The sequence below is a fragment of the Microcoleus sp. C2D2 genome (assembly GCF_036702495.1).
Lineage (GTDB): Bacteria > Cyanobacteriota > Cyanobacteriia > Cyanobacteriales > Microcoleaceae > Microcoleus.
Genome location: NZ_JAUBTO010000004.1, coordinates 57,672 through 115,342, shown reverse-complemented (window position 1 = coordinate 115,342; position 57,671 = coordinate 57,672). Strand labels below are relative to the sequence as shown.

Annotated in this window: 51 protein-coding genes and 2 pseudogenes (1 of these 53 only partly in view); 32 read left to right on the top strand and 21 right to left on the bottom strand. The window is 46.0% G+C overall.

What is annotated here, in order from left to right; all coding sequences use genetic code 11:
• Positions 1-299 precede the first annotated feature (299 nt).
• Positions 300-2,114 carry a translation elongation factor 4 gene (gene lepA, locus QUB61_RS02795; RefSeq protein ID WP_333128831.1) on the bottom strand — a complete coding sequence of 605 codons (1,815 nt, stop codon included), beginning with the start codon at positions 2,112-2,114 and terminating at the stop codon, positions 300-302.
• Between the two features lie 328 nt (positions 2,115-2,442).
• Between lepA and QUB61_RS02790 the strand changes: the two genes are divergently transcribed.
• On the top strand, positions 2,443-2,670 hold the full coding sequence (locus QUB61_RS02790) for a type II toxin-antitoxin system CcdA family antitoxin (protein WP_333128829.1): 228 nt from the start codon (positions 2,443-2,445) through the stop codon (positions 2,668-2,670).
• A gap of 577 nt (positions 2,671-3,247) precedes the next feature.
• Positions 3,248-5,146 carry an ATP-binding protein gene (locus QUB61_RS02785; RefSeq protein ID WP_333128827.1) on the top strand — a complete coding sequence of 633 codons (1,899 nt, stop codon included), beginning with the start codon at positions 3,248-3,250 and terminating at the stop codon, positions 5,144-5,146.
• A gap of 482 nt (positions 5,147-5,628) precedes the next feature.
• Here the strand turns inward: QUB61_RS02785 and QUB61_RS02780 are convergent, their stop codons facing one another.
• A complete protein-coding gene (locus QUB61_RS02780) occupies positions 5,629-7,167 on the bottom strand; it encodes a PAS domain S-box protein (RefSeq protein WP_333128825.1) in 1,539 nt (512 codons plus the stop codon).
• 320 nt (positions 7,168-7,487) lie between these two features.
• On the opposite strand from QUB61_RS02780, the gene QUB61_RS02775 reads away from it, so the two are divergent.
• The 9 genes from QUB61_RS02775 to QUB61_RS02735 all read left to right on the top strand — a co-directional run bounded on the left by QUB61_RS02775 (position 7,488) and on the right by QUB61_RS02735 (position 17,215).
• Positions 7,488-8,138 (top strand): DUF3386 domain-containing protein, encoded by a 651-nt coding sequence (locus tag QUB61_RS02775; protein WP_333128822.1) that lies wholly within the window; start codon positions 7,488-7,490, stop codon positions 8,136-8,138.
• Positions 8,139-8,420: 282 nt separating this feature from the next.
• Positions 8,421-8,660: a NifU family protein gene (locus QUB61_RS02770; RefSeq protein WP_333128820.1), complete on the top strand. Its 240-nt coding sequence runs from the start codon at positions 8,421-8,423 to the stop codon at positions 8,658-8,660.
• 207 nt (positions 8,661-8,867) lie between these two features.
• A complete protein-coding gene (locus QUB61_RS02765; protein WP_333128817.1) occupies positions 8,868-11,114 on the top strand; it encodes a glycoside hydrolase in 2,247 nt (748 codons plus the stop codon).
• 441 nt (positions 11,115-11,555) lie between these two features.
• Complete coding sequence (locus QUB61_RS02760) at positions 11,556-14,123, top strand: PAS domain S-box protein (protein ID WP_333128815.1); 2,568 nt, start codon at positions 11,556-11,558, stop codon at positions 14,121-14,123.
• Positions 14,124-14,285: 162 nt separating this feature from the next.
• Positions 14,286-15,410 carry a transposase gene (locus QUB61_RS02755; protein ID WP_333128814.1) on the top strand — a complete coding sequence of 375 codons (1,125 nt, stop codon included), beginning with the start codon at positions 14,286-14,288 and terminating at the stop codon, positions 15,408-15,410.
• A 39-nt stretch (positions 15,411-15,449) separates the two neighbouring features.
• Complete coding sequence (locus QUB61_RS02750) at positions 15,450-15,593, top strand: hypothetical protein (RefSeq protein ID WP_333128812.1); 144 nt, start codon at positions 15,450-15,452, stop codon at positions 15,591-15,593.
• Between the two features lie 227 nt (positions 15,594-15,820).
• Entirely contained in the window at positions 15,821-16,213 is a 393-nt protein-coding gene (locus tag QUB61_RS02745) for a response regulator (RefSeq protein ID WP_332960206.1), read from the top strand.
• A gap of 464 nt (positions 16,214-16,677) precedes the next feature.
• Positions 16,678-16,896: a hypothetical protein gene (locus QUB61_RS02740; RefSeq protein WP_333128809.1), complete on the top strand. Its 219-nt coding sequence runs from the start codon at positions 16,678-16,680 to the stop codon at positions 16,894-16,896.
• 106 nt (positions 16,897-17,002) lie between these two features.
• A complete protein-coding gene (locus QUB61_RS02735) occupies positions 17,003-17,215 on the top strand; it encodes a hypothetical protein (RefSeq protein ID WP_333128806.1) in 213 nt (70 codons plus the stop codon).
• Positions 17,216-17,409: 194 nt separating this feature from the next.
• Here QUB61_RS02735 and QUB61_RS02730 read toward each other — a convergent pair whose 3' ends face one another.
• The gene (locus tag QUB61_RS02730) at positions 17,410-17,553 is read right to left on the bottom strand and encodes a chlorophyll a/b-binding protein (protein WP_332960203.1); all 144 of its coding nucleotides are present in this window, start codon (positions 17,551-17,553) and stop codon (positions 17,410-17,412) included.
• A 966-nt stretch (positions 17,554-18,519) separates the two neighbouring features.
• Here QUB61_RS02730 and QUB61_RS02725 point away from each other — a divergent pair.
• From QUB61_RS02725 to QUB61_RS02715, 3 genes are all read left to right on the top strand, one after another.
• Positions 18,520-19,071 carry an NYN domain-containing protein gene (locus QUB61_RS02725; protein WP_333128805.1) on the top strand — a complete coding sequence of 184 codons (552 nt, stop codon included), beginning with the start codon at positions 18,520-18,522 and terminating at the stop codon, positions 19,069-19,071.
• A 146-nt stretch (positions 19,072-19,217) separates the two neighbouring features.
• On the top strand, positions 19,218-19,931 hold the full coding sequence (gene rnc / locus QUB61_RS02720; RefSeq protein ID WP_333128803.1) for a ribonuclease III: 714 nt from the start codon (positions 19,218-19,220) through the stop codon (positions 19,929-19,931).
• Positions 19,932-20,171: 240 nt separating this feature from the next.
• Positions 20,172-20,600 carry a DUF1824 family protein gene (locus tag QUB61_RS02715; RefSeq protein WP_333128801.1) on the top strand — a complete coding sequence of 143 codons (429 nt, stop codon included), beginning with the start codon at positions 20,172-20,174 and terminating at the stop codon, positions 20,598-20,600.
• Between the two features lie 193 nt (positions 20,601-20,793).
• Here the strand turns inward: QUB61_RS02715 and glgA are convergent, their stop codons facing one another.
• Positions 20,794-22,221 (bottom strand): glycogen synthase GlgA, encoded by a 1,428-nt coding sequence (gene glgA / locus QUB61_RS02710; protein ID WP_333128799.1) that lies wholly within the window; start codon positions 22,219-22,221, stop codon positions 20,794-20,796.
• 45 nt (positions 22,222-22,266) lie between these two features.
• Here glgA and QUB61_RS02705 point away from each other — a divergent pair, with 45 nt between their 5' ends.
• Entirely contained in the window at positions 22,267-22,452 is a 186-nt protein-coding gene (locus tag QUB61_RS02705) for a hypothetical protein (RefSeq protein WP_333128797.1), read from the top strand.
• Between the two features lie 298 nt (positions 22,453-22,750).
• On the opposite strand, the gene QUB61_RS02700 is transcribed toward QUB61_RS02705, so the two are convergent.
• Positions 22,751-23,575 carry a S1C family serine protease gene (locus QUB61_RS02700; protein WP_333128794.1) on the bottom strand — a complete coding sequence of 275 codons (825 nt, stop codon included), beginning with the start codon at positions 23,573-23,575 and terminating at the stop codon, positions 22,751-22,753.
• 439 nt (positions 23,576-24,014) lie between these two features.
• Positions 24,015-24,986 (bottom strand): hydroxymethylbilane synthase, encoded by a 972-nt coding sequence (hemC, locus tag QUB61_RS02695; protein ID WP_333128792.1) that lies wholly within the window; start codon positions 24,984-24,986, stop codon positions 24,015-24,017.
• Positions 24,987-25,633: 647 nt separating this feature from the next.
• Between hemC and QUB61_RS02690 the strand changes: the two genes are divergently transcribed.
• On the top strand, positions 25,634-26,089 hold the full coding sequence (locus tag QUB61_RS02690; protein ID WP_333128789.1) for a type II toxin-antitoxin system antitoxin SocA domain-containing protein: 456 nt from the start codon (positions 25,634-25,636) through the stop codon (positions 26,087-26,089).
• A 60-nt stretch (positions 26,090-26,149) separates the two neighbouring features.
• Here the strand turns inward: QUB61_RS02690 and QUB61_RS02685 are convergent, their stop codons facing one another.
• The 4 genes from QUB61_RS02685 to QUB61_RS02670 form a co-directional block, all read right to left on the bottom strand.
• The gene (locus tag QUB61_RS02685) at positions 26,150-26,587 is read right to left on the bottom strand and encodes a type II toxin-antitoxin system VapC family toxin (RefSeq protein ID WP_333128787.1); all 438 of its coding nucleotides are present in this window, start codon (positions 26,585-26,587) and stop codon (positions 26,150-26,152) included.
• Complete coding sequence (locus QUB61_RS02680) at positions 26,584-26,820, bottom strand: type II toxin-antitoxin system prevent-host-death family antitoxin (RefSeq protein ID WP_333128784.1); 237 nt, start codon at positions 26,818-26,820, stop codon at positions 26,584-26,586. The genes QUB61_RS02685 and QUB61_RS02680 overlap by 4 nt, the downstream gene beginning before the upstream one ends.
• Before the next feature lie 141 nt (positions 26,821-26,961).
• Positions 26,962-27,966 carry a hypothetical protein gene (locus tag QUB61_RS02675; RefSeq protein WP_333128782.1) on the bottom strand — a complete coding sequence of 335 codons (1,005 nt, stop codon included), beginning with the start codon at positions 27,964-27,966 and terminating at the stop codon, positions 26,962-26,964.
• Positions 27,967-28,111: 145 nt separating this feature from the next.
• Complete coding sequence (locus QUB61_RS02670) at positions 28,112-28,672, bottom strand: hypothetical protein (RefSeq protein WP_333128780.1); 561 nt, start codon at positions 28,670-28,672, stop codon at positions 28,112-28,114.
• Between the two features lie 190 nt (positions 28,673-28,862).
• Here QUB61_RS02670 and QUB61_RS02665 point away from each other — a divergent pair, with 190 nt between their 5' ends.
• Together QUB61_RS02665 and QUB61_RS02660 are read left to right on the top strand one after the other, a co-directional pair.
• Positions 28,863-29,948 (top strand): T4 RnlA family RNA ligase, encoded by a 1,086-nt coding sequence (locus tag QUB61_RS02665; RefSeq protein WP_333128777.1) that lies wholly within the window; start codon positions 28,863-28,865, stop codon positions 29,946-29,948.
• 191 nt (positions 29,949-30,139) lie between these two features.
• A complete protein-coding gene (locus QUB61_RS02660) occupies positions 30,140-30,988 on the top strand; it encodes a phosphatase domain-containing protein (protein ID WP_333128775.1) in 849 nt (282 codons plus the stop codon).
• A gap of 691 nt (positions 30,989-31,679) precedes the next feature.
• Here QUB61_RS02660 and QUB61_RS02655 read toward each other — a convergent pair.
• Both QUB61_RS02655 and QUB61_RS02650 read right to left on the bottom strand, forming a co-directional pair.
• Complete coding sequence (locus tag QUB61_RS02655; protein ID WP_333128773.1) at positions 31,680-33,215, bottom strand: mercuric reductase; 1,536 nt, start codon at positions 33,213-33,215, stop codon at positions 31,680-31,682.
• Positions 33,216-33,231: 16 nt separating this feature from the next.
• On the bottom strand, positions 33,232-33,963 hold the full coding sequence (locus tag QUB61_RS02650; protein WP_333128771.1) for a TVP38/TMEM64 family protein: 732 nt from the start codon (positions 33,961-33,963) through the stop codon (positions 33,232-33,234).
• Between the two features lie 100 nt (positions 33,964-34,063).
• On the opposite strand from QUB61_RS02650, the gene QUB61_RS02645 reads away from it, so the two are divergent.
• From QUB61_RS02645 to QUB61_RS02635, 3 genes are all read left to right on the top strand, one after another.
• Positions 34,064-35,092: an isochorismatase gene (locus tag QUB61_RS02645; RefSeq protein ID WP_333128769.1), complete on the top strand. Its 1,029-nt coding sequence runs from the start codon at positions 34,064-34,066 to the stop codon at positions 35,090-35,092.
• Between the two features lie 170 nt (positions 35,093-35,262).
• Positions 35,263-35,751, top strand: coding sequence for a hypothetical protein (locus QUB61_RS02640; protein ID WP_333128767.1), 489 nt, complete (start codon positions 35,263-35,265; stop codon positions 35,749-35,751).
• Between the two features lie 45 nt (positions 35,752-35,796).
• Entirely contained in the window at positions 35,797-35,943 is a 147-nt protein-coding gene (locus QUB61_RS02635) for a lycopene cyclase family protein (RefSeq protein ID WP_333128765.1), read from the top strand.
• Positions 35,944-35,946: 3 nt separating this feature from the next.
• On the opposite strand, the gene QUB61_RS02630 is transcribed toward QUB61_RS02635, so the two are convergent.
• A complete protein-coding gene (locus QUB61_RS02630; RefSeq protein ID WP_333128763.1) occupies positions 35,947-37,152 on the bottom strand; it encodes a transposase in 1,206 nt (401 codons plus the stop codon).
• Positions 37,153-37,335: 183 nt separating this feature from the next.
• Here QUB61_RS02630 and QUB61_RS02625 point away from each other — a divergent pair, with 183 nt between their 5' ends.
• The 3 genes from QUB61_RS02625 (at position 37,336) to QUB61_RS02615 (ending at position 39,344) form a co-directional block, all read left to right on the top strand.
• The gene (locus QUB61_RS02625; protein ID WP_333128760.1) at positions 37,336-37,866 is read left to right on the top strand and encodes a GMC oxidoreductase; all 531 of its coding nucleotides are present in this window, start codon (positions 37,336-37,338) and stop codon (positions 37,864-37,866) included.
• Positions 37,867-37,949: 83 nt separating this feature from the next.
• Complete coding sequence (locus tag QUB61_RS02620) at positions 37,950-38,675, top strand: glutathione S-transferase family protein (protein WP_333128758.1); 726 nt, start codon at positions 37,950-37,952, stop codon at positions 38,673-38,675.
• 186 nt (positions 38,676-38,861) lie between these two features.
• A complete protein-coding gene (locus QUB61_RS02615) occupies positions 38,862-39,344 on the top strand; it encodes a hypothetical protein (RefSeq protein WP_333128756.1) in 483 nt (160 codons plus the stop codon).
• A gap of 160 nt (positions 39,345-39,504) precedes the next feature.
• Here the strand turns inward: QUB61_RS02615 and QUB61_RS02610 are convergent, their stop codons facing one another.
• The gene (locus QUB61_RS02610; protein WP_333189799.1) at positions 39,505-39,753 is read right to left on the bottom strand and encodes a hypothetical protein; all 249 of its coding nucleotides are present in this window, start codon (positions 39,751-39,753) and stop codon (positions 39,505-39,507) included.
• 139 nt (positions 39,754-39,892) lie between these two features.
• Positions 39,893-40,915 carry a cysteine peptidase family C39 domain-containing protein gene (locus tag QUB61_RS02605; protein WP_333123028.1) on the bottom strand — a complete coding sequence of 341 codons (1,023 nt, stop codon included), beginning with the start codon at positions 40,913-40,915 and terminating at the stop codon, positions 39,893-39,895.
• A 1,018-nt stretch (positions 40,916-41,933) separates the two neighbouring features.
• On the opposite strand from QUB61_RS02605, the gene QUB61_RS02600 reads away from it, so the two are divergent.
• From QUB61_RS02600 to QUB61_RS02590, 3 genes are all read left to right on the top strand, one after another.
• A complete protein-coding gene (locus tag QUB61_RS02600) occupies positions 41,934-42,476 on the top strand; it encodes a methyl-accepting chemotaxis protein (RefSeq protein WP_333123030.1) in 543 nt (180 codons plus the stop codon).
• 229 nt (positions 42,477-42,705) lie between these two features.
• A complete protein-coding gene (locus QUB61_RS02595; protein WP_333123033.1) occupies positions 42,706-43,008 on the top strand; it encodes a hypothetical protein in 303 nt (100 codons plus the stop codon).
• Positions 42,989-43,138: a hypothetical protein gene (locus QUB61_RS02590; protein WP_333123036.1), complete on the top strand. Its 150-nt coding sequence runs from the start codon at positions 42,989-42,991 to the stop codon at positions 43,136-43,138. The genes QUB61_RS02595 and QUB61_RS02590 overlap by 20 nt, the downstream gene beginning before the upstream one ends.
• Before the next feature lie 103 nt (positions 43,139-43,241).
• Here the strand turns inward: QUB61_RS02590 and QUB61_RS02585 are convergent, their stop codons facing one another.
• Complete coding sequence (locus tag QUB61_RS02585; protein ID WP_333123039.1) at positions 43,242-44,735, bottom strand: leucine-rich repeat domain-containing protein; 1,494 nt, start codon at positions 44,733-44,735, stop codon at positions 43,242-43,244.
• A gap of 460 nt (positions 44,736-45,195) precedes the next feature.
• Here QUB61_RS02585 and QUB61_RS02580 point away from each other — a divergent pair, with 460 nt between their 5' ends.
• The 5 genes from QUB61_RS02580 (at position 45,196) to QUB61_RS02560 (ending at position 52,089) form a co-directional block, all read left to right on the top strand.
• On the top strand, positions 45,196-45,981 hold the full coding sequence (locus tag QUB61_RS02580; protein WP_333123042.1) for a class I SAM-dependent methyltransferase: 786 nt from the start codon (positions 45,196-45,198) through the stop codon (positions 45,979-45,981).
• A gap of 563 nt (positions 45,982-46,544) precedes the next feature.
• The gene (locus QUB61_RS02575; RefSeq protein WP_333123045.1) at positions 46,545-47,930 is read left to right on the top strand and encodes a CmpA/NrtA family ABC transporter substrate-binding protein; all 1,386 of its coding nucleotides are present in this window, start codon (positions 46,545-46,547) and stop codon (positions 47,928-47,930) included.
• 64 nt (positions 47,931-47,994) lie between these two features.
• Positions 47,995-48,840, top strand: a complete 846-nt coding sequence (gene ntrB / locus QUB61_RS02570; RefSeq protein WP_333123049.1) for a nitrate ABC transporter permease — start codon at positions 47,995-47,997, stop codon at positions 48,838-48,840.
• Positions 48,841-49,058: 218 nt separating this feature from the next.
• Entirely contained in the window at positions 49,059-51,059 is a 2,001-nt protein-coding gene (locus QUB61_RS02565) for a nitrate ABC transporter ATP-binding protein (RefSeq protein WP_333123053.1), read from the top strand.
• Between the two features lie 184 nt (positions 51,060-51,243).
• Complete coding sequence (locus QUB61_RS02560) at positions 51,244-52,089, top strand: nitrate ABC transporter ATP-binding protein (protein ID WP_333123055.1); 846 nt, start codon at positions 51,244-51,246, stop codon at positions 52,087-52,089.
• 721 nt (positions 52,090-52,810) lie between these two features.
• Here QUB61_RS02560 and QUB61_RS02555 read toward each other — a convergent pair.
• The 5 genes and pseudogenes from QUB61_RS02555 to QUB61_RS02540 all read right to left on the bottom strand — a co-directional run.
• Positions 52,811-54,547, bottom strand: coding sequence for a leucine-rich repeat domain-containing protein (locus QUB61_RS02555; protein WP_333123057.1), 1,737 nt, complete (start codon positions 54,545-54,547; stop codon positions 52,811-52,813).
• 38 nt (positions 54,548-54,585) lie between these two features.
• A pseudogene (locus tag QUB61_RS39730) lies at positions 54,586-55,140 on the bottom strand (DUF6745 domain-containing protein); the annotation flags it as partial.
• 558 nt (positions 55,141-55,698) lie between these two features.
• Positions 55,699-56,757: pseudogene (locus QUB61_RS39725) on the bottom strand (leucine-rich repeat domain-containing protein); the annotation flags it as partial.
• An 83-nt stretch (positions 56,758-56,840) separates the two neighbouring features.
• Complete coding sequence (locus tag QUB61_RS02545) at positions 56,841-57,293, bottom strand: DUF6745 domain-containing protein (RefSeq protein ID WP_333123064.1); 453 nt, start codon at positions 57,291-57,293, stop codon at positions 56,841-56,843.
• Positions 57,175-57,671 carry the 3' portion of a hypothetical protein gene (locus tag QUB61_RS02540; RefSeq protein ID WP_333123066.1) on the bottom strand. Its footprint extends 328 nt past the window's final position, so only the last 497 of its 825 coding nucleotides appear in the window; the start codon falls outside the window, past its right edge; it ends in the stop codon at positions 57,175-57,177. The genes QUB61_RS02545 and QUB61_RS02540 overlap by 119 nt, the downstream gene beginning before the upstream one ends.

Genomic DNA, 57,671 nt, shown 5'->3' with positions numbered 1-57,671 from the left:
GCACTCCGACAAAGAAACCGGGTTTTTTACCGAATTTACGGTGTGTAACGAAGTATTTCGTAAAAAAACCCGGTTTCTGGCCTTCCACAGGGACGGGCTCTTCGGCCCATCCCACAAGAAAACTGACTCTTTGTGGAACAGGCATCTTGCCTGTTCTAGATGACTGCAAAAAACTACAAGAAAACACACTCTTTGTGGAACAGGCATCTTGCCTGTTCTAGATGACTGCAAACAACTACAAAAAACAGACTCTTTGTGGAACAGGCATCTTGCCTGTTCCTGACAAAAGGCCACAGAGATTACGAATCCCGATCGAGCTTCAGCACAGCCATAAAAGCCTCCTGCGGCACATCCACAGTACCCACAGACTTCATCCGCTTCTTACCCTTCGCCTGCTTTTGCAGCAACTTTTTCTTCCGCGAAATATCACCGCCGTAACACTTCGCCAACACATCCTTCCGCAAAGCCGGAATGTGTTCCGAAGCAATCACCTTAGCGCCAATTGTCGCTTGAATCGGCACCTTAAACTGGTGGCGGGGAATCAACTCCTTGAGTTTTTCAGTCAACCCGCGGCCCACATTATAAGCCTTATCGCGGTGTACGATCATCGCCAAAGCATCAACCGGATCGCCATTAATTAAAATATCCATTTTCACCAACGGATTTTCGCGATAACCAATTATGTGATACTCCATGCTCGCATAACCGCGCGATCGCGATTTCATCTGGTCAAAAAAGTCAGTCACCACCTCCGCCAAAGGCAACTCGTAAACCAGCGTAGTTCGGCCTTGACTCAGATACTTCATATCCATAAAAATGCCCCGCCGACTTTGAGACAGTTCCATCAGCGCGCCCACATAAGTTTCCGGCGACAGCATTTCTACCCGCACATAAGGTTCCTCAATTTTCTCGCGATACTGAGGATCTGGCAAGTGGCTGGGATTGTCAATTGTTAACACTTCCCCTTTAATTGTTGTGATTTGATAAACCACAGAAGGAGCCGTAACAATCAAATCCAAATTGTATTCTCTCTCCAGTCTTTCTTGCACAATTTCCATGTGCAGCAAACCCAAGAAACCGCAGCGGAAACCAAATCCCATCGCACTCGAAGTTTCCGGTTCGTAAGAAAGCGCCGCATCGTTGAGTTCGAGTTTTTCTAAAGCTTCCCGCAAATCGGGAAATTGATCGGCATCGATCGGGAACAAGCCGCAAAAAACCATCGGTTTTGCTTCTGTATAACCCGGCCAAGGCTCCGGTGCAGGCTTTTTGACCAAAGTAATCGTATCGCCGACGCGAGCATCAGCTACTGCTTTAATTGCCGCGCCCAGATAACCAACTTCCCCCGCGTGCAGTTCGTCTACAGGAACTTGAGTCGGTGAAAGGATGCCCAATTCATCGATGACATATTCCTTACCCGAAACCATCAACAAAACTCGATCGCCCTTTTTGACACTTCCGTCCATCACCCGGAAATACACAATTACCCCGCGATAAGGGTCGTAATAACTATCAAAAATTAGCGCCCGCAGCGGTTTGTCCACAGTATCCTGCGGCGGCGGCACCAATTCGACGATCGACTCCAAAATCTCATCAATACCAATTCCTTCCTTAGCCGAAGCCTCAATCGCCCCGCTACAGTCCAGACCGATAATTTCTTCAATTTCCCCTTTTACCCGTTCCGGTTCTGCCCCCGGCAGGTCAATTTTATTTAAAACAGGAATAATTTCCAAATTGTGTCCCAAGGCAAGGTAGACATTTGCCAAGGTTTGTGCTTCCACGCCTTGAGATGCGTCTACCACCAGCAGCGCCCCTTCGCAAGCAGCGAGCGATCGCGACACCTCGTAAGAAAAGTCCACGTGTCCGGGAGTGTCGATCAGGTTGAGCACGTACTCCTGACCGTCCTTGGCAGTGTAATTCATCCGAGCCGCTTGCAGCTTGATCGTAATGCCGCGTTCGCGTTCGAGCTCCATATTGTCTAAAAACTGCTCCTTCATCTCCCGTGCTTGCACAGTCCCAGTCGCCTGCAACAGGCGATCGGCCAAGGTGGATTTTCCGTGGTCGATGTGAGCAATAATCGAAAAATTGCGAATGCGAGATACAGGGACGTTAGTCATGTTTTTTGTCAAAGAGCTAATCGGCAAAGGATACTTTTTGTTGTATGATTACACAAGCAAGAGTAGAGTGCTTACTTCAACCTCTTACTGGGGATTGAGATGAAACCACAACTGAGGCAAACCTCAAGAGTATCAGTTATTAGCCTTTCAAGTGTCCGACCGAGCCAGGACACCCAAAAGGAAAAAACTTTTCTCTCTCTCATTGTACAGAAAGCGGTTAAGCGGTTGAGGAAAGGTTGCGTGCAAATCAGGGACTTCAAATATCTAGTCCAGTCGGTTGTCATGAAAAGAATTGAAACTTAAGAATTAAAACTAGGATTTTTTAACTATGAGCGAATCACCTATACCCTCCCACAGTTCGTCAGAAAAAGTGGAACTATCTATCCATATAGATTCGGAACTGCTAGACCAAATTAAGCACTTGACAAATGACCCCAGCAAAGTCATTGAAACAGCAATCAAGCAGTGGCTCAGAGGCGAGCGCCGCGAAGACGAGCTGGCTCTAAGTTTGCGCCGCAACCCCCCAGTCCCGCCCCGCGGCGAGTGGAACGACTGAGGTTCGCGCGTAGGAGACGGCGCGCGCAAATCTTCTGGCTGTAAAGTTTCTGGCTGTGAAATTTCGATCGCCCGCGCGATCGAGTGCAGGTGAAGCGGCGAAAGCTACAGGTTGTGGGCGAGATCGCGCGGGCTCGCCTCACAACCTCGGAACACTTCAAGGTGACGGAAAAAATGCGCTCGCGGGTCCCAGACTTGAGTTGTTGGCAGCCTCTGATTTTGGCGTAATTTTCAAACTCGATCGTTAATCTGTGCAGATTCCTAAGTCCTAAATCTTAATTGTTATTTTTAAATTACCCAAAACGGCTGACAACAAATAGTTTTGAGTTTTGAGTTGAGTTCAGAATTAAATAATTAATATTTTTTTAGTTCATTAATAACTCAAAAATCGGTAGAAGCAGAAAATACTTGCCAATTGTGAGTGGTGAGCAGTTAAATTTTAATTAAAAATTCCACAAGTTTTTAGTTGATTAATAACTCACAACTTAACGGTCGAAGCCCAAAACAATTGGGAGTCTTGAGTTTTTAATTAAAAACTCAAAACTCCAAAATCAGAACTACTTTCATCCTCTACTCTGATGGACTCTAACACAGATTTCCGGCGTTCGAGCCTCGCCTCTACAGTTTTTTTTCAAGAGTTAGGGGCAGAGTTAGTATTTACCCAAGACGCCTCTGGTCGATATCTATCTTTTTACTGGCAAAAAGCCGAGCAGTACAACCTTACAGCAGAACAAATTGTCGATCGCCCTCTCAGCGAAACCCTGCAACCCATCGCCCCTGCGCCTTATCTCGATATCCTGCAGCGGGCGCTCGAAACCCTCGTACCGCAACGGTTCAGCTATCCATTTTGCCACGCCGGGCAATATTTTCTCTTCGATTTGACACTCACTCCGGCGATCGACTCAAACGGCAAAGCTGCAAAAGTCTTAGTTATGGGAAGGCTGCTGTCTGACAAACCCACAGACAGACCGCCAGATTCCCCAGAATTCATGCTCTATCCAGCTTTGCCATCTCCCTCGGACGCCCACCAACAAATGCTGGTTTCGGCGAGCCGCATCCCCGGTCGATCGCTTTCTCCCTACTCGGAAATCGACCGCAAAGCCATCTCGCAAATCGCTCAAAACCTCCACAAAACCCTCGACGTAGAGACAATTTGGCAGCTAACAGCTAACAGTTTGGGTCAAGTCTTGAACGCGAGTCGCTGCATCATCTGTTCCTACAAAAAAGACAGCAAAAATCTCGAACCCTCCTCCTTCCTTGCCTCGGAAAATCATCAAAATTATGCAGCCGCAGCAGCCGAATTACAACAGTCGATTGCCAGCGACAGATCGCCCCCGCTTTCCCCAGATCAAATCAAAAATCTCCAATCGAAAACTTTAAAAGTAGTAGCTGAATACCGCCAAGAACCTTACTCTTCTATGCTGGGATTAGAACTGCGCGCAGCCGAACAGCCGGGGTGGATTCAAACATTAGCCACCCTAAAACCAGTAGCAGTCGATTACCCCTCCCCCATCGCCGATCCCTTCCACCGCCATTCCGTCATCGTAGCAGCTACCTCCTATGAAGACCAGCCCAATGCACTGATCTGTTTGCACCGCTGTGGCAGTTCCTCGAAATGGAGCCCTCTCGAACTCGAATTCGCCCGCGAGTTAGTCGCTCAAGTCGGGAGTGCGATCGCCCACGCTACACTTTACCAAGAATTAGAACAGGCCCGCGCCGAAGCCGTAGCTCTTTCCCAACTTAAAAGTCAATTGCTTGCCAATACTTCTCACGAACTCCGCACCCCCCTCAACGGCATCCTCGGCTTCCTGAAACTGGTTGTGGACGGCATGGCAGATGACCCCGAAGAAGCGCACCAATTTATCGAAGAAGCTTACCGCTCTGCAGTACATTTGTTGAATGTGATTAACGATTTTTTGGATGTCGCTAAAATCGAAGCTGGCAAAATGCAGTTAGACCTCGCTCCCGTCAAACTCGGCGAACTGTTGCAACAAGTTGAGGAGTTCACACGGGTTCAAGTCCAGCAAAAGCGATTGCAATTTCAAATCCAAAAACCCGCTGTGGAGGACGATATTATTTTGTATGGCAACTACCAACGCTTGCTTCAGGTAATCTTGAACCTCACGGGCAATGCCATTAAATTTACCGGGGAAGGGGGAATTCGCATCAGTGCCGAAATTATTAAGAAAAAGGTGACTGTTCACAACCAGCAGTTCCCCGGAATGGTAAAAATGCGAGTCGCTGATACTGGCATTGGGGTTTCTCTCGACAAGCAAGATAAATTATTTGAGTCGTTTTTTCAGGTGGACGGCGATCGTACCAGGCAATACGGCGGCACCGGTTTGGGATTGGCTATTTCTCAAAAACTGGTAGAAGCAATGGGGGGTACAGTAAATTTTTACAGTATGGGGGAAGGACTGGGATCTACTGTTACTTTTACTGTGCCGCTTTATCAAGAACCACTATTTAAAAATTAATCATCGGTAATCAATCATCGGGACGTTGAAGGAATCAGCAAGAAGCAAGAGGGAATCAGGAAAAAAACAGCTTCTTCGGTTCTCAACTTTCGTGAGGTACTCGCCAGCTTTCTTACCAATTACCAATTACCCATTACCAATTAGTAAACTGTACCTTACTCACTTAAAAATTGCTATATTTGTGTATTTATTAGTTCTCTTTCGTGAATAAAGTTGACACTCCCACCCGGCCGGGTAGGGGATTATTAAGAAATTTTGCCCTTAATATCCCAGACAGACAATTGAATATTCTGTGGGTTATTGCCCACAGACCCCAGAGCCTTTTGGGGGCAGCGTATTATCTGACAAACCTTCGTAGTCGGAGCTTTTGAGTATCCGATTGGCTACATAGCATCGATCGGCTTCTCCCTGCTGCTGAATTTGATTGTGTAGTTTGTTAACCTTTTCACACTTTTAATGCTTTTAACTTGTGCTTGATGAGATTAGCGATCGCCATGTTTTTTATGGGTGTGTGGAGGGCTGACATAGCGCGCCCAAAAAGGTTCTTCCATTTTTTTCATCGCTGCTAGTTTTTGGTGTTCTTCCTCTAGGCGCTTGCGTTCTGAAATATCAGAAAATATGTTGATACTGCCGAAAGTCTGGCCGCCCGCATCTCGCACGCGTGCGGCCCAAAGCCAAACATCGATCGAGCTACCGTCTTTTTTCAACAAAGATACTTCCAAACCGTTTTGCGGTTTGCCATTAGATGCAGACTTCTGCAGCGCGTAAAAATCTTGCTTTTGGCCTGAAGGAATATTCGGTAAAGGTTTCCCTAAAACCTCAGCCGCAGTCCAGCCAAAAAATTTTTCGGCGGCGCGGTTCCAAACAACGGTATTGCCCTCATTGCTGGTACAGTTAATCGCCAGCGGCGCCGATGCTATCTGCGCTTGCAAAACTTGGTTAACGAGTTGCAGTTTCAATTCTACTTGCTTGCGATCGGTAATTTCCTGACAAGCGCCCCACAAACGGACAACCCGTTCAGCAGTTTTGTCCCACACCACTTGCCAGTAGTCCCGCACCCAACGCACCTCGCCTTTTTGATTAATAATGCGATACTCGTTGGCTCCCGTGTGGCTGAAACTACAGCATTCTAATTGTTTAATTAATATTTCCCGGTCGTCGGGATGAACGAGCTGGGAGTTCCACCAACCAAACGATTCTAATTCTTCAGGAACGATCCCGGTGCACCGCTCAAAAGCTTCTGTCGCCCACTCGCAGGCGAACTTGCCGTCTGGCAGTGCCTTAAAAGAATAGGCAAAATCCGAAGTAATTTGCGACATAACTCTGTAGTGCAGTTCCGACTCCCGGACTGCGATTTCTGCTTGCTTGCGTTCCCCTATTTCCCGCGAATTAATTAGAACTCCCTGCACGCTAGAATCGTAAAGCAAACTGTTACCTATCGACTCCATGTAGAGCCAACAACCGTCAGCGTGGCGTTTCCGATATTCGATCGTTCCAGCAATCCCGGGAGCTTCTAACAACTTGCCAAAATACGCCTGCCAAGCCAGCAAATCGTCTGGATGGATTAACTCGCCGTGAAACTTCCCAATTCTTTCTTCTGGGTTGTAACCCAAAACGCGCTGTAGGGCTTCGCTGTGGTATCGAACTCGCCCGTCGGAGCCGATAATGCTAATTATATCCGGAGAATTGCGCAGCACAGCTTGCAGTTTGGCTTCGCTTTTAGTTAATGCTTGATTGTCCCTGCGGTGCTGGCTGATTTCTTTTTCCAACTGCTCCTGTAGCTGTCTGATTTGCGATGCTTGCTGCGCGACTGTGCGTTCTAAGAGGCGATTTATTTTTTGGATTTCACCCAGCTTTGCCGCGTTATTTCTCGCACTTTCAAACACGGAACCAGCTACCATTTCCTGCAAAGAATTTGATAATTTTTCCAGAGTAGCTGTTAAAACTGCCTGTTGCGGTGGTGGCAATTCCCTAGCTTGTTCCTGCAATGTTTGTAAGTGTTTGTAGACAGTTTCTAGCATTTTCGTAAGGGCGGAATCTAATAGTTGCCTGGGGGTGCAACCCTTAATAAGCGGACACAAGTTTTTGCAAGATAACCCATAACTAAGACTGGTGTCTGCCGATCGACCGATCGCGATTTCAATAACCAGGCATTCTGTGACTTTATTTTCAGATCATAGCAACCGATACAGAAAGTAAATTTTTCTGGCGATCGAATTGCCAGCCCAGCAGCACCCCGTATAAGTGCTCGCTTCGAGTGCGGGTAACTCCCCTATCCAGTGCATGTGGGGCTTCTCGCGGTTAAGCTAAACTAGATGGGTGTCAAGAGAAAGAGGGATTTATGACAGAGCAAGCCAACGCTCGCGATTTGTTTCGCGCTGCTTACGAACACCGCTACACCTGGGATGCCAATTTTCCCGGTTACAGTGCCGATATTGAACTGAAACAGGGCGACGAAGTATATACGGGTCATGTTTGGATCAAACCCGACATGAGCGTGGAAGTCAGCGGCATTGAAGATGAGGAAGTGCAGCAGAGCGTTTACACCCAAATGCGGGACATTGTTACCCACCGCAAGCGCTCGACATTTGAAAAATCTCACGGCAAAAATAGCTTCACCCTGGGCGAGAAGGACAGCACCGACGCTGTGGATATTTTAGTGGAAGGCGACTCAATGGGGTCTAACTATAAAATCCGAGGTCTGTCAATTTCTCAAGTCAGCCGGGTGATGGGCCGCATGGCTTTCGTAATTGACACCCACAAAAGCTTAGAGACACCCGAGGGTTCTTTGGCCACTCACTACGACGCCGTTTTCCGCAACCCCCAAACCGACGAAATCATCAGAGAACTCGAATTTGAAGATACCTTTGACAAGATAGGCGACTATTATGTCATGACCAAGCAAGTAGTTCGATCGAAAGAAAAAGGTCAATTGACAACAACCGAGTTCAACTACTCCAACGTCAAACTGCTAGAACCAGCAGTAGTGTAGCGCTAACCAAAAAACCGGATTTCTTAAATAAAACGGGTTTTTTTTGGATAACGTATCAGAATCAACTTGATTTGGCAGCAAGTAACGCTACGATCGAACCAGAGACCGAATTCAGATCTAGCATCAGCGTGACAGAAACCGGGTTTCCTGCAGCCAGCTCACCTGAGTGCGCAAGTCTTTTGTCAAGAAACCCGGTTTCTTAAATCTCGGGCGGTTGAGAATGCTGTCCTTGAGTCAAATCGAACTTTCATCAACTGCAATAAATTATCACAGAGGCGAAATATGACGACACTACCACTAACCAAAGAGAACGTCGAAGCAGTTCTCAATGAAATGCGCCCCTACCTGATATCCGACGGCGGCAACGTCGAACTCGTAGAAATCGACGGCGCAGTCGTAAAGCTGAAGCTGCAAGGAGCTTGCGGCTCTTGCCCGAGTTCCGCAATGACCCTGAGAATGGGCATTGAACGCCGCCTGCGCGAGGCCATCCCAGAAATGAGCGAAGTCGAACAGGTAATGTAATTAGTCAGTAATCAGCAGTCATTAGTTAGTAGTCAGCAGTCCTGAGAAAGTTGACATACTAATTAATGACCGATTATCAATTATCTTGATTCGCGCTGCCGGACTCACGGAGACGCTGATAGCTGTTTTTCCTTTCTTCATTCTTCATTCTTCATCGGAATTACCAATTAGCAATTACCAATTAGCAATTACCAATTACCAAACTCAATGCCTCACCCTCTTTATGTAGCCTTCATTTGGCACCAACACCAACCGCTGTACAAATCCCGAGTATCAGCTACCGCAGCAGCAGCCGAGTACCGACTGCCTTGGGTGCGCTTGCACGGAGTCAAAGACTACTTAGATTTAGTTCTCCTTCTGGCAAAATATCCCAAACTGCATCAAACCGTAAACCTGGTTCCGTCCTTGATTTTGCAGATAGAAGACTGCATCGCAGACCGAGCAATAGACCCTTACTTGGCGGTGACATTAAAGCCAGCAGAAACTTTAAACAGCCAAGAACAAGAGTTTATTTTAGAACACTTCTTTGACGCCAATTACCACACCCTGATTCAGCCGCATCCCCGCTACGCTCAACTCTACAATCAGCGGCAGGAAAAAGGCATTCAGTGGTGTTTGGCAAACTGGAAGTTGCAGGATTTTAGCGACTTGCTGGCGTGGCACAATTTAGCTTGGATTGACCCGCTGTTTTGGGATGACCCGGAGATTGCAGGGTGGCTCAAACAAGAACAAAATTTTAGTTTGGCAGACAGAAAAAATATCTACTCAAAACAAAAAGAAATCCTGGCTCGCATCATTCCCCAGCACCGTAAAATGCAAGATGAGGGACAGTTGGAGGTCTCCACAACCCCCTACACGCACCCGATTTTACCGCTGCTTGCCGACACTAACGGCGGCCGCACAGCCATTCCCAACATGACGCTGCCACAACACCGGTTTCAGTGGGAAGAAGATATTCCCCGACACCTGAGAAAAGCCTGGGAAATGTATGAAGACCGGTTTGATTGCCAACCGCGCGGTTTGTGGCCGTCGGAACAAGCAGTCAGCCCGGAAATTTTGCCCTACATTGCCAAACAAGGCTTTAAATGGATAGTCTCGGACGAAGCAGTATTGGGGTGGACAATTAAACACTTTTTCAACCGCGACGCGGCGGGGAATGTCTGCGAACCAGAATTGTTATATCGCCCTTACCGTTTAGAAACTCCTGCCGGCGATTTAGCAATAGTATTTAGAGACCACAGATTGTCCGACTTGATCGGGTTTACTTACGGTTCGATGGAACCGGAAAAAGCAGCATCAGATTTAGTGGGACACTTAGAAGCGATCGGCAAAACTCTCAAACACCGACAGTCCGACGGCCAAACAGCTTTAGAAAATCCCTGGTTAGTTACCATCGCCCTAGACGGCGAAAATTGCTGGGAATTTTATCCCCAAGACGGCAAACCGTTCTTAGAATCCCTCTATCAAACTCTCAGCGATAATCCAGATATCAAATTAGTCACAGTCTCAGAATTTCTCGACCAATTCCCAGCAACCGAAACAATTCCCGCAGCCCAACTGCACACCGGTTCCTGGGTGGACGGTTCCCTCACAACTTGGATCGGCGACCCCGCGAAAAATCGCGCTTGGGACATATTAGGGCCCGCCAGACAAATGCTGGCAAACCATCCAGAGGCCACAGAAGAAAGCAACCCAGAAGCTTGGGAAGCGCTTTATGCGGCCGAAGGTTCCGACTGGTTCTGGTGGTTTGGCGAAGGCCACACGTCGAACCAAGATGCCATGTTCGACCAGCTATTTCGCGAACACGTAGCGGGGATTTATGAAGCTCTCGGCGAGCCCGTACCCCCGGAAGTGCGGCGGCAAGTAGAGGCGCACGAGGTTCAAGGCGACCACCAGCCGCTGAGCTTTATTCACCCGGTGATTGACGGTATCGGCAACGAACAGGATTGGGACAAAGCCGGTCGGATTGAAGTTGGGGGAGCAAGGGGTACGATGCACCGGAGTTCGGCAATTCAGCGGCTTTGGTACGGGGTTGACCACTTGAATTTTTACATTCGCGCCGACTTTAAGGCGGGGGTACGGCCGGGAATTGATTGCCCTCCAGAGTTAAATTTGTTCTGGTTTTATCCCGATCGCACGATGCAAAACAGTCTGATTCCGCTGTCGGGTTTGCCCGACGAAGCACCGCTAAACTACCGATTCCACCATCAGTTAGAGATTAATTTGCTGACGAAATCGATTGCGTTTCACGAAGCAGGAGAGGGCGATGAGTGGCAGCCCCGCCTCAGCCGGGCCCAAGTGGGATTGGATAAATGTTTGGAGATAGCAGTGCCCTGGGCGGATTTGCAGATTATGCCCGACTGGCAGGTGAGGCTGATTGCAGTTTTATCGGAAGGGGAGCGTTACTCTACCTGTATGCCGGAAGATGCTTTGATTGAGATGGGAATGCCGTAAAAAGTTATTAGTCATTAGTCATTAGTCATTAGTCATTAGTCATCAGTCAACAGTCAACAGTCAACAGTCAACAGTCAACAGTCATTAGTCATTAGTCAACAGTCATTAGTCATTAGTCAACAGTCAACAGTCATTAGTCATTAGTCATTAGTCAACAGTCAACAGTCAACAGTTAACAGTCATTAGTCATTAGTCATTAGTCATTAGTTGAAGGAACAAACAATTAAATAATTATCAATTTTTATTGAATTGGGGCTTCTCCTCTGGCTGTCTAATGCCTTCATCATTTCGATCGCATCCGCTCGATCGATAGCTATAAAATTTGTTTGTAGTGAGGGCTTGGGCCCTCATAAAAAAGAGAACTTTAGTCCTGACTACAAACCTGATAATGCTTAAGTTACCTGACATCATATCATTAGTCATTGGGAAATTAAAAAACTAATGAGCCGCATTTTACTCTTGGTCGATCGCCACCAACAACCTAATTTGCCGATCGCACACCTCAACACCGAGCATGAGGTGATCGTAGTCGATCGCGCTTTAGATACCAGCTCGGAATTTCCCATTCCCCAAATCGCTTTTGACTTGTGCATTCTCGACGAGGCCTATTTCGATCGCCGAAGGCCGCTGCTAGAAGCATTAAAAGCTGCCGCCGAGCCGATATTTTTACCGTTTTTGCTTCTGAGTAAATCCCCAACGCCTGCTCTTTCTGAGCAGCCATTTTCGCAGCAGGCAAAACAACTCGAAGGCAGAATAGACGATTTGATAGTAAGTCCTGCCGAACCAGTCCAACTGCACTTGCGGGTAGAGAATTTGTTGGCCCGCAGGCGACAGTCGCTAGAACTCCACAGACTTCAGGAAGTAATTAAAGAAAGGACTTTTACAGAAAGTTTGTTAATCGACTCGCTGCAAACGGCAAAGGAAAACCTGCAACGGGAAATCGCCAAGCGGGCCCAGGTAGAAGCTGCACGGCGAGAAAACTCCTATCTCGACTTGCTGATGAATGCCATGCCAGATATTGTCTGCTTCAAAGATGGCGAGGGCAGGTGGCAGGAGGCAAATCAAGCGATATTGGAAGTGTTCGAGCTAGAAAAAATAGACTACCGCGGCCTTAAAGATTTTCAGCTAGGAGAACTCAGCAGTTTTTACCGCGAGGCCCTACAGGCGTGCGAGGTCAGCGATCGAGAAGCGTGGGCAAAAGGTAAGCTTTCTAGGGGGGAAGAAATGATTCCCCGATCGGACGGTACTGTGAAAATCTACGACGTGATTAAAGTACCCGTATTTCACCCCGACGGCAGACGCAAAAGTATCGTGATTTTGGGCCGCGACATCACGGAATACAAGCAAACTAGAGACGAACTCGTGCGCTTGGCGTCGATTGTCGAGTCTTCCGACGACGGCATCGTCGGCAAAACCCTCACCGGGACAATTCAGAGCTGGAACGCAGGAGCAGAGAAGATTTACGGCTACAGTGCGGCGGAAATCAAGGGGAAGTCGATCGAGATTTTAGCAATACCCGAACGCCCGAAGGAAATGCCCCAAATTCTGGAACATATTACGGCGGGAGCCAGCATCGACCATTACGAAACCGTGCACTTGCGGAAAGACGGCCAACAGATAGATGTGTCCCTGACGATTTCTCCGATTAAAGACGCCACAGGAGCGGTAACCGGCGTTTCAACAATCTCTCGCGACATCAGCGACAGCAAGCGAGTCGAAAAAGCCTTTGAACAACTCCGCCACCAAACAGAAATGATTTTGTTCTCCGCAGGAGAAGGAATTTGCGGGTTGAACAAAGAGGCAAAAGTAACTTTTGTCAATCCTGCGGCGGTGAGAATGGCTGGGTGCGAATCGAAGGAATTGATCGATCGACCAGTTTATGAAAGCTTACACCGTTCACAGGGAGAATGCTCAAAGGCGATCGAGCAAATGTCACCTGCAACACACATCAATTCAGGCTCTGAACTTGTCCCGCACTGCGCCGCACCGCAGGCGGGCAAACGGCTGCCGTCTCGGGTCAGTTCTCAAATTTTAGCCACCTTGGAAGACGGAGAGGCGCGGCGCGTCACCGATGAGGTTTTTTGGCGGCGAGACGGCAGCAGTTTTCCGGTTGAGTACGTTGTCGCTCCCATGCGAGAAGAAGGCGAAATTATTGGAGCTGTGGTGACTTTTAAGGATATCACCGAGCGGCTTGCAGTCGAGCGCATGAAAGATGAATTCATCTCTGTTGTCAGCCACGAACTGCGGACGCCCATGACCTCGATTCACGGCGCCCTCGGCCTCCTCAACAGCGGCCTGCTTGACGCTTACCCCGTGAAAGCCAAGCGGATGCTGGAGATTGCTGTCACTAATACTGACCGCTTGGTGCGGTTGGTCAACGACATCCTGGATTTAGAGCGGATGGAGTCGAGTTACAGCACTGCCGTCAAACAAACTTGCAATGTGGCTGACCTGATGTTGCAGGCGGCTGACGAGATGCAGGGAATGGCTCAGCAGGCGGGAGTTACTCTGTCGGTGAAACCTGTGGGGGCGCAATTGCAAGCTGTTCCCGATCGGCTTATTCAAGCCTTGACAAATTTGCTCAGCAATGCTATTAAATTTTCTCCCTCCGGGGCTACGGTTTGGCTGAGCGGGGAGTTGAGCCACAATCGGGATTTGGCACAAAAAGCTGGGTTGAAGTCGGTGTCGTCTCCGTCTTTGTTGTCTCCTGAGCCTGCCGCCGCCCATCGGCACTTGCCAGGGACGAGCTCGCCGTACATCGTGATTGCTGTGAAAGACAAAGGGCGGGGTATTCCGGCAGACAAGCTGGAGATGGTCTTTGAACGCTTTCAACAGGTTGATGCTTCTGATTCTCGCCAGAAGGGAGGTACTGGTTTGGGGCTGGCTATTTGTCGCAGTATCGTGCAGCAGCACGGGGGCCGGATGTGGGTGGAGAGCGTTTTGGGGGAGGGCAGCACTTTTTTCTTAAGTCTGCCAGTTCTAAGGGAGGGGCTGGCAACTGAAAGTTAATTTCGACTCTGGTTTACCCAAAGTTACCGAAAAATTGGGTTTAAAGCCCCGTCCTTCTAGGACGGCTTTTGATTCAGATTCTAGAGGATCAAGGAGCAGCGAATCAAGAGTCTTAATATTTCTTGATACCAAGGAGCCATTCAATCACTGTATACTAAAAGTATGAAAACCTTGAAATTTAAGCTGTATCAACACAAAAGGAATAGATTTCTTAAGCGGTCAATTAATGCCGCAGGAGTCATCTACAACCATTGTATTGCGCTCCACAAACGGTACTATCGAATGTGGGGCAAACACTTAAATTGCGCTCAACTTCAAGCTCATATTGCTAAGCTGCGAAAACGCAAAGAATTTTGGCAATTAGTTGGCTCTCAAGCAGTACAAGATATTTGTCAACGAATTGAAAAAGCGTACCAGTTATTTTTCAAGCACCATAAAAAAAGAGTTAGACCGCCGCACTTCAAGAAGGTTCGCAAGTACAAATCATTCACCCTTAAGCAAGCTGGTTATAAATTTTTGGGAGGCAATCGGATCAAGATTGGGCAGAAAGTTTATCAATATTGGAATTCCCGAGAAATTGAGGGGACGGTCAAAACACTAACCATTAAACGCACGCCACTGGGTGAATTGTTCATGGTCGTTGTTGTTGACAGTGTTATCGAACCTGAAATCAAAGTCGAGACGAGTCACATCGCTGGGTTTGATTTCGGTTTGAAAACATTCCTCACAGTTTCGGATGGTTCTAAGATTGAGTCGCCTCAATTCCTCAAGCAATCGCTCACTGCTATCAAAAAAGCCAGCCGTCAACATTCTCTTAAGGTGAAAGGTTCGGCTAACCGCGAAAGAGCTAGGAAAAATTTAGTCCGCAGACATGAAGACGTTGTAAATCGTCGTTCTGACTGGTTCTGGAAATTGGCTCACGCTCTAACCGATAGATTTGATGTGCTTTGTTTTGAGACGTTAAATCTTAAAGGAATGCAACGCCTTTGGGGACGCAAAATCTCTGATTTAGCTTTTGGGGAGTTTCTGAAAATTCTGGAATGGGTTGCTCAGAAAAAAGATAAGCAGGTGATCTTTATTGATCGATGGTATCCATCCAGTAAGACTTGTTCAAATTGTGGTCATGTCCTAACAGAATTGGATTTGTCGATCGCACAATGGCGTTGTCCATCTTGTCAGTCTGTAAATGGACGAGATGAAAACGCAGCTAAAAATATTTGTGCGGTTGGGGCATCGACCGCTAAGCTAGGCGATGTGAGACAGGCTTTGCCTGCAATTGCTGTGTGATCTTAGAATCCCCGCGCGTTTACGCCGGGGAGTATGTCAATGATTTTGTGCAGATTGTTCGATCGAGTCATCGACAAACAATCTCAGCCTTTTGGGCCGATCGGGGACTGCGAGCAAAAATCGCGATTTGAGGTGGAAAAGCGGCTTTTTTTGGGGGCGAGATTTTACAGCAACCGCGCCTGACGGTTAGGATGTTCTTAATTGTTGAAACCCTGGCGGTCGATTGCAACGCAGGTCTTGTTTTTTATTTCTTTTTACCCGCTCACGAAGCCTCCGGGAGGCCAAGGGCCTTCAACATCTGCTATACAGTTTTGAAAATTTACTGTAAAGTCCGATCTGGTAAGATAATTTTCTTTAGAAAATATTCGCATTTCGCTTCTAATCTGTGATCAGTTCTCATTTCTAAAAAAATGTTAATTTTGACTGCCAAGCGCATCTTGGTTATTGACGATGCGGAAGATATTCGGGAAGTGGCTCAAGTCAGTCTTGAGATGGTGGGGGGCTGGGAAGTCCTGACCGCGAGTTCTGGCCGCGAGGGTGTTGCTAAGGCTCTTGCCGAACAGCCTGATGCTATTCTATTGGACGTGATGATGCCCGACCAAGACGGGCCTACTACTTTTCTACAGTTACAAGCTAATAATGCTACCCAGCACATTCCGGTAATTTTATTGACGGCTAAGGCTCTTGCTGGCGACAGGCGGATGTTCGCGGATTTGGGGGTGGTGAGCGTGATTGCTAAGCCTTTTGAACCGATGTTTTTGGCGGCTCAGGTCGCTGAAGCTTTGGGCTGGGAGCAAGAATAGATCGATCGGCCCTATTGAATTGTGCAGCTTTTCCAGCATTAGTATTGCAGGCAAAGAGAGTTAAAAAAACTTGGTTTCTTTGGTATTGTGCCGAGCGATCGAATCCGGTCGAGAGCACAGGATATCTGTATGGACTTAGGCGCTGTGCCTTTTGTCCAGTCAGTTTAAGACTAAAAACCGCTCGCCCAGCAGGCGTTTCAACCCTGTCGGTCTTTCGGTGAAATTGATACCAATAAGCGATGCCTAAGTTCCTATTCGTAGTGCGTTCATTTAACCGGATTCGACCTCAGCAATGAACTCAGTATTCCTACTCATTTCTCCGACAAATATAAGCTGGCAGGAGTATTTTACTTTTTGTGACAACTTTCTCGTCTTCATAAGTTCTTCAGGTTTTAGTTTTAAGTTTAAGCACATGGTCAGGGAGCGATTCTGACTGTTGGCAGATACATTGGGAGAAGACGACTATGCCCTCAGCTTACATTTTGCTACTGATAGTTTCTCTGGTGGCAGTCGGGATTTACTGGAAAACATCTCAAGATATTTTTGTTATTGTGGCTTTAGCGGGACTGGGTTGTTTTCTTTGGGGTTTCTCTTGGGCCCCTTGGAGCGTTCAGCTTGTGATTGTGGTGTTGCTGTTCGGTTTCCAAAAATGGTACTTGCGAGACGCTCAAAGTTTTGAGTGAAAAGAGATTTTTTATTGTTGTGTATGAAGTTGAGATGCACCGACATTCGTCAATATCTGTAATGAATTGGTTATCGCTCCATATCTTAAAAAAGGTTTAAAATCTCATGAATAGTTGCCCTTGTTGCTCCTCTCAATTGCTCCGCCACGCTCGCCACAATCGCCTTTATTGGTTTTGCTCGCACTGCTGGCAGGAAATGCCGGATCTGTCGGAGATGATTTTAGGTAACAGCACGCGGAGTCACAAACGCGACGGTTTGGTGAAGCTTCCTGGTTTGACTCCTAAATTGAGGATGTTGGATTCGGTAGGAATTGCTTAGTTTGCTGGGGTTAATCTCGCGATAAATATTGAGACAGAAAAGATTTTTGATGATGCCCTCTGTGGGATTTTTTGAGAGAAAATGCACTCATCCCCTTCCGTGTGAAGTGAAGGGGACTTATTAGCGGGGGGGATGAGTGCACTTGTGATGGGGTCGATCGCCTGAATTTCAGCTATTGTATGCAGTTAAGCTGATTACATCAAACCGATTTGAGAGAGAATGCCTTGACCGGTGAGGTATTCGGTAGCTAAGCCGATAACGAAGCCCAACATTGCCAAACGGCCGTTCCAGGTTTCAGCAAACTCAGTGAAGCCAACTTTTGCGTCTTTGTTTTCCATGACCATAAACCTTGTTTAATTTCAACCTTATGTAACTAAACTTAACACAACTAGAGAAACTTTGCAACATATTTTAACATTTAGTGTTCAAATGTCGGAGATAAGCGGGATGGGCCCACGGGGAGAGGGGCGATCGGGGGAGGGGCAGAGGGTTTTTGAGGTGGGGACGGTCGATCGGGTAAAGTGTAAGCTGTCGCGCATTTAAATTGTATATTCAGGGCGGGCGGGACGCCCACCCCACAAGACTTTGATTTTTTTTGACATACAATTTAAATGTCGCCACAGCTTATCAGGGCGATCGGTGTCAGGTTGGCGAAAACCTTGGTGAGATGTCTAAGGATGTAAGAAAATTATTTTGAGTGAATACTTGACATCCAATAATTAGAACGCCATAGTAAAGGTAAGCTGTTCATCATTTAAATTTTCGAGGCTATCTAAGCCAGTAAAGGGTTTCAACCTCTGAAATACCCATTTTAAATGCACAACAGCTTACAGCTAAAACTAAATATCGCATTCAAAATCAAGGAATGTTGATTGAGTCGTCTTAGCTACACGGTTTATACAACTGGGGCAAGTTTCTAGCACCCCGTTGAGCGGAATGTGAGTCTAATGTCGTTTTAACAAGTTGATACAAGTTTGAGAAAATCGAAACATTATTGAGTTCCATTTCCCTTCGCGGAATGTGAGTCGAATGTCGTTTTAAGAACTTGATACAAGCTTGACAAAATCGAAACATTATTGAGTTCCATTTCCCTTCAACGGGCTGCTACTAAGCTCGTTCCCGTTCTGTAAACCCTGTAGCTAAGACGCTAATCAAATCCCAAGAAAATTACAGTGTTTTGTGGTAACAGATTGCCCTGTGCCGAGATGTTCATTTTTGAGCAAATCCACAGACAAAACTCCATTAATGCTAGATGCGCGATAGATCGAGGCTGTCCAGTCAACCTCTTTGTAGGACATAATTAAATGACGGACAATGATCGAACCTCAAACCGATCAACCGGCCAACAGCAAGCTACGGACAATCATCGAACCTCAAACCGATCAAGCCGCCAACAGCAAGATTTAGTTTCCATTTATTGGGATTATCAGAACATCCCAGATGGAAAGCAAGCTAACAACGTGTCGCTTTTTGCTGATTCATTGGGATGTGTAGTCAACAGAAAGGTTTACGACAATTGGCAACAGGGAAATAAGGTTTCTCAAAAAAGAACCTTCGTTAATCTTGGATTTGATTGTGTTACTGTATCCCAGAAAATCAGAAATGCTGTTGACTTTCGTTTGTCTATCGACTGTTCGGGTGAAGCAGCAAGTAGTCTATATCCACACCTATTTATCGTTGTGTCTGGAGATGGCTATGGCGAGATATTGATTCCTAGCATACAAGAAAAAGGAAAAAAGGTGATAATCTTGGCTCGACAAGGTAATGAAAATAAAAATCTGAAAAGGGTTGCAGATAGATTCTACTTTGTAGAGGAATTACCGAAGTTGATCGAGGGATACAAACTGGCAGCATAAATTTGCTCGATCTTTACCTCGCCGCAGATAGCAAAAATCCAGTTTATTTGATAAACTAGATTTTCCAAACCAACCGCTATCTGCGGCTCTTTCATGTCCACATAACAACACCCAACTCCAAAAACAATAACCCTTACAAAACTTCTATGCCATTAACTAATCCAACACAAGAAATCAAAATTCCCCTTCCCGAATTCAAAAATGAAAAACTGCTGCGCCAAGCCCTCACCCACCGTTCCTACGTCAACGAAAACCCCGCATATCGCGAAGAAGACAACGAACGCTTAGAATTTCTCGGCGATGCTTTGCTGACTTTTATCAGCGGCGAATATCTCTATCAGCGTCATCCAGAAATGGGAGAAGACCAACTGACTCGCCGCCGTTCTGCATTAGTAGATGAAAAACAATTAGCCAGATTTGCTACCGAAATCGCTTTAGACTTAAAAATGCGGCTCGGAAAGGGAGCTTATCGAGAAGGTGGGATTACCAATCCAAATTTGCTCAGCAGCACTTTTGAAGCATTTATTGGCGCTTACTATCTCGACACGCAAGACATGGACAAAGTTCGCCAGTTTGTGTGGCAAATGTTTGATTCTGTTCCCGAAAATGTTGTGGAAACTCGATCGACTGTAGACTCGAAAAATCGCTTTCAGGAATGGGTACAGGCCAACGGTGGCACGACTCCCCCTAAATACGTGACCATCCAAGAAGGAGGCACACCCCACAAGCCGGAATTTCTCGCGAAAGTGTATGTCGCAGAGAAACTCTATGGAGAAGGTAAAGGCAAAAGCAAAAAAGATGCTGAGAAAAATGCGGCGGAAGATGCGCTAGCAAAGCTGAAAAAACGCGGACTGATCTAAACTTGAAAACATCGGTAAAAACTACTAGCTTTTTTGTGCGATACGGGTGTTGGCGTTAGCGAAACGATCCGAAGGAAAGCCCTCGAAGACGATCGCCAGAATTGATTGCCAGAGCGCACAATCGGCTATAATCAGGACTTGGGCAAGTGTTACCGCCGTCGATCGAGGGTTGTAATGGCAGAAATTCGTTGACGAGTAGCCGAGTGTCGATCGTAATTTTGGGAAATATCAGAGCAATTCATGTCTACTCAAAACCCGACTACCCTAACTGTTGAAGAAGCACAGCAAATCCTCAAAGATTTCACTTGTCTGGATATGCAATCTCTAGCATCGCCGCAGGAAAAACAGGCGCTGCGTCAAGCGATTTTGCTGGTAGCAAGTTTGTCGGATTATCAAATGTTGGGAGTGTGCGCTGCTTCGACGGATGAGGGTTTTTCAGCTTTAGAAGCTTATTTGAAAGCTTTGGGATATCAAGCTGTTTTAGATCCAAATGCTTTTTCGGCATTTGCTGGTTCGGTTTATATTAAGTTCAATACTTTGAAGGGGTCGTATTATGTTGACGGCTATCCCGGAACTTACCGGGGCGTTTTGGTGTCGTGCCAATCTTCCTCAGAAGGTGGAGTTAGCGGAACTTACGGTCATTTACCTCTCGATTTATTTGTTGATTAATTTGTCAGTAGTCAGCAGTCATTAGTCATTAGTCAGCAGTCAGTAGTCAGTAGTCAGCAGTCAGTAGTCAGTAGTCAGTCGCTCGATTAAGTTGAATCAAAAACCCACTGATGCACCTTACTAAGCTTTCGGGTGCGTCAGCCCGCCCCTCGATTCAGTCGAATCTAACACCGACTGACGCACAATACTAAGATTAACCCTTACCAACGAGCAATTCTGGCTCTGGTTCCGGTGCAGTTTCTTCTGGGGGCACTCCCAAAATATCGCTGTACAACTTGACGTATTTCCGGGCCGAAATATCCCAGCCAAAATCTTCTCTCATACCGCGCTGTTGCAGTTCTTTCCACTTATCTTTGTAGCGGAAACCTTCCCAAGTTCTGATCATGCAGGTGAACAAGTCTAGGGGTTCGTAGCGATCGAAACAGTAACCTGTACCAGTATTGTCGATCGGGTTGTTGTGGGAAACGGTATCGACTAAACCGCCGGTGCGGCGAACCATTGGTACGCACCCGTAGCGGAGGGCGAGCATTTGGCTGATGCCGCAGGGCTCGAAACGGCTGGGCATCAGGAAGGTGTCGCAGCCTGCGTAAATGCGCCGGGAGAGGGCGTCGTTGTAGAGTAATTGGGTGGACATCCGACCGGGATAGCGGGCTGTCATTTGCCAGAGTTGGGTTTCGTAATAGCGATCGCCCGTTCCGAGTACAATAAACTGAGCGTCGGTATAGGCCATGAAGCGATCGAGCATTTGAATAATCAAATCCAGCCCCTTCTGTTCTACCAGCCGCGTCACCATGCCCATTAAAAAGGCACCTTTATTCACTTCCAAACCGACTTCTTCTTGCAGGGCAATTTTGTTAGCTGGGCGCTTTTCAATAGTATCAACACTAAATTGTTGATGGATGTACTTGTCAGTTTCTGGGTTGTAAGATTCTGTATCAATTCCGTTCAAAATGCCCGAAACCTTGCCGCCCAGGTAAGACAGCAAACCTTCCAAACTTTCCCCGTAAGCTGGGGTTTTTATTTGCTCGGCGTAAGTCGGCGAAACTGTATTTACTCGATCGGCAAACTGTACTGCGGCAGCCATTGTATTGTGACCTTGCATATACCAAGGGCACCAAGTCATCTGCTCCAAACGCCAGCGCCACGGCCCTTGATAAGCTAAATTGTGAATAGTAAAAACCGTGCTGATATCCGGGTCTTGGCTCATCCAAACAGGTATCATCCCGGTATGCCAGTCGTGACAGTGGATAATGTTGGGCTTCCAGTGATTCCAGGCAAATTCAGCCGCAGCATTGGCAAATAAAGTGAACCTCCAATCTTCATCTACACCGCCGTAAACGCGGCGGGGCAAGAAAGACGGATGTTGCAATAAGTATAAAGGTACATCGGTTCCCGGCAAAACACTTTCAAAGACCGAAAAGTTTTGGAACATGGCCCCCCCATCCCAAACAGGTTTTTTGGGAACATCCATTTTGTCGGGGATGAAACCGTAGTACGGCATGAAGATGCGGACATCGTGTCCCATGCGCCGCAGAAATTTAGGCAAAGCGCCGACGACATCGCCCATACCGCCCACTTTGGCTAGGGGTGCTGCTTCGGCGGATACAAATAAAATGCGCATTATTTTCTTGTGTTCCTTGAGGTAGTAAGTCTAAATTAAGTTTAAATGGCGATCGGCACAATATTAACGCAGCGCCCAAAAACAAGTATAAATCTTAGTTGCTCTGTGGCGATCGCACTTTACTCAAAAATGCGATCGGCTTTTTTCCATCCGCGTCGATCCGCACTGCGGATCGGTGAACAAAAGTGCGATCGCCAGGACTCCCCTCCGGCGACAATTTTCACGATCTAATGAAATTTATATGTCACTTTATGATTGACGGTAAACATCAAAAATGGTATGCAGTTCGATCGCCTTTACGCATTAGTAAAACTGAACGCAAAGCCATCAGTATGTAATTAAGGAAATAGCGATCGCCTTTTCCATCCTCTCTCAGAAAAAGTACGATCGCCCGAATCACATACAGCGTATCCCAGGTTTATTAAGTGCAGCTTTAGACACAGCCGTGCCTCGTGTCCCTACGGGGATTTATCGATAGGCGGGTGTAATTCATAAATCTGCAATTTGCTGTATTACCGACAACTCCCGACTAATTCTGAGAATCCTCCTCAAAAGTTTCTTCAAATCCCGCTAAAAAGTCATCCAAAGCTTCAGAGGCGATCGCCAAATTAATATTATCAGCATCTTCCCATCCCCACGTATTCACCCCAACCACTTGACCGGCCATATTAATCAGCGGCCCGCCGGAATTTCCCGGATTAATCGCCGCATCAGTTTGCAATACCTTCACCTCACCAACATCATCATCTTCGTCGCCTTCTTCATACTCTTCTGGTTCGCGAATTGCACTAATAATACCTTGAGTTACAGTTGAAGCAAACTGCCCCAAAGGATTGCCCACAGCAATTACTCTATCTCCCAGTTTCACATCAAAAGACAGCTCTAGGGGAGGATATTCGTGGGGAGATGGCACTTGTTCGCCTGTTTCCGGGTTGAAGGTTAAATCGCTAATTAAGAGCAAAGCTAAATCTTCTTCAGCATTACCAGTAAACACGACTTCTGCCAATCTCAATTTTCCGTCGTGAGTTTCCACTAAAACCTCTTCGACTTCATCTTCTTCATAGAAGTAATCTTCATCGGCAATATCTTCGACAACGTGATAATTCGTGACAATTATGTCCGGCGATACAAAGAACCCACTCCCTGAAGAAATCTCTTCTTGTGTATCCCAATCCATGACGTAAATGGAAACTACCGACGGCAAGACTTGCTCGACTACATCCGAAAAATTTCCTGCCTGAGTTTTCAACTCTTTCAATTGCTGCTGCAAAGCTTTTTGGTCTGCCTGCATTTTGCGATAAAGTTGCTGAACTTTTTTCACTTCCAGCTTTATTTGAGTTTCCCTAACGCTCATATTTTGCCTTTCCCTGAAATAAATTGCTGATTAATTTCGGATGTTTGATTGTAGATTTTGGATGGTATATTGAGAATTCTAGGACTTACGAAAAAAACTTGATTTCTGCGAGAAATCTTGGTTCCTAAATCGAACCTCCACCCGAGCGGAGCGTCCTAAATTAGTCAGAATTTTTTGAAACCGAGGGTCAATTTTATGCTCTAATAGGACTTACGCTCTGGAACCCAAAATCAGCGAAAATCCTTGCTTTGACGACCAGATATAGAACAAACCGGGTTTCTGAGGTCGGGTTCGTAAGTCCCATCTAAAATCCCATCTAAAATCTACAAACATACTGCTAGTGTACCTGTGAAAGCAAAAGCGAACCGCCTGTTATTTTTATTTAACACAAGGCGATATATCGCGTCTAAAAGCATTGACAAATAGATGCCGAGCGGGTTTAGGAACCGCGCTGAACTTGGACAAATATTTCCTCCAAAATTTCACTAGCTCCCTGTTGGCGCAGGCGGTGAGCGAGGTCAATTCCCAGCAGTTCAGCAGTCTCGGCGGCGCCGGAAACAGTATCTTTGACGAATCGCTGGCCGTCGAGACTCGATACCATTCCGGTTAAGGTTAATTGACCGTTTTCTATTTTGGTATTGACGCCGATCGGCACTTGACAGCCGCCTTCTAATTCCCGCAGAAATGCGCGTTCAGCATAACATCTTTGGGCGGTTTCCGAGTGTTCGAGAGCTTTAATCACTGCCATGATTTCTGTATCTCCGGCGCGGCATTCGATGCCCAAAGCACCTTGTCCGACGGCGTGAAGGGAGATTTCAGCAGGGATAATTTGGTGGATGCGATCGCCCATTCCCAATCTTTCCAATCCCGCAACTGCTAAAATAATCGCGTCGTAACCGCCCTCATCTAATTTAGCGAGTCGAGTATTGAGATTGCCGCGAATATCTTTAAATTCAAAATGAGGGAAATGGTGCCGCAGTTGAGCCAGCCTGCGCAGGGAAGAAGTACCGATTACTGAACCTTCTGGGAGGGTGTCGAGTTGCTTGTCTTTGTGCTTAGAGTGAACTACCAGGGCGTCAGCGGGATTTTCCCGTTCGGTGACGCATCCTAAAATTAAACCTTCGGGTAAATTGGTAGGCAAATCTTTGAGGGAATGAACGGCAAAGTCCGTTTCATTATTAATCATTCCCGTTTCTAATTCTTTGGTAAAAAGTCCTTTATCGCCAATTTTAGCGAGGGCGACATCAAGAATTATGTCCCCTTGGGTGGACATGGTATGGACTTCAAAAGTGTGTTCCGGGAAGTGTTTCTGTAGCTGTTCTTGCACCCAGTGGGTTTGCACGAGAGCGAGTTGGCTTTTGCGGGAACCAATGCGAACGGTTCGGGAGGGGGCAGATGTGGTTGGAGACATAAGATCGATCGGAGGATAGCTTGAAATCAGCCAATATATTCACCTGATCTAGCGTACCGCAGGTGGGGACTTTAATTGCTGGTTGGGATAATTCGGGCGATAAAATAGAAATACCATATTTTGACCGCCAGTTTGAAAAAAGGATGCAACGGTAAGCAAGCTCCAAACCTTTACATAATCAGCCATTGCCAATCTAAAACCTAAAATCTAAAATCTAAAATTGTATGACCGCCAGTTTGAAAAAAGGATGCAACGGTAGGCAAGCTCCAAACCTTTACATAATCAGCCATTGCCAATCTAAAACCTAAAATCTAAAATCTAAAATTGTATGACCGCCAGTAGCAGTCAGCCTTGATGATGTTTCCCATCCAGCATTCGGCGTCGCTTGCACTCGAGCCGATCGAGATTCCGAAGCAAAGGCTGCAGGCGATGTAAGATTTACCTAGGGTCGAGCCGGATGAACCTGGTTTGCCTGAGCAGTTAGCTCAGCAGCAGCGAGAAAGAATTAGCTCAAAGATTGCGGGATTTGGGGAGAGAAATGTAGTTGCGAGGGGAAAAGGGCGATCGTAATTGCGATCGTACTTCTAAAGCCACCAAATAGCTTAGCATCAAAAGCGAATTTGTCAAATTACTAAAATCCTAAAACTATGAAAAGTGCTCTTGACGTAGCTCGTTACTTTTTATGCCGTGTCGATCGAGAAGCAGGCGATACCATTTCTCCTCTGAAACTGCAAAAGCTCGTGTATTATGCACAAGCTTGGAGTTTGGTCTTTAGAAGCCGCCCGCTATTTGATCGAGATATTGAAGCTTGGGTTTCCGGCCCAGTTGTCCGCGATGTTTGGAATGAATACAAAGCTTACAAATACAAGGATATTCCCGCTCCCGATAATTTTGAAAAAGAATTTGATGAATATGAAATCGAAGTCCTCGAAGAAGTTTGGAATGCTTATGGAGAATTAAGTGCTAAACATCTTGCAGAATTGACGCAATCAGAGACACCTTGGCTCAACGCCCGCAAGGGATTAGAACCTGCGGAAACATCAACTAAAATCATCTCCCGCGAAGATATGAAATTTTGCTATGCACCTTTGGTGGAGGCATAAGTGCAGCTTCCTTGACAAAAGGTCGATTCCCTCCGGGATAGCTTCGCTCGCGCGCACCTTTTAGCCCTCAGCTACGGCAATCAATAACTGAACTTCAATTCCTAAAGTCCGAGCACTGCGAGCCAAAGCCTCATCGCCAGTCACCAAAAGCAACTGATTAGAACTTGCTACTGCTAAATGCAGTGCATCTAAGGTACGCAACGGTACTTCAAAGGCGCTAATCCAATCGCGAGCTAAATTGTAATGAATTGGCTCTAAGGGGATGCGAGTATAAAAATCACTGTCCAAGTCTGCCTGAAACTCTATTGCTATTTGTCTTGCCCTTTCCTGAGAAATTTCTCTCATTCGCACTCTGCGAGACAGTGCGGAAAAAAATTCTACCTCAACTAGCTGGCTCAACCCTCGTTCAGTCTCAGTCCTCAGTAACTGCTGAGATGCTTCGCTGAGACGTTCGGGCCAGTAATTGGGAGCAATGACGCTAGTATCCAAGTAAATCAATAGCGTTCCTCCTCTCGCAGCCTAATGACTGTTGCACTCAGCGGTTCACCCTTTACTTGAATAGAGTCTCGGAATCTCTTGAGTTCAGCTAACCGCTGCTCCTTCGTGAGTGGCGGGACTACCCGAGCTACTACTTTACCTTCATGTACGATCGTCACTTCTTCTCCCAAAGCCACCTTTTCCAAGATAGCTTGCAGACTCTGCTTGGCTTCTTCAACGCTAATCGCAGGCATCTCATTACTTTTTTAGGTACTTTTTAAGTGTACAGCAACGGGATATTTAATGCGAAAAAAATCGATTCCATACCCTGCCCGAAGGCACGCGCGTTCGGGATAGCTTGGCTCCCGCGTACCTTTTGCATTTCCCAGGAAAATTTAACGTTGCCCTGCTTGAAGTGCAGAATCTGCTATCTGAACAACTTCTTGCTGTCGTCCGTTTTTCATTGTGACTCGGTACAGCACCCCCAGCCTTTGCCACTCAACAAAAGCAGTGCAGTAAGCACCGCAATTATTGAAATAAATACCCCTGAATCCGCCCGCCAATTCAATGCTTCTGTAAGTATCCTGTGGTAATTGCGAAGGAGGCGAAAACGGTTCATTTCTTTTAGCTTCGATTGTGCCAAAATAACAGGCTCCCGCGCGGCATCCTTTGCCTAAATACATTCCCACAATGTAACCGTGGGAACCTGCTTGCACATCAAAATCAACTTGCTGAAGGTCAGATAAAGGAAGTCTACTCGGAAGAAAAACAGGCACTCGCGTTTTGCCTTTGATTTGCCTAAAGATGTTACTCGCCGGAAAACTACTGTTAGCTTGCTTTTCACCTGACTTATCGGGAATTGGGGGAAATTTTTGCACAAAATTCCTCCACTGCAAAACTCTATTATTAACAATGTTCAGAGTGGGAATAGAATATGTTTCTCTCGCAAGAGAAGGGCCGCCGTTTTTCAGGTTGAAGTTGCGGCGAATGACTGAAATTTCCGGTTTCCCTAACCCGTAAGCAGCAGCTATGGACTGGGCGAGATTGCAGCTAATTTTGAAGCGTCCCATCTCAATATTGCCATTTTCCGCTTCATAAGACCAATCGTACCCCTCAGAAGCCCGATCGCGATCGCACAAAAAATGAGAAATCTCAAACATCTTAGCAATATGAACATCGTACAACCGCAACTTGCGGCCGTCGGCAGATTTTGCAGTGTTGCGATCGGGTACAATAAATTGTACCCGTTGCCAACTATCTTCAGGGAAAAAATTAAACCAGCGGAGTTCTGTTATCGAGAGTTCTGTCCTTGCTAACGCTGAGTTTTGTGTCAAAAGTGCGATCGTAAAAGCAGTCACCACACCAGCAAAAATCGCCGCAAATAGCCATTTTCCCCTCATCCTGATTTCCCCCTAAGTAGGTAAGCGAAAAAAAACCATAGCATCTTGTAAGAGGCGAGTGCGAGTTAAGATATATCATACAATAACGGTAAGGTACGCACGGAGCACCCTAAAGATAGAAGTTGTGCGTCCCCGACTACAGAACTTAACGCTTCCCAGCTTTAATAGCAGAATTTGCTATTAAAATTAAATCAGATTCCAGTCCGTTTTTAATTGCTACGGTATACATAAAACCCTGACTTTTCCACTCGAGAGTTGCTGTGCAGTAAGCCCCGCAACCATTGTGAAAAACTCCTTTCACTCCGTCAGCCAGTTGAACATTTTTTAAAGTCTTAGTTACCCCTTCTAGTTTGGTAGAAAACTCACCGCCTTTCTGACCTCGAATTTCCCCAAAAGAGCAAGCTCCCGCACCTCGGCAATCTGGTGTATACTCCATAGAAATAGTATAGCTGTCCGTTATCGCTTGGCTTTGATAGTAAAGCTTCTGCGAAATAGGAAGCTGACTGGGGAGGAAAATTGGTACTTGTGTTTTGCCTTTTAACTTTGGCAAAATTTGACTTACCGGAACAGCCGTACCCGCTACAGCAACAGATTTGGTTTCCGGCGGTCGCTGCGACAATTCGGACGCACCAAAAACTCGCGATACAGGTACTAAAGCAGTCAATACACACGCCGAAGTCGCCAAAAGTAATAATTTATTGTTCACTCTTTTTTTCCTTGATGTCTAAATAGTCCAGTTTTTCGGTAAAGCGCATTCACCTATTTACAATGATACTCCAAAATACAAAGCTTACAATAGGCATTCAGAAAAAAAGCAAGTTTAATTTTTTTTACAAATTCACTAAAATATGCAGTTAGCGATAAAATAGAAAAGGCGACAAATTTAGGAAGAGAACGTGGAACTGCAAGATTATTTACGCCAGCACGGATTGGAAACCTTGTCCGAAACTTATCATATCAAAGTTACCCGCCACCGCCAAGATCCCGATCTAGTCTGTCTGAAATACTCGCAGATAGAATCTCCCCTAGGCGAAAAAATAGTCCAGCAGTGCCGAGGCATTATTTTAGATTCATCTCAAGATTGGCAGATAGTTTCTTATCCGTACGACAAATTTTTTAATTACGGAGAAATTCACGCCGCTGCAATTGATTGGAGTCATGCCAAAGTTTATGAAAAACTAGACGGTTCTCTGACTGTACTGTATTTTTACAAGGGAGAATGGAGAGTGCAATCTAGCGGCACTCCCGACGCCGCCGGCGAAGTTAATGGTTTTGGATTCAGCTTTGCCGAACTTTTTTGGAAAGTCTGGCAAGAATTGGGATATCAATTGCCGGAAGAAACCAACCAGTGTTTTATCTTTGAATTGATAACGCCTTACAATAGAATAGTTGTCCAGCCAAAAAAGAATCAAATCGTGCTGCACGGGGTTCGCAACACTCAAACGCTGCTAGAAACAGATCCGAGTATTTGGGCAAATAAATACGGATGGGAATTGGTCGCATCCTATCCTTTAACTAGCTGGAAAGAAGTTATGGAAGCGGCTCAACATTTAGATCCGATGGATTCGGAAGGGTATATTATCTGCGACGCTAACTTCAACCGAGTTAAAGTTAAGTCTCCGCAATATGTCGCAATTTCCCATCTGCGCGAAGGGTTTTCGACCCGCCGCCTGATAGAAATTGTTTTAACTAATGAAGGAGAAGAGTTTTTAGCTTATTTTCCTGAGTGGAGTGAGTTGTATCAACAAGTTAAGGACAAATATCAATCTTTGGTTGAAGAAATCGAGGAAGCTTACCGACAGCACGAACATATCGAAGTTCAGAAAGATTTTGCATTAGCTGTGAAACATTTGCCGTATTCCGGGATTTTGTTTTCTTTGCGAGCCCGAAGAGTTGCGGGAGTGAAAGAAGCTCTCCGTGATGTTAATATCTATAAAATAGAGGAGCTATTGGGTTTAGATTACATCCATCTAGGTTTGTAGTAACGACTACAGTCGTTTCTTGAATGAGAACTTTAGTCCTCACTACGAACGAAGATTAACATTATATTGTAGCTGACTGAATAAAGAACTGCACCTAATTAAACCTAAGATACAGCTAAAAAGTTTGCTGTACGAGCATTCTTCCTTCTTCCTTCTTGCTTCTTCCTTCTTGCTTCTTCCTTCTAATTACCATGAAAAGAGTTATTATACTTGTCGGTTTACCCGCTTCTGGAAAATCTCAATTTGCTAGGGAATTGCTGCTGTCTGAACCTGGAAAGTGGGTGCGTAGCAATAAAGATTTGCTCAGAGAAATGGCTCACGCTTCTCATTGGTCGCCGACGCATGAAAAGTTTATTTTGCAGTTGAGAGATACGATTATTTTGATGGCTTTAGAAAGCGGCAAGCACGTCATTGTTGATGATACTAATTTCGGACCTCACATCGAGCATATCAAACAGTTGGTAAAAGGTAAAGCCATCGTCGAAGTTAATGATTCTTTCCTGCAAGTTCCGGTTGAGGAATGTATTAAACGGGATTTGAAAAGGCTTAATTCGGTGGGCAAAGAGGTGATCGTGAAGATGTACAATAAGTACGTGCGGGTTCCCGTTGGGCCGCCGGAATATAACCCGAATTTGCCGGATGCAATTATTGTGGATATGGACGGTACGCTGGCACTTCTCAACGGCAGAAATCCTTTTGATGCTTCGAGGTGCGATCGCGATTTGCCCAATCCGCCGGTTTTAGATACCGTTCGCAAGTGGCAGTCCAGCGCCCATATTATTGTAGTGTCGGGCCGAACAGATGACTGTCAGCCTCAAACTGAAAAATGGTTGCAGCAGTATGAAGTCAATTATGCCGCTCTTTATCTGCGGAAAACCGGAGATATGAGGAAGGATGCGATTATGAAGGAAGAGTTGTATCGGCAGCATATGGAAGGGAAATATAACATTAAATTTGTTTTGGACGATCGCCAGCAAGTTGTTGATATGTGGAGACGCTTGGGATTGACAGTATTCCAAGTAGATGAAGGGGATTTTTAAGACAGGGTTTGTTTGCGCCAGCGAGTTCCAAACTCCTAATGCTACACTCAAAGTAAGCCGGAATTTATCTCATTCATCTGCGTTAATCTGTGTTTATCTGCCCTCATCTGCGGTTAAAAAAAGAGAATTTATTAACCGCAGATGACAAGGGATTCACGCTGATTCACGCAGATAAAGAGAAGAGAGATAGGAATAATTCCAATGCTAACAGATTTGAGATTATTTACTTATGGCGTCCCAGCCAGCGGTTAAATAAACTCCCAATTCCTAATGCTACACTCAAAGTAAGCCGGAATTTATCTAATTCATCTGCGTTAATCTGTGTTTATCTGCCCTCATCTGCGGTTAAAAAAAGAGAATGTATTAACCGCAGATGACAAGGGATTCACGCTGATTCACGCAGATCGAGAGAAGAGAGATAGGAATAATTCCAATGCTAACAGATTTGAGATTATTTACTTATGGCGTCCCAGCCAGGGGTTAAATAAACTCCCAACTCCTAATGCTACACTCAAAGTAAGCCGGACTCGATCTAATTAATCTGCGTTAATCTGTGTTTATCTGCCCTCATCTGCGGTTAAAAAAAGAGAATGTATTAACCGCAGATGACAAGGGATTCACGCTGATTCACGCAGATCGAGAGAAGAGAGATAGGAATAATTCCGATGATAACAGATTTGAGATTATTTACTTATCGCGTCCAAGCCAACCAGCGGTTAAACAAATTTTTCACAAACGGAGTCAAACGAGTGCGATTGTAAGCATCTCCTGCTTTCCGAATTGCCTCAGCTTGTGTCGGATACGGTTGAATTGTGCTAGCAATCTTTCCCAAACCAATATTGTTAACCATTGCCAAAGTAATCTGGCCGATCGTATCCCCAGCGTGTCGCGCTACAATAGTTGCACCTAATATTTTATCGCTGCCTTTTTTGACGTGAATTTTCACAAATCCTTCCTCTTCGCCGTCAATAATTGCCCGATCGACTTTATCGAAAGGAATCAAAAACGTATCGAGATCGATCCCTGCGGCTTGCAACTCGCGATCGCCCAATCCGACGCGCGCAATTTCCGGGTCTGTGTAAGTACACCAAGGTATCGTCAAAGCGCTGAGCTTTTTGCGCCCAAAAAATAGAGTGTTTTGAATCACCATCCTCGCAGCAAAATCAGCAGCGTGAGTAAATTTATGTTTCATGCAAATATCGCCTGCGGCATAAATGCGGGGATTAGTAGTTTGCAAGTTGTCGTTGACAAAGACGCCAGTTTGTGTATCGTATTCGACACCTACAGCCTCCAGATTCAATCCTTCGACGTTGGGCGATCGCCCTGTACTCACAATAATTTCATCTACTGTTACCGATGCTTCCTTACCTTGAGATTTATAATAAATTACTTTGCCTGCATTTGTTTTCTCAACGCGATCTATTTGGGATTCTAGTATTAGTTGAATTTCTTCGCGTACAAAAGCCTGCTGCACGATTTTAGCAGCATCCGCATCTTCTTTGTCTAAAATCTGAGCATTTTTGTGCAGCAATACGACTTCCGAACCCAGGCGCCGAAAGGCTTGAGCTAATTCGCAGCCGATCGGCCCTGCGCCAATTACAGCTAAGCGTTGTGGCCTTTCCGTGAGGTTAAAGACAGTTTCATTAGTAAGATATCCAGCTTCCTGCAAGCCGGGAATTTGTGGTTGTAGCGCCCTTGCTCCTGTGGCAATTACTGCTTTTTTAAAGCGGAGAGTTTGACCTGCAACATCTACTGTATTATTGCTAGTAAAACGACCGGAACCTAAGAAAACATCGACTCCTAATTTGTGCTGGTAGCGTTGAACAGAATCAACATCGCTGATTCCCGCCCTGATGCTGCGCAGCCGTTCCATTACAGCGGCAAAATCCACTTCTGCACCGTTAGAAACATGAACGCCAAATTTACTGGCCTTCCAGATCTCGCCGACAGTGCGGGACGCTCGAATTAAAGCTTTTGACGGCACGCAACCGACATTCAAACAGTCGCCGCCCATTAAATGTTTTTCAATTAAAGCAACTTTTGCGCCCAAACCTGCGGCACCAGCAGCCACAATTAATCCGGCGGGTCCGGCGCCAATTACTACTAAATTATAAGAACTAGCCGGTTGCGGATTTACCCAATCTGGCGGATGCAAATAGGAGACTAATTTCTGGTTGTGTTCGTCCATCGGGGGGACAGTTACGCGATCGACTTTTGACTGCGACATTAGCAAATTATCCTAATTAAATAGTTTCATCTAAAGCCTTGCGAGCAATCCGAGTGATAGAGACAGTAACAGCGACAGTAGCCATAAAACTGATGATATTAATCAACCATTTTACTGCTGACGCTTGGGGATTTGTATACGCAGTTGCGGCGCCCATCGCAGCCATATCCCCCACCAAAGAACCCGAGTAAACATACAAGATTGTTGCCGGAATCATGCCGAAGGAACCTAGCACATAATCTTTCAAAGAAACCTGAGTAATCCCTAAAGCGTAATTTAATAAATTAAACGGAAATAAAGGACAGAGACGAGTCAAAAAAACTATTTTTAATCCTTCTTGGGAAACGGCGCGATCGAGAGCTTTAAACTTAGGGTGAGCTTCCATATATTTTACCACGCGATCGCGCGACAAGTATCGCCCGATCAGAAAAGCAAACGTAGCGCCTAAACTTGCCGCGACAAACACGTAAACCGAACCCCACCACAGACCAAAAATCACCCCGCCTCCCAGAGTCAACACAGAACCAGGTATAAATAGTACAGTAGCTAGGTTGTAGGTGACAATAAAAGCTACTGGGCCCCAAGCGCCTAGATGCTCGATCTGCATTAAGACATTTCTTAAAAAATCTTGAACATAAAAAGACCGAATTGCTAGAATTAAGATAGCAACTAAAGCGGAGAGGGAAAAAAGCAATAATATTCGTTTAAAACTTCCCCTAGCAAAATCTTGAATTTGTTTGATTGGCATGACTCACCCGCAAATAGCTCTCAGCATTATACTACTATTCAATCTAAAATCTAAAATCTCAAATCTAAAATCCGATAACTCACCCCAAAATAAATCAGCCATGACAGCAAAAACCCAACTCCCAACCCCCGACTATTTCGACACCAAAAAAGTCAGCGAAGTCTGGCGAGTTCCCTACCAAGAACGCGCCGCTGAAGCTAAAGAATGGGCGGAAAAATACAGCATCCAGCCCGCTGCCAGCGACAAAAAACGCATTTGTTTGCTGATAATCGACGCCCAAAATACCTTTTGCTTGCCCGAATTTGAACTATTTGTGGGCGGGCGTTCCGGTAGCGGTGCTGTCGATGACAACCTGCGGCTGTGCGAATTTATCTACCGCAATTTAAACGCAATTACAACCATTGCGCCGACAATGGACACCCACACCGCCATGCAAATTTTTCATCCAATCTTTTGGATAAATGAAGCAGGCGAACATCCCCTACCCGCCGCCACATCAATTACTTTAGAAGACGTGCAGCAAGGCATCTGGAAAGTCAATCCCGCCGTTGCCCACAGCATCGCTGCCGGCAACTATTCAGCACTGCAAAAACACGCACTCCACTACGTGCACAAACTCAGCGAAGATGGCAAATATCCCCTGACAATTTGGCCGTATCACTCAATGCTGGGCGGCATCGGACACGCCCTGGTTTCCGCCGTGGAAGAAGCAATATTTTTTCACAGCATCGCCCGCAACAGCCAAGCACTATTTGAAATCAAAGGCGGGAATCCGCTAACAGAAAACTATTCTGTTTTGCGGCCGGAAGTCTTAGACGGGTCGGATGGCAATTCTATTGCTCAAAAAAATGCTTCTTTTATTGAGAAGTTGCTAGGCTTTGATGCGATAATTATTGCGGGACAAGCGAAAAGTCACTGCGTTGCTTGGACGATTGATGATTTGCTGACTGAAATTTGGGCGCGAGATAGGAAATTAGCTAAGAAGGTTTATTTACTGGAAGATTGCACTTCTCCTGTGGTTGTTCCGGGTGTTGTTGATTTTACGGAACAAGCAGATGCAGCTTTTCAAAGATTTGGGGCAGCGGGAATGAATGTGGTTAAATCTACTCAGTTAATTCTTGGCGATTAAAGACGAGCGTTTTCTGTTGGGGTTGACCGTACCAAAAAAGTATACACTATTCACCAGAAGCGGTAAGTTTTGTGGGCTTGGTAGTCTGCTGCGATCGCATTTAACTGATTACTTATGATATCATATCCGCTAAATCACTTACTAGAGAAGTGTAATCAAGGAGTTTCCAGATGATTGAAAGCGAAATTTATAGTGTTGTTCTTTTTCGGAATGCGAGTGTGCCCGCAATTTCAAAACTCTCGGTGGCGATCGCCTCTACTCTTCTGAGTACAGTTGTAACTGCAACCCAAGCCTGCGCAGTCCCCGTAACCTACGATTTCACCATCACTGTTACCAAAGGCGGGTTAGCGGGCAATACATTCAACGGTTCCTTCAGCTACGATGATGCTAAATTGAAGGGAACGGGAGTGGAAGAATTGGGAATTACTGAGGGATTAACGACCTGCATAAATTACCTGGGACGCACTTATCGCGAAACCGATGATACCAGTTATCCTACCTTTCCCACACTCAGATTTGAGGATGGCAATATCGCGCAACTAAACTTCTGGATTCAGCAGAATCAGCGAGTTAATTGGTGGAATTTACCAGGATGGGAAGTCAAGCTGTCTGAACCTAGAATGAGTGATTCAACTGTTCCCAATTGTCAAAAACAGTGAGGCGCGGCCAAGCTGCGATCGACCGCAAAAACATAGGAAGAAAATATGATGACTCAATACGATTACATTGTGATTGGTGCAGGTTCGGCAGGTTGTGTTGTTGCCAATCGTCTGACAGAAGATCCTGAAACCACCGTGTTGTTGATCGAAGCGGTTGACATCCTCCCCGCCGTAAACGGTCGGGGATTCTAAACATCACTGTTTAGGCTTCCTCTTTCCACGACTCGACTTACATTGAGGAGTTACCTCACCAATGCAGCGGTCGATGTCTCCAGAGGCGTTTAACGTTTCCGTGTGCCCCACGGTACGAAGTCCTAACTCAAGTATGTTGATTGCTGCATTCTTGTCACGGTCTAGTACAACACCGCAGTGCACACAGCGGTGGGTTCTTTGACTCAAAGACTTTTTAACAACTTCTCCACAGTTAGAACAATTTTGCGAAGTGTAGTGCGCAGGCACAGCGACTGTTACCACTCCAAACACTTTGCCAAAATATTCCAACCATTGCCGGAAATTAGACCATGCAGCGTCAGAAATAGACTTGGCTAACTTTCTATTTTTGACCAAATTTCGCACCTGCAAATCCTCGTAGGCTACCAAGTCGCTAGACTGGATTACGCATCTTGCCAGTTTCACGGCAAAATCTTTACGCTGTCTACTTACTTTGAGGTGTTTTCTGCTTAATCGATTTCTCGCTTTGGCTCTGTTTTTAGAGCCTTTTTTTGTTCTCGAAAAACGGTGGTTCAGTCGTTTGAGTGCTTTCTGGGACTTCCTGAGATGACGCGGGTTCTCAACTGTTTGACCATCTGAATCGGTGTAAAAGTGCGTCAAGCCAACATCCAAACCTAGTGTTTTACCAGTTGGTGTTCTCTTTTCTAACCTCTCTTGGTCTATCAAAAACTGCACATAGTAACCGTCAGCCCTACGAACTACGCGGACTCGCTTAATCTGCTTTAATTGATAGAAGTGTAGGTCGCGAGTTCCCCACAGCTTAAAGCTTCCGGGTTCAAAACCATCAGTGAAAGTGATAGTACGTCTATCGAACGACAATTTATAACCTGTTGTTTTATATTCAACAGAGCCGTGAGTGTGATGTTTCTTAAAGCGCGGAAAGCCTTTTTTCCCTGGTTTGCTTTTTTTGCAGTTGTCGTAGAACCGCGCAATTGCAGACCAAGCTCTTTCTGCAGAAGCCTGACGCGCTTGCGAGTTGAGTTTAGCGGCCCAGGGAAATTCTAAGGCTAGGACAGCGCAGTAGGCACTTAACTCGTACTTGCCGATTCCCTTGTTGTCGAGCCAGTATCTGAGACAACTATTGCGAACAAAGCGAGCAGTGCGGATGGCTTCGTCTAGCCTCTCGTACTGCTGCTGCGTTCCCTCAAGTTTTGCCTCAAATACCAACATAGTTACGCCTGTCGTGTTAGCGTAAGTATAGCACAGAAAGCCGTCCTACAAGGACGGGGCTTTAAACCCAATTATTTTGGTAATTTAGATGCTGCGCCAGATTTACAGTGTTCCTCAGGCCCACTGCTGTGGGTTCCTCCTGGCTATCCAAACCAAGGGCCGGGATTTACCAGCACAGCCTGTTTGAATCATTCCCAGAGTCGCGGTAGCGTCACCCTGCGTTCGATCGATCCCACAGACTCACCTTGCATTCGGATGAACTATCTCGAGCATGAGTCCGACGTGCAAAAGTTGGTGCTAGGGGTGAGAATCATCCGTGAGTTGTTCAGCACCGATTTATTCGATGAATTCCGAGGCGAAGAAGTGGCTCCCGGTGCGGATGTAACTAGCGATGAAGGACTCCAAGCTTATGTTCGGAAAGTGGCAGATACCAACTATCATCCTGTGGGAACGTGCAAGATGGGCACCGATCGAATGGCAGTAGTAGATTCTCAATTGCGGGTACATGGTGTTGAGGGATTGCGTGTCGTGGATGCCTCGATTATGCCAACGATTACTACAGGAAATACGAATGCACCCACCATCATGATTGGTGAAAAGGCAGCCGATTTGATTAAAGCTGCAGGGCTTGTTACAAAGGGACAACCCAGGGCGATTAGCGCAGAGTACAAATCCGAAGCAACCGCACTTATTAGCGCGATCGCTCATCATTAGTTGAAGTTAGCACGACGACTAGCAGGCGCATCTTTATCGGATTGAAGCATATATCATCGAGCAACGTAAACCAGGTCTTGAAAATGATTGCCTTGTACACTGCACCATCCTTTGAGGAACTACCGAGCCTCAGCCCACCCTGTCTAGAGCTTGAAACTTGGCTCCGCATGGCAAAGCTGCCCTACAAAAAGGTGATTATCACAGCACAAAGTTTTGAGCTTGCTCCCAAGGGTAAAATTCCCTTCATCGACTATCAGGGAAACTCGATAGGTGATGTTTTTCTAATCATTGAGATGTTCAAGCAAACAGAAGGAATTGATCTCGATGCTAGTTTAACTCCCGTTGAGCGAGCTACCTCTCTAGCCTTCCGCCGCACGATCAAAGAAAACACCTACTGGGGAGGCGTGGAGACTCGCTTTGGCATAGAAGAAAACTGGCCGCACTATCGCTCATTGGTTGCACGGGCGCTCTTTCCTGAAGCGACGCTAGACGTATCAGAACCGTTTGCCGAAGAGTTTCGTAAAACGATGATCTCTCAGATGCAAGCTCATGGAATCGGTCGTCACAGTCATGAAGAAATCAGTCAGATTATCTGCGCTGATTTTCAAGCCCTTTCGGACTTTCTGGCAGACAAACCGTTTTTTATGGGAGATAAACCCACCACATTAGATGCAACTGCCTACGGTTACATTGGTAATTTCCTGCTGCCACGCTACCAAGGTGCGATTGTTGACGATCTCCTTGGGCGATCGAATCTTTGCGAGCACTCTGAACGAATGAATCAACAGTTTTTTAGTAACTGCTCGTGAAACCAATCAATCGCTGTTTAGTTTCGGCTCAGTTTCATGAGCTAATCCCGTTGATTCAAAGTTTAATTGATTTAGTCCTGGACCCATGGTAACGGTTTAACAAGGCTTTGAGATTGCTTCGCACAGCTCGCAATGAAATAATTACGTTTTCTGTGCGTAATTCCTCTGATTAATGGAGCTACTCGGATGATTCATCACCTTTCTATTTCTGCTCAAAACCCTCAGCACGTTGCCCAAGTTCTAGCTGAAATTCTACAAGGACAACCGACACCCCATCCTTTTAATCCAGGTGGCTATATCATTTTTCCATTTGATGAATATGGTACAGAAATTGAAGTTTATCCTTTGGGAACTGAGATAGTACCGGGTGATGGTGAGGAACTACGTGCGTACATTCAAAATACGGCTGCTTCTCAATCTACAGCAACTCATGCGATGTTGTCTGTCCCTATTAACGTTGAACAAATTGAGCAAATTGCGGCTCGTGAAGATTGGCTTGTACAACGCACTAGCTTCGGCTTTGATTTCATGATGCTTTGGGTGGAAAACAGATTGTTGATAGAGTTACTAACTCCAGAGATGACTGCTCAATACGTGGCATTTACCCAACGAGAAAATTTGAGAAACTATTTTGTTTTTCCGGATAGCCCGGATGCACCCAAAAGTTGACAGGTTGCACTCCAAACCAAGCACCCTTAAACATGAGGGAGCGCTTAACTATCCCATGTATCTCGATCTATCAAGGGAGTTATTCTCACGATCCACCACATTTTAATTGCCGCTCAAAACCCGCTTTGCTGGCGTTTTGGCATAAATTTGGAACGGTAATTCATATCGTTTCCGGTTGCCTGGGCACGATCGAGTCAAGGTCAATAATTCTCACATTCCCCGACGGACGACGGACGACTCCCGACTCCCCATCCCGAACGGTGTAACCGGAATTGATATCACACATCGCGAGCGCATTAGAACGATCGAGAAATAGAGGAATCCGGGGCAGCCGAAATTCACCTCTATTAGACCTCTTGCAAAAATCTTTTTCATCAATTGATGGGACGGGCTCTTCGGCCCATCCCACAAGAGTTATTTTTTCTTGTGGGATGGGCCGAAGAGCCCGGCCTATTTATTTTTGCAAGAGGTCTATTGTTTCAGGGAACCCGCACGATTCCTCTTCCCTCTGCGTCAATAGTGCCTCTGCGGTTGATGATTTTCAATAACTATTTCCCATCCAATCTGGGGACTTCTTCCAAAAAACTACCGCTCAACATTAACTCAGTCATCCTATCTAGTTTACCGCTGACTTGCAATTTTTTATCTGTTTGAAAGCGCTCGATATCTGCTTTTAAATTGCCGCTATTATATCCTAATTTACTCAAATAGTCAATAGCTTGTTTGTCACTTAACAAGATATCCGCAGAACGAAAAATCGGCACGTACTCCTCTCGCCAAATCTGGGCAAAAGTTGCCCTATCTAAATTGAAAATCCTGCCCCGCGCTGGGTCTCCAATGGCAGCTATACTGTCATTCATTCCCAGCAAAGCCACCGCGTGCGGTAGCTTCCGAGGGCCGTCAAACAGCCAAACTGCTAGCACTCCGGGGCGATTAATTTGCTGAATTTGCTCCCAAGTCGGCGCCAGTTCGATCGCATTGACTCCCAAAGCTCTTGCTGCCACAATTATCTGTGGCATCGAAGTTCCCAAGCGGCTGGTGCCGGCCAAACGCGCTACACTCGATTCCGTCGCATCCATTCCCCAACGCCTTAACACTGTTGCTAGCGCCGCCGGCGCGCAACTGCTGCTAGATGTTTGCCGAAATACACCGTTTGGCCGCAAATTATCTATTAAATCAGCGTAAATTGGCGCCAGAAAATAGGCTTCCGCGCTGGTAAATCCTCCCAATCCCAACAAGCAAATTAAAATTACTGCGATTACTTGCGATCGCGCCGTCTGCCAGCTTACAGTAAAGCCAATACCGCACACTCCCATCAACATAACTCGTAGCAAAGTCCAAGTAACTGCCATGCCGTGAAAGCGCCACTCGATCGGCAAAGCTGGCATTTGAGGCAGATTTAGAGCCAGTAGCAGCAAGGCAATATAAAAACCCAAAAAAGCTAGGGCGATCGAATTTCTGCCCTTAAACAAATCGTTAGCCGTCACTCCCGATCGAACTAACACCCGCCCGAAGCGCATTCCCCAGACAAACAGCACCGAACCCAGCACCAGCGTCACAAGTATTTCCATAAGTTGAGAATATCGTCGCTTAACTAGGTTGTAACATTTATACGATCGACTTGCACCCCAATCAAGAGTGGGAGAGAGTCCGAGTGGGGGAGAGAATTTGACGATGTTTCGGTTTCGTTCCTCAATTCCCCGCTACAATCGAATAAACAGGATTTATCCAAAATCGAAGCAGGCAAAACCACCCTCAATCCTCAAGACTTCGACCTGCATCGCTTGTTGGATATTAAGTTTTGCCGGATTTTTTTTGATGAGTCTGAGTAAATGGTTGAGAATCAGATAATTCAGCTAGCTAACCCAAAAGGATATCTTGCCATGTTTGTCAACTTTAAGCTGAGAAACCGGATGTTACTCGGATATGCAGTTCCCATTGCTTTATTTGTAGGATTAGTAGCGCCAGTTTTCTCAAGCGCCAGCTTGGGAGGGGAGTCATATATAGCCTTTCTCAGATAGATGAGGTACAAGTTTAGATTTTAGATTTTAGATTTTAGATTGGGGGATTGGGGGATTGGGGGATTGGGGATTGGGGGATTGGGGAATTGTTAATTAATTGGTGAATACCTCATCTTTCCGAGAACCGCTATAGATAAACAAAAATTTCAATTGCTACCTGAGAAGGAGTGGAGCCTATGGCTTTTTACTTGGCTTACATGGTGGGAGATAGGAGAGGCTATATTTTGAACAGGGATGAATATTATTTAAAGAACGATCCGGAAAACTTACTAAAATTTAATAATTAGCCGTATCTGTAGGCAAGACGATTGAAAATCCCAGCCAGAAAGAGCTGATCGAAAAAAAATGACTTACAATAAGAATATGCTAATTATTCTGATGAAATGATTGAGTTAGTAAAGCAAGGAAAGCAAAAAGAAGCGCTGGATTTTTTTTCACCCAAAAAGGCGCATTAACTCTGAATGAGTATTACGAATTAAATAACTACTTTGGTGAAAAAGAGCAGGAAATTTTTGACGCTGCAACTTCCAACGCAGAGGAAAATCTCCGCTTTTTAGTCTCTGCCGTTTTGGTTGGGCCACTCTTAGGCATCGCGATCGCCTTACTTGCTGCCTTTTTAATCTCTTCAGGTATTGCTAAAACGATTAGTGACCCAGTTAATGCGATCGCCCGTTCTTCCACAGAGATTGCGGCCACAATTGAAGAGCAGGAACGCACAGCCACAATGCAATCTAGCTATGTAAATCAAACTACCATCACAATGGATGAGTTGGGCAGTGCTTCCCAACAATCAGCAAAGCTTGCCCAAGCTGGTGCTGACTCTGCACGGCAAGCTTTAAAGATCACTGAAAGGGGAGCCCTAGCAGTGGAGCAAACCCTGGAATCGATGACAATATTGAAAGAAAATGTCGGGGCAATCTCCGCAGAAATTCTGCGATTGAGCGAACAAACCAATCTGATTGGCAATCTCTCTACTGCTGTCACAGATTTAGCCAATCAAACGAATATGCTGGCACTGAATGCCTCAGTAGAAGCGGTGCGGGCAGGCGAAAATGCCCAAGGTTTTACTGTCATAGCCACAGAAATCCGCCTTCCTAGCAGATCAAAGTAAGAAATCAGCCGAGAAGATTAACAACCTGGTCGTTGATATCAAGAATGCGATCGATTCCACCGTAACGGTGACAAAGGAAGGTACTAAAACAGTAGCAGAAGGAACCAAAATTAGTCAAGAAACGGCAGCAGCATTCTCGGAAGTGGCAAAAGCTGTTAACAATGTGGTATTAATCAAACCAAGTTAGGCACTCAACAATTGAACGAGGCAGCCCAAAATCTCAATTCAATTGTCTAATTGGCGCTCTGTCTTTTGGGCTAGCAGACTAGCAATTGATAGCATTGAATCATCAATTGCGATCGCAGCCGTCGAAGCTTGTCAAACCTCCGGCATCCAAGTGAAAACGATCGCAGGCGATCGCATCGCTACGGCCAAGGCGAGCGAATTTCAGCCCTTAAATCAATTCTTAGCAGTAAAGGACGATCGAACTAACACCGCAATTAGCTTCATTCTCCCAGTCAACGGCCCAGAATCGATGACAATTCGGTGTGGGAATTGTCGTGGCGGTGATTTTGCAGACGATCTTTGCTAATTCTCCGTTTATCAATCGCATATTTGAGACGGCTCCGCTGAATCTGGATCGGTGGCTGATTTGTTTCGGCGTAGCGCTACCGGCGATCGGTGTTGCTTTGTCTGTCAACCGATTCGATCCGCCCAATTAATCGAAGTTGTAGGTACTGCCATTAGTATTTCGGGTGTTCAGAAACCCGGTTTCTTCAAGAAACCGGATTTCTTTGTTTTACAGAAACTGTAAAGTTTTAGCATTTAATTTCTGCGTTCCCAATTATTGCTGCGTTCCCAATTACAGATAGACTCTCGCTTGAGAGGGCAAGTTTCGGGAGCGATCGGATTTCCGCCGAGATAGAGCTCAAGCAGGTTAGTCAAAGATTCTAGCGGTTTGATGTCGCTGATTTGATTGTCGTAGAGACCGAGCGTAGTCAGGTTAGTCAAGGATTGCAATGGTTTGATGTCGTTGATTTGATTGGTGTCGAGCCAGAGATCTGTCAGTTTAGTCAAGGATTCTAGCGGCTTGATGTCGCCCAGAAGATTGCCGCTGAGGTTGAGCCCAGTTAGTTTAGTCAAAGATGCTAGCGGTTTGATGTCGTTGATTTGATTGTTTTCGAGGGAGAGCCAAATAAGGTTAGTCAAAGATGCTAGCGGTTTGATGTCGTTGATTTGATTCTTGTCGAGCTTCAACACAGTTAGTTTAGTCAAGGATGCTAACAGTTTGATGTCGCTGATTTTATTGTTTTCGAGGTGGAGCGAAGTCAGGTTAGTCAAGGATGCTAGCACTTTGAGGTCGCTGATTTGAAAGCCGCCGAGGTCGAGCTTCGTCAGGTTAGTCAAGGATGCTAGCGGTTGGATGTCGCTGATTTTATTGTTGTAGAGACCCAGCCGAGTCAGGTTAGTCAAAGATGCTAACGATTTGATGTCGCTGATTTTATTGTTGTAGAGAATCAGCTCCGTCAGGTTAGTCAAAGATGCTAGCGGTTGGATGTCGCTGATTTTATTGTTGCTGAGACCTAGCCGAATCAGGTTAGTCAAAGATGCTAGCGGTTTGATGTCGTTGATTTCATTGAAGTGGAGATCGAGCCGAGTCAGTTTAGTCAAGGATTGCAATGGTTTGATGTCGTTGATTTCATTGCTACTGAGACCTAGCCGAGTCAGGTTAGTCAAAGATACTAGCGGTTTGATGTCGTTGATTTTATTGTTGCTGAGAGAGAGAACAGTCAGGTTAGTCAAAGATACTAGCGGTTTGATGTCGTTGATTTCATTGTTGTCGAGAGCCAGCCCAGTCAGCTTAGTCAAAGATGCTAGCGGTTTGATGTCACTGATTTGATTGTAGCCGAGGTTGAGCTCCGTCAGGTTAGTCAAGGATGCTAGCGGTTTGATGTCACTGATTTGATTGTAGCCGAGGTCGAGCTCCGTCAGGTTAGTCAAGGATGCTAGCGGTTTGATATCGCCGATTTGATAGTTTTCGAGGTCGAGATCCGTGAGACTCGAAAGTGTCCGATCGGCCGCATCGCACTCAGTAGTCCCCGCTTGCCGCAACAGCACCTCAACAGTATGTTTAGCTTCAGGACTCAAAGAATCTTTTTGGCGACACCAATCAGCAAATGTTCGTCTACTGTTTTCCGATCGCGTTTCGGCGGCATCAGCAGACAGTCCACTTCCACATAATGCTAGGGTGATGATGCTACAAATAACTGCGATCGACTTTTGTAAATTTATATGTTTCTGTGCAACTATAAGTGTCATAATCTTGTACCTCTAATTTCCGGAACTGTAAAGTTTTAGCATTTAATATCTAGTCCGGTAAATCACTTACAATTAAGCGCCTATTTGACACCAATGAAAACCAGTTAACCATTGAATCAAATCGTGCTGTGCTGTGTAAATCCTGTTCTACTCGTTACCAGGCAGAGCCTGGTAACGCAGATCCGGAGGAAGAGCCTCCAATTTTCCTGCTAAAAGAACGAGGCTCGGACTCTGGACATCGGTGAGCGGGCTCTTCCTGGAAGTGAAAAGCACTGTTCGATATACCGATCGCAATTCGCCAACCATATCCGTATCCGGGCAATACCTATATACCCACTGGCAGGTGTGTTCGCTCACCTTTATGACGAAATGTTAAAACTCTGTGCATTAATGCAGTAGGTGTGATTTAATTTAAATCGTTGAAAGTTAATGATTAATCTGCAATTAATATTTTTTAGCTATGTATTCATCTTCTATAGACTCTTACTACAATAACCCTTTTCCCTTTCATCTTCGCATGATGGATTTAATATCACAACTCCAATTGCGAGGTGACGAAAAAATTCTAGACGTAGGATGTGGAGACGGGAGAATAACGGCAGAAATTTCAAAATTGTTGCCCCAAAGTTATGTTATTGGTAGTGATGTTTTTCCGGAAGTTATAGAGTTTGCTAAAAATAAGTTCGATCGGCAAAATCACCCGAATCTAGAATTTCAAGTAGGCGATGCGAGAAGCCTTGAATTTGAAAATTCATTTGACGTGATTGTTTCTTGTGGAGCTCTTCATTATATCCACAATCATATCCCCGTGCTGACAAGGTTTAAAGAAGCCCTCAAGCCTTCAGGGAAAATTTTACTATCGTTTTTAGGTGAAGGCTCTAACAATTCTTTTCATTTTGTGTTGCAAGAATTACTCCTGGATAGTAAATGGAAAGAATTAAATAATCTTAGTTATCAGTTTTATTCGCCTGCAGAATATAGAGAAATGTTAAAAGCTGTGGGATTTACTACAAATAGCGTAGAAATTTATTCCTACCCGTTAAAGGATAATAATAGCAAAACAGAAATAAAGCAACGAGTTGAAAAAGATTGGTTTTCTTTGAGTACGAGAATACCTCCAGAAATTTACGATACTTTTCTTGAGGAGTTAGTAAGTATTTATATGGAACGCAATCCTCCCAACGAGAGCGGTTTAATTGAAAGTCAAGCAGAATGGTTAGAAATTCAAGCAACTGCACTACCGTAACAAAAAATTATTTCTGTATTGTAGACTACAATTAACCGCGACCTTAAAAAAGTAGACATATATTAACAAACTAAATGTACGGGGGCTCAGATGTTTGTCGCTTATTGACAATAGATTTGAAGGCCCCCCGATCGCCATTCGCTACAACCTTTACCCCGCAAGTCTTGGTTTGAACCAGTTTTGATAAGCAAACCAGATCGCCCTGACCAACGGTTCGTTATCGATAGCGTCATCCTAAAAGATTTACTTATCAATCAAATTTAATAATTGTTTTATAATTTCCGCACGAGTACGGTAGAGTTAATTATCAAGCCAAGAAAACGTGCGGCTCGCAAAAAGTGAGTTCACACAACTCGGCCGATCGAAATATCGATATTAATCAAAAAAGTCAAATCAGCAGGGATAGTTTAAAGACTTATGCTAGCGATAAATCTTTAGCTCCCTCCTGCCAACCTGCGCTCAAAACAGTTCGCTCGCATTCCATTAGCGAACAGAAAAAAAGCGCATTGATAAACTTCAGTGATGTCGTTACAGAAGATTATGAATTGCAGCGAGGCTAGACTATGACAAAATTTTCAGAGCAATTTTCTCGGCGTAAATTTATCGTCACAGCAGGTGCATCTGCTGTCAGTTCAATACTGCTCAAAGGCTGTTTGGGAAATCCCCCAGAACCCGGTGCAACTGCCGGTGCTGACGGCGCAATACCCGCGGCTACCTCAGTAATGGCTGTTGCCAACGAGAAAAGAGTCGAAGGAATTGAAAGCACTAAAATCACATTGGGATATATCCCGATCGTCGAAGCAGCACCTTTAATCATTGCCCAAGAAAAAGGCTTTTTTGCCAAATACGGCATGACTGAGGTAACAATTGCTAAACAAGCCAACTGGGGCTCGGCCAGAGATAACGTAGAAATCGGCTCTGCCGGCGGTGGCATTGACGGCGGCCAGTGGCAAATGCCGATGCCTTATCTAATTAGTAAAGGTCTGATTACCAAAAACAGCGCCCAAATCCCGATGTATGTTCTAGCCCAGTTGAACACTCAGGGAAATGGAATTGCGATCGCGGCCAAACACCAAGGCAAAGGCATCGGACTTAAACTAGATCGAGCGGCCCAAGACTACATCAAAGGCCTCAAACAAGCAGGCACGCCCTTCAAAGCAGCCTACACTTTTCCCAAAGTTAACCAAGACTTGTGGATTCGCTACTGGCTGGCAGCTAACGGCATCAATCCCGACGCAGATGTCGAACTGCTAACAGTACCGGCCGCCCAAACCGTGGCCAACATGAAAACCGGAAGCATGGACGGTTTCAGCACCGGCGACCCCTGGCCGCTGCGGATTGTCAAAGAAAACATCGGCTTCATGTCCGCCCTGACTGCCGAAATCTGGAAAGCACATCCAGAGGAATATCTAGCAATTCGCGGCGACTGGGTAGACAAACACCCCAAAGCCACCGAAGCCATACTCGCAGGACTAATTGAGGCCCAGCAGTGGTGCGACAAGCCCGAACATCGAGCCGAATTGGTCGCCATTGTTTCTGGCAAAAATTTCTTTGACGTATCTCCCACGGTTTTGACGCCTCCCTATGAAGGCAAGTATGTCATGGGCGACGGCAAACCAGACATCAACGACTTCAAGACCAGTCCGCTGTACTGGAAAGACGACATCGGCAACGTTTCCTATCCCTACAAGAGTCACGATTTGTGGTTCTTAACGGAAAGCGTGCGCTGGGGTTTCTTGCCAACAAAAACCTTGGCAGATTCTAAGACAATCATCGATAAAGTCAACCGAGAAGATTTGTGGAAAGCCGCAGCAAAATTAGCCGGAGTTGCTGAGGCTGACATTCCGAAAAGTACGTCTCGCGGCATTGAGAAGTTCTTTGATGGCAAAGAATTTAACCCGGAAAAGCCAGAAGCTTACATTAATAGTTTGGCAATTAAAAAAGCGTGATGGCGTCTTAGGTTCGCATAATTTAGTCTAGAAAAAAACAGCAGAAACATAGGAGATTAACAAGATGGCTGTCAGCGCAAATCGGAGAGGCGGAGTCGATGCCAAAGGCTCATTTGGCGAGTTTTGGAAGAAGAATTCCCCGGATATCTTGCCGCCAATTTTGGGAGTAATTGGATTTCTGTTAGTTTGGCAGTTCCTGTCGAGTTTGGGAATTATCAAGTTGCCCGGCCCGATCAGCGTTTGGACTGACGAACGGACGCGGATCTTGTTGATGTATCCTTTTATGAACTCCAAAACCTACGGAGTCGGCTTATTTTGGCAGACTTTGGCTAGTTTGGAACGGGTGGCAAAAGGCTACACTCTCGCGGCCGCTGTGGGAATCAGCATGGGAGTTGTGGTAGGTACGAATCCCTTCTTGAATAAGGCTTTAGATCCGATTTTCCAGTTTTTGCGGATGGTGGCGCCTTTGGCTTGGGTGCCGATCGCCCTGGCTGCACTGCAACAAAACGAACCTGCTGCTTTGTTCGTAATTTTTATCACTTCAGTTTGGCCGATTTTAATCAACACGGCTGAAGGTGTTCGCCAAATTCCCGACGATTACAACAACGTGGCGAAGGTGCTGCAGCTTTCTCGTCAGGAATATTACATGAATATTTTGTTTCCGTCGGCGCTTCCTTATATCTTCACAGGATTGAGAATTGCGATCGGTTTGGCTTGGCTGGCGATTATTGCTGCGGAAATTGTGATGTCTGGGATTACGGGTATCGGCTTCTTTATTTGGAATGCTTACCAGCAAAACTACATCAGCGAAATTCTGTTAGCGGTGTTCTACATTGGGGCTGTTGGTTTGTTGCTCGATCGGCTGATGGCTTGGTTGCAGCAAAAGATTGCTCCCCCTCAAGGAAAGTAGTTTTGAGTTACTTGTTTGGGGTCGGAAGAATTAGGATTATTTAACCGCGAAGACGCGAAGGACACGAAGGAAGAAGAGGGAAGAAGTAGATAATATTCTACGGGAAAGTCACAGGATTTATGCTTCCAGTCTCTCCCTCTACTCTACTTCTAGGCTCTGCCTGGGAAGTTAATTAGCAGCTATCGAAATCACAAACCTACAAAAAAGGCAAGAAAATCATGTCTGTTTTGATTGCAGTAGAACAAGTGGAAAAAGTTTTTAATTTATCAGACGGTGGCACATACATTGCTCTCAAAGGCATCGATATGGAAATTAAAAAAGGCGAATTTATCTCATTAATTGGACACTCGGGCTGCGGCAAATCTACGCTGCTCAATATGGTGGCAGGTTTGGATTTGCCGACATCCGGATTGGTGACAATTGACGGGCAAAGAATCACGCAGCCAGGTCCCGATCGCATGGTAGTATTCCAAAACTATTCGCTGCTACCTTGGCGGACGGTCAGAGAAAACATTACTCTAGCTGTAGATTCGGTGATGAGCGGGTTACCCAAGGCCCAACGCCTCGAAATCATTCAAAAACACATCGATATGGTGGGCTTGACGCCCCACGCCGACAAGCAACCCGCACTCCTGTCGGGCGGACAAAAACAGCGCGTGGCGATCGCCCGTGCTCTGGCCCTGCGCCCCAAACTGTTACTCTTAGACGAACCCTTCGGCGCTTTGGATGCTTTGACTCGCGGCAACTTGCAAGAAAAGTTGATGGAAATTTGCCAAGAGTACGAAATCAGCGCCCTGATGGTAACGCACGATGTGGATGAGGCCGTGTTGCTGAGCGATCGCATTGTCATGCTTACCAACGGCCCAGAATCGAAGATTGGCGGGATTCTAGAAGTAGACATCCCCCGCCCACGCCAGCGCATGGAAGTCGTCTCACACCCCAGCTACTACGCTCTACGTAGCGAAATGATTTACTTCCTCAACCAGCAGAAGCGGGTGAAAAAACTGCGGGCGCGGAAAGTACCCGCGATCGCCCGCCACGGCCTGGAAAAAGTCAACCTCGAACTCGGCTTTATTCCGCTGGCAGCCTGCGCTCCCCTCGCTGTCGCCAAAGAAAAAGGCTTTTTTGCCAAGCACGGCCTCGATGAAGTCCACCTCGTGCGGGAAACAAGCTGGCGCGGCATCGTAGACGGCATCGCCGCAGGTTACTTAGACGCAGCTCAAATGCCCTCTGGGATGGCGGTGTGGTTGAGCTTGGGGGGCCACCAAGAGAAGCCGATTCCGACGGTTACAGCCCTCACCATGAGCCGCAATGGCAACGGAATTACCCTCGCGAGGCGCTTTTACGACCAAGGGATCTACACTCTGGGAGACTTTAAAAAAATGCTCCAGAGAACGCCCGCGCAAACGCACCGTATGGCGATCGTGCACCCTTCTTCGATGCACAACCTGTTGCTGCGTTACTGGCTGGCTTCCGGCGGCATTGACCCGGATCGCGATGTGTTGCTGAAAAATATCCCACCGGCTCAGATGATCGTTGACTTGCAGGGCGGCACTATTGACGGTTTCTGCGTCGGCGAACCTTGGAACTTGCGGGCCTCGATGGAAGGAGTCGGCTTTACAGTGGCGACAGATTTGGAACTGTGGCCCGGACACCCCGCGAAAATTCTCGGAGTTCGGGAAGACTGGGCAAATGCTTATCCCAACACTCACATTGCTCTAGTCAAAGCTTTGCTGGAAGCTTGCCACTATTGCGCCGATCCAAATCACGCCGCCGAGGTTTCAGAAATTGTCGCGGGAAGAGAGTACGTCGCTACTGATAAGAGTTACATCCAACTAGGCGACCCGAAATCTGTTGCTTGCAACCTCGATACTCCGATGCGGGAATACGCCCACCACTTGTTTTCTGGAGAGGGGGTGAATCGCCCAAGCCGCACCGAACAACTCTGGCACATGGTGCAGATGGCGCGCTGGGGCGATACTGTGTTCCCGCGCAACTGGGTGGAAATTCTGGAACGGGTGGTGCGAGTCGGTGCGTTCAGCACGGCGGCGCGAGAGCTGGGGATGGCTGATATTAATTACACTCGCGGTTCTCTCAGCTTGTTTGACGGCTCGGTGTTTAATGCTGACGATCCGATCGGCTATCTCAACAATCTGGCGATTAAACGCGATTTCACGATGGCTGAAGTTGTACTCGATTCCGGCCGCAGAGCTACTTAAAGCGGTTTTTAGTTGGATAAAAATAGGGTAATTGCTAATTGTTAGTTGTGAGTTTTTAAGTGCTAATTGCTAGTTAGTAATTCCCTCTTCATGACCTCCGTTACATCCGTTAAATCCCGTACATTGCTCGTTGCCGAACTTCCTTATTCCTTCGCCAATCACCTACTCACAATTTCCCAAACCTATGATTAATACTTCTCTCAACGAGACGAATACCAAAACCAAAATCAAGTCTAAGAACGATCGCCGCCAGCCTTTTTTGGTGATGGACAATGTTTACAAAGAATATCCAAACGGTTACAGAGCTTTAGAAAACGTCAATCTGAATGTAGCTGAGGGAGAGTTTATTACTCTGATCGGACACTCGGGCTGCGGCAAATCAACACTGTTAAATATGGTGTCGGGTTTTAGCCATCCCAGCCAGGGCACCGTGACGATTAACGGGCAGCGGATTACGAAGCCGGGCCCCGATCGCATGGTGGTGTTTCAGGGTTACGCTTTGCTGCCTTGGCGGACGGTGTTTGAAAATGTTTACCTGGCGGTTAATGCTGTATTTCCGAATAAGTCGAAGGTCGAAAAAAATGCGATCGTCAATGAGCATTTGGCGATGGTGGGATTGACAGAAGCTGCCCAGAAAAGACCGCCGCAAATTTCGGGGGGGATGAAGCAGCGGGTTTCGATCGCCCGCGCCTTGGCAATTCGCCCGAAAGTGCTGATTTTAGACGAACCTTTTGGTGCTCTGGATGCAATTACTAAGGAGGAATTGCAGGAAGAGTTGCTGAAAATCTGGAACGATCACCGCTGTACGGTGTTGATGATTACTCACGATATTGATGAAGCGCTGTTTTTGGCCGATCGACTGGTGATGATGACTAACGGCCCGTCGGCGACAATTGGCGAGGTTCTGGAGATTCCTTTTCCGCGCCCGCGCGATCGGGTTCAAATGATGGAAGATCCGGAATACTACAATTTGCGGAACTACGCCCTAGATTTCCTGTTCCGTCGCTTTGCACACGATCACGATGCCTAATCGGTTGGGAAATCAAAGTTAAACAGGAGAATATGACACTTAGGATCGCGAATTAAATAACTTACAATTTTAATTGTTATTGTGGGATGGGCGTCTCGCCCGTCCTTTTTGGACGGGCGGGACGCCCATCCCACTTTCCTTGTGGAAGTTATTTAATTCTCATTCCTTATCGAACAAGTTTAATTCTTGTGGGCAGTAGGGGTTAGGCATCCTGCCGGCCCAAGACGAGCTTTTTTGCAGAAGTCTCTTGAAAAGTTTAAGCCCCAGTGTTCCCCGATGTCAGGGGAACATCGCAGCAGGCGCAATTTTCCCGGGTTGGGTAAGCTGAGGCTTTATGGTGGGCGAGAAGTTTTTTCGGAGGTTCGGATCTTTTTCCCAGCTTTTACGTCTACCAGCGAAGAGACCCGATTGCCTAGCTGTCGGTAAGCTGGCATGAACAGAGCCCACCTTCGATCCGAGGGTGGGCTTCTTCTTCATGTTATTAACGGTTTGTGGGCGATCGCTGGTTTGTGCATTCCACCCTTTGAACTGGCACACGGCGGGAACGTTATTAGTGTTTGATGAATTAATGTTTGTGTCAATATAGCGGTTTTCAGTTGAGTAAAGTACAGATGCTCGGCTAGGGAAACGGCCGATCCTAAGTCCGGCGCGGGGCTCTGTGGCTTTTAACAATTGGTATAAGACTCATGATTGTAGCAAGACTTTTTAAAATTGGTATTACTCAGGTTTGCACGGAAAACTCCTCTGGGTCAATATCCCAATTTACCCAGCGAATTGCTTCTTTAGCAGATGTCACATCAGGCGGCACTCGCAAGGCATGAATGAATCCCGTACTCGGACAAGCCATTTTTAACAAATAAATCGGCTTTGGATTACCATCGTCATCAAAATCATCGTCAAACTCCATGCTTAATAAAGTGTATTCCTGCCAACTATCTAATTCTGTCAGCGCTAATTCTTGACAAATGCGATCGTAACCAATTGTCTCAATTAATACTCGACGCAGTTCGGCATTTGATTCTGATAAAAGCCATTCGGCTTGCCACAAAGCGGGGTGTACTTTTCTGTATTTTTCGGGTAACTTAACGCCGTGGTGAAAGTATAAACTGTAGCCGTCCGCAAATGCGATCGCCGGTTCTCCTTCAGCGTGTAGCCGATTTTCAGCGTCCAAGCGGATGTGCAGGGGGCGATCGCAAATTACGCAAATTTTCTCAAACGGCAATATCCAACCGCAATACTCTAACAACTGTTTCTTGCAGCGAAGTAGTTCTTGTGCTTTTTGGTCGAGAGTGACACCAAATTTAGAAATAAAAAATTCAGTCACATGGATTTCCTTCAGCAGATTGGTAGGGGTTAGTGGCTCTAGATAGTTAGAATATGAGCGAAAATTAGCTCCCAGCCATTCTCGGTAATTTTTTACCAATTCATCAAATTCTGCCAGGAGTATTCGATCGCTATCCGGCTCTAATATTCTTAGATTCCACAGACAATTCCACAATATCAGAGCCGACGATCCTGCGTCCACTAATTGAAATAATTCCTTCAACAATGACTTACCAGAACCTAAATTTTCCGCCGCTCTTCCAGATTTTTTATAATGCGATATATTGTAATTTTTGAGTGGTTTGAGGAGTTTTTTTGAAGCTACCTGCGGACTGCTGCAAACAATAACTTTTGGTGCTTGTAGACCAATAGCTGCATAGATTTTTTTCACTGCTTCTGTAGCTTTTTCAGAATTAATTGGCGCAGTCTTGAGGGTAAGGTACTTTTGTGTAAGTTCCTTCGGCAGATTTAAGTCGGTAATTGGATTGTTGTAGAGATAAATTTCCGGCAGGTTGGTGAGTGCCAACAGCGGAGTGATATCGGTAATTTGATTGTTGGAGATAATCAGTCTGGTCAGCTTGGTGAGTCCCGAAACCGGAGTGATGTCGGTAATTTGATTGTTGTGGAGATTCAGTATGAACATATTGGTGAGTGCCGACAGTCCAGTGATGTCGGTAACTGGAGTGTTGCAGAGAAACAGTCTCGTCAGATTTGTAAGTTCCGACAGCCCAGTGATGTCGGTAATTGGATTGTTGGAGAGATACAGCCTTCTCAGGTTAGTGAGTGCTGACAGCCCAGTGAGCTCGGTAATTGAATTGTTGTCGAGATGCAGGCTTGTGAGGTTGTTGAGTCCCGACAGCGGAGTTATGTCGGTAATTTGATTGTTTTCGAGATGCAGTCTGGTCAGGTTGGTGAATCCCGATACCGGAGTTAGGTCGGTAATTTGATTGGAGGGGAGATGCAGTTCAGTAAGGTTTGAAAGTACCCGATTGGCTTCTTTGCAGTCACAAGTGCCAGCCTGTTTTAACAGCATCTCAACTGTATGCCTGGCCGATTCTGAAAGACTATCTTTGTGCTTGCACCAATCGGCAAAGCTACTGAAATTAAGTGGTTGGTTTGCTTGTTGTTCTGGCATAGTAAATTTTGATTCAAGTTTGGTAAAATATCAGTTTTTCATGTTTGTACGCTAAACTCCTCTGGATTTATTCCCCAATTTACCCAGCGAATTGCTTCTTGAGCTGATTCTAGATCGGGCGGCACTCGCAAAGCGTGAATAAATCCCGTGCTCGGACAAGTCATTTTTAACAAATAAATCGGCTCGAGATCGGCGTTATCGATTTTTAATAGCGTGTATTCTTGCCAACTATCTAATTCTACTGCTTGCAATTGTTGGCAAATGCGATCGTAACCAATTGTCTCAATTAATACTCGACGCAGTTCGGCATTTGATTCCGATAAAAGCCATTCTGCTTGCCACAAATCGGGGTGTACTTTTCCGTATTTTTCGGGTAATTTAACGCCGTGGTGAAAGTATAAACTGTAGCCGTCCGCAAAGGCGATCGCGCTTTCTCCTTCAGCGTGTAGCTCGTTGGCGCTGTCAAAGCGAAGGTGCAGGGGGCGATCGCAAACTAAGCAAATGTTCTCAAACGGAAATATCCAACCGCAATCCTCGAACAACTGTTGCTTGCAGCGAAGTATTTCTTGGGCTTTTTGGTCGAGAGTGATACCAAGTTTTGAGATAAAAAATTCAGTCAAATGAATTTCCTTCACCAGATCCGTAGGGGTTAGTGGCTGTAGATAGTTAGAATACAATCGAGACTCAGATTTGCGCGATTCAGGGTAATTTATTGCCAATTCCTCAAGTTCTGACACGAGTGTGCAATCGGTATCCGGCTCTAGTATTATTTCATCGCCCAGCTCCTTCCAAAACATCAGACTCACTCCTACATCCACCGATTGAAATAACTCCTTAAGCAACGACTTTCCCCATCCTAAATTACCAGTAGCCTTTTGCGATATTTGATTTGGCGACCTAGAGTCAATTTTGAGTTGTTTGAGAAAATTTAAATCAGCTACTGGCGGGCTGCTGCAAATAATAACTTGGGGTGCTTTGTGACCAATAGCTACATAAATATTTTTCACGGTTTCTGTAGCTTTTTTAGCATCAATTGGCGTCGTGGAGAGGGTCAGGTACTTCTGTGTAAGTTCGAGCGACAGATTTAAGTCAGTAATTGGGTTGTAGAGAGGCAGTATGGTCAGGTTGGTGAGTCCCAACAGCCCAGTGATGTCGGTAATTGGATTGCATTGAAGATTTAGGTCTGTCAGGTTGGTGAGTCCAGACAGCCCAGCTATATCGGTAATTTGATTGCCGCAGAGACGCAGTATGGTCAGGTTGGTGAGTCCCAACAGCCCAGTGATGTCGGTAATTTGATTGCATTGAAGATCCAGGTCTGTCAGGTTTGTGAGTCCTGACAGCGGAGTTATATCGGTAATTTGATTGCCGCAGAGACGCAGTATGGTCAGGTTGGTGAGTCCTGACAGCCCAGTGATGTCGGTAATTTGATTTTGGCTGAGCGACAGTATGGTCAGGTTGGTGAGTGTTGACAGCGGAATTATATCGATAATTTCATTGCAATAGAGTTCCAGTTTGGTCAGGTTGGTGAGTCCTGACAGCCCAGTTATATCGATAATTTGATTCATTTCGAGATCCAGGTCTGTCAGGTTGGTGAGTCCTGACAGCCCAGTTATATCGATAATTTGATTGTGGCCCAGAGCCAGGTCTGTCAGGTTGGTGAGTGCCGACAGCCCAGTGATGTCGGTAATTTGATTTTGGTAGAGATTCAGATATGTCAGGTTAGTGAGTGCCGACAGCCCAGTGATGTCGGTAATTTGATTGCCGAAAAGATTCAGGTCTGTCAGGTTAGTGAGTGCCGACAGCCCAGTGATGTCGGTAATTTGATTGGCGGAAAGATCCAGATATGTCAGGTTAGTGAGTGCCGACAGCCCAGTGATGTCGGTAATTGGATTGGCGGAAAGACTCAGATATGTCAGGTTAGTGAGTGCCGACAGCCCAGTGATGTCGGTAATTTGATTGTAGTTAAGATTCAGATATGTCAGGTTAGTGAGTGCCGAAAGCGGAGTAATATCGGTAATTTTATTCCAGTTAAGATTCAGTTCAGTGAGGTTTGAAAGTATCCGATCGGCTTCATTGCAGTCAGAAGTGCCAGCCTTGTTTAACAGCACTTCAACTGTATATATTGCCGATTCTGAAAGACTATCTTTGTGTTTGCACCATTCAGCAAAGCTACTGAGATTAATTGGTTGGTTTGTTTGTGGTTCTGACATGATAAATTCTGACTTTAGTTTGGTAAAATTTCAGGCCGGCAGGGGTTTAAACCCCTGCCGGCCTGTGTGGCAATGAAAAATCTTCAAGTTTGCACGCTAAACTCCTCTGGCTCGGTTCCCCAATTTACCCAGCGAATTGCTTCTTGAGCCGTTAGCGAAGCCCTCGAAGAGGATCGCACATTTGGCGGAACGCGCAAAGCGTGAATGTGTCCCGTGCTCGGACAGGTCATTTTTAACAAATAAACTGGCTTTGCATTACCCCTAATACTAAAATCATCGTCAAACTCGATGCTTAAAAGAGTGTATTCCTGCCAACTATCTAATTCTGTCACCGCTAATTCTTGACAAATGCGATCGTAAGTAATTCCCTGAACTAACGCGCGCCGAACTTCCGCATTCTTTTCCTTCAACACCCACTTAGACTGCCACTGATCCGGGTGCAGCTTGCCGTACCATTCGGGCAAGATAACGCCGTGATAGGCGTAAATCGAAACACCGTCGGCAAATTGTACCGCTGGTGTTCCTTCGGCGTGCAAGCGGTGGTTGGTCAACGGAAAGTGCGATCGGCTTGGAGCAGACAATGCAAACTTTGTCATAGGGATAAATCCAGCCGCAATCCCGGACAATCGATTGAAAAACAATCCAATTTCTGCCGTAGGAATGAGGTAAATTTAGAACCGAAATGCAAAAATCCAACAAACTGCCACAAGCAGCCCACAATTCTGGTTGAATGCAATTACTGAATTGTTCTCCTAATCTTTGCCAGTAAATGTCTCCACTCCGCTCATCGATCACCTCTTGCGGTAGCAATTGGCTTCCTATTTCGCCAACTAAATAATTGCGGTGCGCCTCCCACATTTGCGTTTGCAGTTGAGTATAAAGTCGAGCTGACCGTTGAGTTTGCAGTTGGCTGT

Bases quoted from the DNA above. Each gene is read 5' to 3' on its own strand.
- lepA (WP_333128831.1), bottom strand. From the start codon at position 2,114: ATGACTAACGTCCCTGTATCTCGCATTCGCAATTTTTCGATTATTGCT.
- QUB61_RS02790 (WP_333128829.1), top strand. From the start codon at position 2,443: ATGAGCGAATCACCTATACCCTCCCACAGTTCGTCAGAAAAAGTGGAA.
- QUB61_RS02785 (WP_333128827.1), top strand. From the start codon at position 3,248: ATGGACTCTAACACAGATTTCCGGCGTTCGAGCCTCGCCTCTACAGTT.
- QUB61_RS02780 (WP_333128825.1), bottom strand. From the start codon at position 7,167: ATGCTAGAAACTGTCTACAAACACTTACAAACATTGCAGGAACAAGCT.
- QUB61_RS02775 (WP_333128822.1), top strand. From the start codon at position 7,488: ATGACAGAGCAAGCCAACGCTCGCGATTTGTTTCGCGCTGCTTACGAA.
- QUB61_RS02770 (WP_333128820.1), top strand. From the start codon at position 8,421: ATGACGACACTACCACTAACCAAAGAGAACGTCGAAGCAGTTCTCAAT.
- QUB61_RS02765 (WP_333128817.1), top strand. From the start codon at position 8,868: ATGCCTCACCCTCTTTATGTAGCCTTCATTTGGCACCAACACCAACCG.
- QUB61_RS02760 (WP_333128815.1), top strand. From the start codon at position 11,556: ATGAGCCGCATTTTACTCTTGGTCGATCGCCACCAACAACCTAATTTG.
- QUB61_RS02755 (WP_333128814.1), top strand. From the start codon at position 14,286: ATGAAAACCTTGAAATTTAAGCTGTATCAACACAAAAGGAATAGATTT.
- QUB61_RS02750 (WP_333128812.1), top strand. From the start codon at position 15,450: ATGATTTTGTGCAGATTGTTCGATCGAGTCATCGACAAACAATCTCAG.
- QUB61_RS02745 (WP_332960206.1), top strand. From the start codon at position 15,821: ATGTTAATTTTGACTGCCAAGCGCATCTTGGTTATTGACGATGCGGAA.
- QUB61_RS02740 (WP_333128809.1), top strand. From the start codon at position 16,678: ATGCCCTCAGCTTACATTTTGCTACTGATAGTTTCTCTGGTGGCAGTC.
- QUB61_RS02735 (WP_333128806.1), top strand. From the start codon at position 17,003: ATGAATAGTTGCCCTTGTTGCTCCTCTCAATTGCTCCGCCACGCTCGC.
- QUB61_RS02730 (WP_332960203.1), bottom strand. From the start codon at position 17,553: ATGGAAAACAAAGACGCAAAAGTTGGCTTCACTGAGTTTGCTGAAACC.
- QUB61_RS02725 (WP_333128805.1), top strand. From the start codon at position 18,520: ATGACGGACAATGATCGAACCTCAAACCGATCAACCGGCCAACAGCAA.
- rnc (WP_333128803.1), top strand. From the start codon at position 19,218: ATGCCATTAACTAATCCAACACAAGAAATCAAAATTCCCCTTCCCGAA.
- QUB61_RS02715 (WP_333128801.1), top strand. From the start codon at position 20,172: ATGTCTACTCAAAACCCGACTACCCTAACTGTTGAAGAAGCACAGCAA.
- glgA (WP_333128799.1), bottom strand. From the start codon at position 22,221: ATGCGCATTTTATTTGTATCCGCCGAAGCAGCACCCCTAGCCAAAGTG.
- QUB61_RS02705 (WP_333128797.1), top strand. From the start codon at position 22,267: ATGGCGATCGGCACAATATTAACGCAGCGCCCAAAAACAAGTATAAAT.
- QUB61_RS02700 (WP_333128794.1), bottom strand. From the start codon at position 23,575: ATGAGCGTTAGGGAAACTCAAATAAAGCTGGAAGTGAAAAAAGTTCAG.
- hemC (WP_333128792.1), bottom strand. From the start codon at position 24,986: ATGTCTCCAACCACATCTGCCCCCTCCCGAACCGTTCGCATTGGTTCC.
- QUB61_RS02690 (WP_333128789.1), top strand. From the start codon at position 25,634: ATGAAAAGTGCTCTTGACGTAGCTCGTTACTTTTTATGCCGTGTCGAT.
- QUB61_RS02680 (WP_333128784.1), bottom strand. From the start codon at position 26,820: ATGCCTGCGATTAGCGTTGAAGAAGCCAAGCAGAGTCTGCAAGCTATC.
- QUB61_RS02675 (WP_333128782.1), bottom strand. From the start codon at position 27,966: ATGAGGGGAAAATGGCTATTTGCGGCGATTTTTGCTGGTGTGGTGACT.
- QUB61_RS02660 (WP_333128775.1), top strand. From the start codon at position 30,140: ATGAAAAGAGTTATTATACTTGTCGGTTTACCCGCTTCTGGAAAATCT.
- QUB61_RS02655 (WP_333128773.1), bottom strand. From the start codon at position 33,215: ATGTCGCAGTCAAAAGTCGATCGCGTAACTGTCCCCCCGATGGACGAA.
- QUB61_RS02650 (WP_333128771.1), bottom strand. From the start codon at position 33,963: ATGCCAATCAAACAAATTCAAGATTTTGCTAGGGGAAGTTTTAAACGA.
- QUB61_RS02645 (WP_333128769.1), top strand. From the start codon at position 34,064: ATGACAGCAAAAACCCAACTCCCAACCCCCGACTATTTCGACACCAAA.
- QUB61_RS02640 (WP_333128767.1), top strand. From the start codon at position 35,263: ATGATTGAAAGCGAAATTTATAGTGTTGTTCTTTTTCGGAATGCGAGT.
- QUB61_RS02635 (WP_333128765.1), top strand. From the start codon at position 35,797: ATGATGACTCAATACGATTACATTGTGATTGGTGCAGGTTCGGCAGGT.
- QUB61_RS02630 (WP_333128763.1), bottom strand. From the start codon at position 37,152: ATGTTGGTATTTGAGGCAAAACTTGAGGGAACGCAGCAGCAGTACGAG.
- QUB61_RS02620 (WP_333128758.1), top strand. From the start codon at position 37,950: ATGATTGCCTTGTACACTGCACCATCCTTTGAGGAACTACCGAGCCTC.
- QUB61_RS02615 (WP_333128756.1), top strand. From the start codon at position 38,862: ATGATTCATCACCTTTCTATTTCTGCTCAAAACCCTCAGCACGTTGCC.
- QUB61_RS02605 (WP_333123028.1), bottom strand. From the start codon at position 40,915: ATGGAAATACTTGTGACGCTGGTGCTGGGTTCGGTGCTGTTTGTCTGG.
- QUB61_RS02585 (WP_333123039.1), bottom strand. From the start codon at position 44,735: ATGACACTTATAGTTGCACAGAAACATATAAATTTACAAAAGTCGATC.
- QUB61_RS02580 (WP_333123042.1), top strand. From the start codon at position 45,196: ATGTATTCATCTTCTATAGACTCTTACTACAATAACCCTTTTCCCTTT.
- QUB61_RS02575 (WP_333123045.1), top strand. From the start codon at position 46,545: ATGACAAAATTTTCAGAGCAATTTTCTCGGCGTAAATTTATCGTCACA.
- ntrB (WP_333123049.1), top strand. From the start codon at position 47,995: ATGGCTGTCAGCGCAAATCGGAGAGGCGGAGTCGATGCCAAAGGCTCA.
- QUB61_RS02565 (WP_333123053.1), top strand. From the start codon at position 49,059: ATGTCTGTTTTGATTGCAGTAGAACAAGTGGAAAAAGTTTTTAATTTA.
- QUB61_RS02560 (WP_333123055.1), top strand. From the start codon at position 51,244: ATGATTAATACTTCTCTCAACGAGACGAATACCAAAACCAAAATCAAG.
- QUB61_RS02555 (WP_333123057.1), bottom strand. From the start codon at position 54,547: ATGCCAGAACAACAAGCAAACCAACCACTTAATTTCAGTAGCTTTGCC.